This is a genomic window from Nocardioides rubriscoriae (assembly GCF_008087085.1).
GTDB classification, from domain to species: domain Bacteria; phylum Actinomycetota; class Actinomycetes; order Propionibacteriales; family Nocardioidaceae; genus Nocardioides; species Nocardioides rubriscoriae.
On record NZ_VIYJ01000008.1, the window covers coordinates 113,539 to 168,453 of the forward strand.

Here is a 54,915-nt window from a genome sequence, read left to right on the forward strand (position 1 = left end):
CCAGCCGCGGTCGGCCAGGCGGTGGGGCTGCGGGATCTCCTCGACGTTGAGGCCGACCATGGCCTCGCCCAGGCCGCGCGAGACCTTGGCGACCATGTCGGCGTCGTCGTAGAAGGTCGTGGCCTTGACGATGGCCTCGGCGCGCTGGGCGGGGTTGCCGGACTTGAAGATGCCCGAGCCGACGAACACGCCGTCGGCACCGAGCTGCATCATCATCGCGGCGTCGGCCGGGGTGGCGATGCCGCCGGCGGTGAAGAGCACGACGGGCAGCCGGCCGGTGCCGGCGACCTCCTTGACGAGGTCGTAGGGGGCCTGGAGCTCCTTGGCGGCGACGTAGAGCTCGTCGGGGGTCAGCGACGAGAGGCGTCGCAGCTCGCCGAGGATGGTGCGCATGTGGGTGACGGCGTTGGAGACGTCGCCGGTGCCGGCCTCGCCCTTGGACCGGATCATCGCCGCCCCCTCGGTGATGCGGCGCAGCGCCTCGCCCAGGTTGGTGGCGCCGCACACGAACGGGGCGGTGAAGGCCCACTTGTCGATGTGGTGGGCGTAGTCGGCCGGGGTCAGCACCTCGGACTCGTCGATGTAGTCGACGCCGAGGCTCTGCAGCACCTGCGCCTCGACGAAGTGGCCGATGCGGGCCTTGGCCATGACCGGGATCGAGACGGTGTCGATGATCGAGTCGATCATGTCGGGGTCGCTCATCCGGCTGACGCCGCCCTGGGCGCGGATGTCGGCGGGGACCCGCTCGAGGGCCATCACGGCCACCGCGCCGGCGTCCTCGGCGATCTTGGCCTGCTCGGCGGTGACGACGTCCATGATGACGCCGCCCTTGAGCATCTCGGCCATGCCGCGCTTGACCCGCGAGGTGCCGGTGCCGGGGGTGGTCGGGGTGGTGTCGTCGGTGCCGTCGCTCATGACCACGATCGTACGGCGGTCAGGGGGTCTCGGGAGCACCGGTCCCACCCGGCGGGGTGGGACCGGTGCCGGCGTCGAGGGCGACGGCCTGGCGGTGGACCTTCCGGATCCGGAAGACGACCGTGTAGGTGTTGGCGAACGCCAGGATCCACAGGGCGACCTCGACGAGGACCGGCAGGTCGAGCAGGCCCGAGAGCCCCGCCGCGACGAGGATCAGCACCAGGCGGTCGGCGCGCTCGGCGATGCCGCCCTTGGCGTCCATGCCGAGCGACTCGGCGCGCGCCCGGGCGTAGGAGGTGATCGAGCCCATCACCAGGCAGTAGAGCGAGACGCACTCGTAGAGGTAGGAGTCACCGGGGCCGGCGTAGTAGAGGGCCAGGCCGGCGAAGATCGCGCCGTCGCCGAAGCGGTCGAGGGTGGAGTCCCAGAAGGCGCCGAACGCGGAGCTGCGGCCCGTCTCGCGCGCCATCTTGCCGTCGACGAGGTCGCTGAAGACGAAGGCGGTGATGACCAGCACGCCGGTCAGCAGGTGGCCGGTCGGGAAGAACACCAGGGCACCCGCGCAGACCCCGACCGTGCCGACGAACGTCACCGTGTCCGGGCTGATGCCCAGCCGGATGAAGAGACGGACCACGGGCAGGAGCACGACGCCCTGCCAGAAGTCCTTGAACCGGTCCAGGACGCTCGTCTGCAGCACGCGCGTCAGGCTAGGGCATGTCGACCCGGGCGCCGGTGCCCGGCGGGATGCACGGCCGGGGGCTACTGTCGGGTCACGGAGCCGTCCAGGCTCTCCATCAGAGAGATCCCACATGAGCGACAAGTCGCCTCGTCAAGGAATGACCAAGAAGTCCGCGAAGTCTCTGAAGGAGAAGCGCGCCGACAAGCGCGACAAGGCCGCGGGCGAGAGCTCCTCGATCATCGAGACCAACCCCAAGCGTCGCTGACCGCCCGCCGCCGCCCGCATGTGACTCACCGTGACGGCGACCTCCCCACCCGTGGACCGGTGGGGAAGTGACTCGAACGGTGAGTTGAAGCCGTGCCGCGCTCACACCGCGGAGGCGCCCACCCACGCCCCGGCCAGCAGGTCGCGGGTGTCGGTGAGCAGCTCGGGCAGCACCCGGGTCCGGCCGATGATCGGCATGAAGTTCTGGTCGCCGGGCCAGCGGGGCACGACGTGCTGGTGCAGGTGGGCGGCGATGCCGGCGCCGGCGACCGGCCCCTGGTTCATCCCGACGTTGAAGCCCCCGGCGCCCGAGACGGCGCGGACGGTGCGCATGGCCTGCCGGGTGAGGTCGGCGATCTCGGCGGCCTCGTCGTCGGTGGTGTCGGTGTAGTCGGCGATGTGCCGGTAGGGGCAGACCATCAGGTGCCCCGGCGAGTAGGGGTAGAGGTTGAGCACGGCGAACGCCAGGCTCCCCCGGCGTACGACGAGACCGGCGGCGTCGTCGAGCCCCGGGATCCGGCAGAACGGGCATTGAGGCGCGGAGTCGTCGGCCGGCTTGTTCTCACCGCGGATGTAGGCCATCCGGTGCGGCGTCCAGAGGCGGTCGAGCCCGTCGGGCTCGCCCACGCCGTCCTGCTCGAGGCTCACGAGCCGGTGCCGTCGGCGGTGACGGTGGGTGTGACGGCGGGCAGCAGGTCGGCCAGCGCCAGGTCGGGGTCGAGGCTGAGACCCAGGCGGCGGGCGTGGCCGTCGAGGAGGTTCCAGACCGACTGCGAGAGCAGGTCGACCAGCGCCTTGGCCTCGGGGGCGCGCTGCTCGCGCGAGACCCAGCGGCGTACGGCGCCGAAGACCGCGCCGACCAGGCCGTGGGCCAGGGGGTCGACCAGGGCCTGCTCGTCGTCGTCGAGGTCGACGCCCAGCAGCGTGATCGCGAGCTGGAGGATGTCGTTGACGGCGGTCGCGATGCGGTCGGTGCCCTGCTCGAAGGGCCCGGACAGCTCCTGGGCAGCGAACGCGTGGGCCGCCGGGTGCTCGACGACCCAGTCGACGTAGGAGGTGACGACGCGCCGGATGATCTGGTTGATCGTGCCGTCGAGGGAGACCTCGGGGATCAGGCCGGCCGTGAGGTCGTCGGAGATGTGGGCGCGGATGGCGCGGTCGAGGTCGGCGCGGTCGTCGAAGTGGCGGTAGACGACCGTGCGGTTGAGCCCCGCACGCGCCGCGATCTGCTGGACGTGGAACTCGGCCCCGGGCTCGCCCTCGTCGATGACGGCGACCGCGGCGTCGAGGATCTGGGCGCGCCGCTCCTCGTTGTGCTTGTCCCAGCGAGCCTGACGGCCGTCCTGCTGCCCCATGTCACCTCATCGTGTCGACCCTCGGGAGCGGCTCCCGAACCCCTTGACGAGCCGCCTCAGCGAAGGGTAGTCGCGTTGGTCGGACGCCGTGACCCGGGCGTGGGCGACCTGGCGCATCTCGGCGACGTCGACGATCTTGGCGCGTGGGCGAGAGCGGTGCTCACCACGGCGTCGCTCCTCGGCGTCGATGGCGCGCCAGCCGGCCAGGTCGACGAGGTCGGGACGGCGTCCGGCCACCACCGCGGCGATCGACTCCAGCGTGCCGACGGGCGTCGGGAGGCCGGCGTCGAGGTCGTCGAGGATCGTCGAGACGGTGCCCTCGGCGCACGACTTGTTGCTGCCGATGAAGCCGGTCGGCCCGCGCTTGACCCACCCGGCGACGTAGACGCCCGGTCGGACCCGGCCGGCGTCGTGGGGCACGGTGCCGGTGGCCTCGTCGTAGGGCAGGTCGGCGACGGGTCGGCCGTGGTAGCCGATGGCGCGCAGGACGAGTCCGGCCTCGAGCACCTCGGTGGTGCCGTCGCGGTCGACCTCGACCCCCGTCACGCCGGTGGCGTCGTCGCCGAGGACGCGCGTCGGGCGGGTGTGGAAGCGCAGCACGATCCGGCGCGCGCCGGGGACGGCGGGTCGCGCGGCGAGCCGGCCGAGCACCTCGAGCTTGCGGGTGCCGGTGCCGAGGGGGACTCCCCCGGTGTCGACGACGACCTCGAGGTCACCGCGCTCGGCCAGACCGGCGAGGCCGACCAGCTCGGGCATCGTGAAGGCGGCGTCGGCGGGGCCGCGCCGGCCGAGGACGACGACCTCGCGCACGTCGCTGTCGCGCAGCGCCGCCAGGGCGCCGTCGGCGATGTCGGTCTGCTCGAGGCCTGCCGGGTCGAGGGCGAGGATGCGGGCGACGTCGAGCGCGACGTTGCCGTTGCCGACGACGACCGCCCGGCGCGAGGGGTGGGCGAGCGGGACGTCGAGGTCGACCTTCTCGGGGTGGCCGTTGTACCAGCCGACGAGGTCGGTGGCCGACAGCGAGCCGCGCAGCCGCTCGCCCTCGATGCCGAGGCTGCGGTCGGCGCTCGCCCCCACGGAGTAGACGACGGCGTCGTACTGCGCCTCGAGGTCGGCCAGCGTCAGGTCGCGCCCGACCTCGAGCCCGAGGAAGTAGCGGAAGCCGGGCTGCTCCTCGATGGCCCGGAACAGCTTCTCGACCCGTTTGGTGTGCTGGTGGTCGGGGGCGACCCCGGCCCGCACCAGTCCGTACGGCGTGGGCAGCCGGTCGTAGACGTCGACGGCGATCTCGGGGTGCTTGAGCAGCTCGTCGGCGGTGTAGAGCCCGGCCGGTCCGGCCCCGACGACCGCGACCCGGAACGGACCGGGGCGGGTGAGCCGGCGCTGCTTGGTCACCACCGACAGCGGGGTGCGGTCGCGGTGGGGGAAGCAGTCGTAGTAGTCGGCGTTGATCGCGACGAACGGCTGCTCGTCGGGCGTGAGGACCGAGTCGGGCTTGATCGCGTCGACCGGGCACGCCGTCGCGCAGGCGCCGCACCCGACGCAGGCCGTCGCGTCGACGTACAGCATCTCGGCCTCGGCGAAGCCGGGCTCACCGGGCGCGGGATGGATGCAGTTGACCGGGCACGCGATGACGCAGGAGGCGTCGGCGCAGCACGACTGCGTGACGACGTAGGCCATGTCGGAGTGGCCCGGGGCTCAGGCCGCGGCGGACGCGGGCTGGCTGCGGAAGCGCGAGCTGCGACCGTCGATGCCGAGCGCGCGCCACAGGCGGCGCGAGACGGGGTTCATGATGCCGGTCTGGTCGGCGAGCATCCGGACGTCGCCGAACAGGTCGCGCAGGAACTTCTGCGACTCCGGGTTGGTCCAGTACAGGTCCTTCATCACCGAGTCGGGGATGCCCATGTCGCGCTGGGCCTGCTTGCTCGGCACCAGGATCTCGTTGCACAGCCACTTCATGATCACCGGCACGATCAACGACAGCGCCGCGCGCTCGCTGCGCTTGAGCCTGGGCGCGTGGTGCTCGAGGTACTGGTGGGCGAAGCCGATGTGGCGGGCCTCCTCGGCCACGTGGATCTGCATGATGCGCTGCAGCAGCGGGTGCATGTCGTCGCCGGCACGCAGGACGCTCTTCTGCACGTGGTCGATCGGCTCCTCGCCGGCCAGGACGCCGTAGAAGAACGCGAACGGCACCAGGCGCGCCGCCAGGGGCAGCACCGGGCCCAGGGTGCGGAAGAACCGTGAGCCGCCCTGGACCTGCTGGCCGGAGCGGTTGACGAACTCCTGGAACATCTGGGTGTGGTGGCACTCCTCGGTCGCCTCGTGCGTGGAGTAACGGAACTCCGGCGAGCCGTTGGGCAGGGCCAGCGCGTAGTTCATCAGCCCGGCGATGAGGATCTGCTCGAACTGCAGGCCGACCTTGGTGACGTTGGCCTGGCGGTACAGGCCGATGCGGATCTGCTCGTCCTTGGGCAGCCCGCGGTACCACGGGTGGCCGCCGAGGACGTCGATCTCGGGCAGGATCCACCGCTCGTCGGTGGGGTCGATGGCGAAGTCGGGGTTGTCCCAGTCGATGTCGACGAACGCGTCGAAGTGCTGCTCGACCGACGCCCGGCTCAGCGTGCGCAGCCGCTCCTCGTAGGTGAGGTGCGGGTCGCCGGCCTTGGCGTGGGCGGTGGTCGTGGGCTCCAGCGTGCTGGTCATCTCGGGAGTCACCTCTCGTCGTCGGGAGCGAACTCCCACAACGTTAGTGCGACACGGTGTCCGGGTAAAGAGTTAGCGCGACATTACGTCTCAGTAACTTTGTGCCGGCCGGGCGCGGGCGAGCCGACGCACGAGCTTGCTCGGGCGGTCGGGTCGACCCGCGGCCACCTCGCCGGCCAGGTCGAGGAGCGTCGGCTCCCCCGCGGAGCGAAGCGACGCTGGTGAGCGACGCGTCTCGAGACCACCGCAAGGGCAGGTCGGGTCGACCGGCACCTGCGGCGGTCTCGAGGCTCCTCGCTGGCGCTCGTCGCACCTCGACCAGCGTGGGTCAGAGGACGTGCTCGCCGTACATCTCGCCCAGCGGGTCGGCGATCAGCTCGATGCGGGCGCCGTCGGGGTCGCGGAAGTAGACCGAGACCCCGCTGTGCACGACGTGCTCGACTCCGGCCGCCTCGAGCTTGCCGACCAGCCGCTCCCAGTGGACCGGGTCGACGGAGATGGCGCAGTGGTGCAGCCCGCCGAGCACCTCGGCGTAGGGGCCGACGTCGAGACCGGGGAAGTCGAAGAAGGCCAGCAGGTTGCCGTTGCCGATGTCGAAGAAGAAGTGCGACGAGCCCGGGTAGTCGCGGTTGTCGATGAGCTCGGTGAGCGGGAACTCCAGCAGGTCCTGGTAGAACCGGACGGTCGTCTCGACGTCGCTGCTGATCAGGGCCGTGTGGTGCAGGCCGCGCGCCGACGACGCGGGCCGCTCCCCCGCGGGTCGCAGGTGGGTCTCGCGGATGCGGGCGCGCTCGGCCTCGATCGCGGTCAGGTCGGGTGCGGTCATGACGTGTCTCCTTCGGCTGGTCTGCGGCTGGTGTGCGGCTGGTCTGCGGCTGGTCGGGAGGGGTCAGGCGGCGATGCCGGCGTGCATCTCCCACACCAGGATCTCGGCGGGCTCGGTGGCGGTGACGCGCTGGCCGCCGGTGGCGGTGAAGCGGACGGCGTCGCCGGTGGCCAGCGGGCCCGCCCCCTCGAGGGTGACCGCACCGCGCGGCACGAACAGGTGGAGGTACGGCGCCTCGGGCAGCTCGACGGCCTGGCCGGGCTCCAGCCGGGCGGCGTGCAGGGCGGCGTACTTGTTGCGGATGCGGATCGCGGCGTTGCCGGCGTGCTCGGGCATCCCCGAGGCGACCGGGACCAGCGAGCCGCTCATCAGGTCGGCGTCGATCTCGAGCTGCTCGTAGCCGGGCTCGATGCCGCCCTCGTCGGGCACGACCCACATCTGCACGAAGTGGACGGGCTCCTCGTGGGTGTTGCCCTGCAGGCGCCACGAGTCGTTCTTCTCCGAGTGCAGGATGCCGCGGCCGGCGCTCATCCGCTGGGCCAGGCCGGGGTAGATCAGGCCGCTGTGGCCGGTGGAGTCCTGGTGGACCAGGGACCCCTTCATCACCCAGGTGACGATCTCCATGTCGCGGTGCGGGTGGGTGTCGAACCCGGTGCCGGCGTCGACGATGTCGTCGTTGTTGACCAGCAGCAGGCCGTGGTGGGTGTTGGCGGGGTCGTGGTGGTGCCCGAAGGAGAAGGAGTGCTTGCTGTCGAGCCAGCCGAACCGGCTGGCGAAGCGGTCAGCGGAGCGCCGGACGTCGATCTGCGGGTCGAGCTTCATGGTGGTCATGATGCTCCCAACTTAGGTGACACGTCAACTATTCCGCTACGCTCGTGCCATGACCCAGGACTCCCCGTGGCTGTCCGCCGCGCAGCAGCAGGCGTGGCGGCACTGGATCGCCCTCGGCACGTCGCTGCCCGCGGCGCTCAACCGTGCCCTGCAGGAGTCGGGTCTCTCGCTGAGCGACTACGACGTCCTGGTCGCACTCAGCGAGGCCGACGACCGCCGGCTGCGGGTCGGCGACCTCGCCGCGCGGCTGGCCTGGGAGCGCAGCCGCCTCTCGCACCACCTGCGCCGCATGGAGGGTCGCGGGCTGGTCGCCCGCGAGGAGTGCACCGACGACGGCCGCGGCGCCTGGTCGGTCGTCACCGCGGCCGGTCTGGCCGCCATCCGGACGGCGGCCCCCGCGCACGCGCGCCTGGTGCGCGAGCTCGTCTTCGACGACCTCACCACCGCCGAGCTGGCGGTGCTGACCGACGTGCTCGCCGGCGTACGCCGTCGCGTGGAGTCGTGAGCGGACGCCTCAGTCGGCCAGGCGCGCTGGGAACCCTCCGGTCGCGACCGGCCCCCACCGCGTCGGCGTGATGCGCAGCAGTGACTTGCCCTGGTCGCGCATGGCCTGGCGGTACTCGTCCCAGTCGGGGTGCTCGCCGGCGATGCAGCGGTAGTAGTCGACCAGCGGCTCGACCGAGTCGGGCGGGTCGATGACCTCGCACGTGCCGTCGACCTGCACGTAGGCGTCGTCGAACTCGTCGCTCAGCACCAGCACCGTGACCTGCGGGTCGCGCCGGGCGTTGGCCGTCTTGGCGCGCTCGGGGTAGGTCGAGATCACCAGGCGCCCCTGCTCGTCGACTCCCCCGCTGACCGGGCTGGCCTGCGGGCTGCCGTCCTTGCGCCGCGTGACCAGCACGAAACGGTGACGGGGGCGGACGAAGTCGAGGAGCTCGTCGAGCTCGACCCGGGTGGCGGTGGCGATGGTCCGAGGCATGCCGTCGAGGGTAGTCATCCGCGCCGGCCGTCCGGCACCCGCGGTCGGGTGGACCGGTCGGCGTACGACGCCACCACACGGTGGTCGAGGAGCTCCCGCTAGGGAGGGTCACGAGACCGCCTCACCCCAGCCGACGTGGCCGAGTTGACCCTGCACCACCGGCTGGTGGGTCTCGTGACGGTTGCTAGCGCAACCTCCTCGACCACCGTGGGCTGACGGTCCTCGTACGACGCGCCAGGGAGCGTCACGAAACTCACCACCGTGTCGCCCGATCGGCGTACGGTCGCGCCGTGAGCACCCTGCGGCCTGCGACCCCCGACGACATGAGCGCGATCGCCGACCTGTGGCACGCCGGGTGGCACGACGCCCACCCCGGCCACGTGCCCGACGAGCTCACGGCGTCGCGCACCGTCGGGGAGTTCCACGCCCGGGTGCCGGGGCGCGTGGGCGACACGACGGTGGCCGAGGTCGACGGGGCGGTCGCCGGCTTCACGATGGTGGTCGGCGACGAGGTCGAGCAGGTCTACGTCGCCGCCGGACACCGCGGGAGCGGAGTCGCCGAGGTCCTGCTCGACCACGCCGTACGCCGGGTGGCCGCGGCCGGGCACGACGAGGCCTGGCTGGCGGTCGTCGAGGGCAACGCGCGGGCGCGCCGCTTCTACGAGCGTCGCGGCTGGCGCGACGAGGGAGCGCTGCCCTATGAGGTCGTCTCGGGCGGGCGCACGCTGGTCTCGCCGTGCCGGCGCTACGTGTTCTCGATCCGCCAGGAGTAGCGGACCCGCTCGCGGTCCTCGTCGGCGCCGCGGCTGCTGAAGGTCGCTCGGGCACCGGCGTTCTTGTCTCCGGTCCCGGTCACGACCCACACGGCCCCGCACATGGTGTCGGTGGCCAGCGACTCGAGCCGGTCGAGCATCGCGTGCCCGATCCCGCGGCCGCGGTAGTCGTCGTCGACGCGCATGTCGTAGAGGAACATCTCGGTGCCGCGGTCGGGGTAGGTCATCTCGATCACCACGACCATGCCGACCGGGCGGTCGCCGTCCCACGCCAGCATGAGGTGGTGGCTGGAGTCGCCGAGGAACCGGCGCACGGCGGTCGGCTGCAGCTCGTGCTCGAACAGGTGGGCGGCGGCCACGACGTCCTCGGCCGTGACGGCCAGCCGGATGTCGACGCTGCCCTGCTCGACCTCGACGGTCTCGGTGACGGTCTCGGTGACGGTCTCCTGCAGTGACTCGGTCATACCTGCTCCCTGGCGTTGACGGCGGTGGTGACCCGGGCGATGGCCTCCTCGATCGGCACGCCGTTGTCCTGGCGGCCGTCGCGGTAGCGGAAGGACACCGCTCCCGCCTCGATGTCGTCGTTGCCGGCGATCATCATGAAGGGGACCTTCTGCAGCTGGGCGTTGCGGATCTTCTTCTGGAAGCGGTCGTCGGAGTCGTCGACCTCGACGCGCAGCCCCTGGGCCTTCATCCGGCGTGCGACGTCGTGCAGGTAGTCGGCGGCGAACTCGGCGACCGGGATCGCCGTGACCTGCACGGGGGCCAGCCACGGGGGGAAGGCGCCGGCGTAGTGCTCGACGAGCACGCCGAGGAACCGCTCGATCGACCCGAACTTGGCCGAGTGGATCATCACCGGCTGCTTGCGGGTGCCGTCGGCGGCCTGGTACTGCAGGTCGAAGCCCTGCGGCTGGTTGAAGTCGTACTGGATCGTCGACATCTGCCAGGTCCGGCCGATCGCGTCCTTGGCCTGCACCGAGACCTTGGGCCCGTAGAACGCCGCGCCGCCGGGGTCGGGGACCAGCTCGAGCCCGGACTCCTCGCACGCCGCGCGCAGCACCTCGGTCGCGTTGTCCCACTGCTCCTGCGACCCGACGAACTTGTCGGGCTTGGAGCCGTCGCGCGTCGACAGCTCGAGGTAGAAGTCGTCGAGGCCGAAGTCGCGCAGCAGCCCGAGGACGAAGTCGAGCAGGTGCTTGATCTCGCCGGGCGCCTGCTCCTCGGTCACGTAGGAGTGCGAGTCGTCCTGGGCGAAGCCGCGCACCCGGGTCAGGCCGTGGATCACGCCGGACTTCTCGTAGCGGTAGACGTGGCCGAACTCGAACAGGCGCAGCGGCAGCTCACGGTAGGACCGCCCGCGCGACCTGAAGATCAGGTTGTGCATGGGGCAGTTCATGGCCTTGAGGTAGTAGTTGGCACCCTCGAACTCCATCGGCGGGAACATCCCATCGGCGTAGTAGGGCAGGTGCCCCGAGAGGTGGAAGGTGCCCTCCTTCGAGATGTGGGGCGTGCCGACGTAGTCGAAGCCCTCCTCGATGTGGCGCTGGCGGACGTAGTCCTCCATCTCGCGCTTGATCACGCCGCCCTTGGGGTGGAAGACCGGCAGGCCCGAGCCGATCTCGTCGGGGAAGCTGAAGAGGTCGAGGTCGCGCCCGAGCTTGCGGTGGTCGCGCTTCTCGGCCTCGGCGATGCGGTCGAGGTGAGCTTCCAGGGCCTCCTTGGACTCCCACGCGGTGCCGTAGATGCGCTGCAGCTGCTTGTTCTTCTCGTCACCGCGCCAGTACGCCGCCGCCGAGCGCATGAGCTTGAACGCCGGGATCCGCTTGGTGGTGGGCAGGTGCGGTCCGCGGCACAGATCGGACCACACGGTCTCCTTGGAGCGTGGGTTGACGTTGTCGTAGATCGTCAGCTCACCGGCCCCGACCTCGACCGACGCGCCCTCGGCGGCGTCGTCGCTGCTGCCGCTGCCCTTGAGGCCGATCAGCTCGAGCTTGTAGGGCTCGTCCTTGAGCTCGTCGAGCGCGTCGGCGTCGGTGGTGACGCGGCGCTCGAAGCGCTGACCCTCCTTGACGATCTTGCGCATCCGGGTCTCGATCCTGTCGAGGTCCTCGGGCACGAACGGCGTGGGCACGTCGAAGTCGTAGTAGAAGCCGTCGACGATCGGCGGACCGATGCCGAGCTTGGCCTCGGGGAACAGGTCCTGCACGGCCTGGGCCATCACGTGGGCCGTGGAGTGGCGCAGGATGTCGTGGCCGTCGGGGCTGTCGAGGGTGACGCCCTCGACCTCGTCGCCGTCGGCGAGCTCGTAGGAGAGGTCCTTGAGCTGGCCACCGACCCGCGCGGCGATGACGTCGGCGTCGTCGGCGTACAGCTGCCAGGCCTTGGTGCCGGTCGTCGCCGTCTGCTCCTCACGCTCACCGGCGTGGATGCGGACGACCTTGATCTCGGACACGTGGGGACCTTTCGGTGGGACGACGGGCGGTCGGTCGATGCTAGCGACCGGCCACCCGACACCCGTACGTCCGGGTCAGGCCATGTCGCGGTAGCGCTTCGACGCGGCCAGCAGCGCGTCGAGGTGCTCGGGGGTCGCGCGGCGGGGCTTGGTGAAGTCGCCGTCCTCGGCGTACGCCGCGGCGTAGGCGGCCGTGTCGCGCTGGTAGCGCCAGCCCTCGGCCAGCGGGCCGACGTCGTGGGCGTCGTAACCGATGGAGTCGAGGAAGGCCGCCACCGTCGCCTTGGCGCCGGCGTCGTCACCGGCGATCAGCAGGGCGCTGCGCTCGGGGTCGCCGCTGGGACGCGCGAGGGTGCGCAGGTGCTCGAAGTAGATGTTGTTGAAGCCCTTGACGACGTGGGACTGCGGCAGGTGCGCCTGGAGCAGCTCGGAGGTCGTGGTCGACTCGTCGTCGAGCTCGGGGATCTGGCCGTCCCGCTCGGGGTAGTAGTTGTTGGTGTCGATGACGACCTTGCCGACCAGCGGCTCGACCGGCACCTCGCGGTAGGCCTTGAGCGGCACGGTCACGACGACGACGTCGCCGGCCGCGGCGGCCTCGGCCGGGGTCGCGGCACGGGCCCGGGGGCCGAGCTCGGCGACGAGGTCGGCGAGGGTCTCGGGCCCGCGGCTGTTGCTGAGGACGACGTCGTGGCCGGCCGCGACGGCGAGACGGGCGATGGTGCCGCCGATGTTGCCGGCGCCGATGAGTCCGATGGTCTGGGGAGCCGTGGTCGGGTTCAGTGTCATGTCAGGCACATCGCCCGGACGCGGCCGGATATTCCGGGACGCACGTCGGCCCGGACCGTGCTGGTCCGGGCCGACGGGTCGAGCGGAGGTGGTGCGGGTGGGTCAGCTGCCCTCGAACCCGGCCACGTCGTCGCCGACGAACTGGTCGGAGACGCTCTTGGCGCCACCGGGCACGTCCGCGGCGCGGAAGATGTAGCTGGCGTCACTGGGCGACTTGCCGACCTCGAAGGTCAGCGGGACCGCGAGGCCACCGGTGTCGACGGTGCCGATCTCGTCCTTGGCGGCCAGCACGCCCTCGGGGGTCAGGTCGCCGTTCTCGCAGGCCTTGTCAAGGATCTGGCGCATCGTGTCGGCCGCGGCGGTGCCGAAGACGACACCCAGCGTCGGGTCGCCCGGGTACTCGGCCTGGTAGGCCTTGAGCAGGTCGGGCTGCGCGTCGAACGGCGCGACCGGCGAGGCGACGTAGAGGTTGGCGATCAGCGGCGGGCCGGCGGGGGTGTCGAGCAGCGCCGGGGCGAAGACCGGGTTGTTGCCCACGATCGGGACGTTGAGGCCCGCGGAGGCCGCGACGCCGGCGACCGAGGCGGTCTGCCCGGGGGCCACGGTGATCGCGATGGCGTTGACCCCGTCGGCCTTGAGCTTGGTCACCTGGGCGGTCATGTCGGTGTCGGTCGGCTGGATCTGCTGCTCGACGACCGTCATGCCGTGCTGCTCGGCGAAGTACTTCGAGCCGGCCAGGCCGCCCTCGCCGTACTCACCCTCGAAGTAGATGTGGCCGATCTTGTCGCCCTCCTTGATCTTGCCCTCCTGCAGCAGGTAGTCGAGGGCGTTGATCATCTCGACCTCGTAGGTCGCACCGACCATCGTGATCTCGGGGCTCTCGGTCAGCGACTGCGCCCAGGCGGCGGGGATGTTGACCATCTTGTCGGTGGCGAACTGCGGCAGCAGCCCGGTGTTGATCGGCGAGCCGATGGTCTGCTCCAGGGCCAGCACGTCGTTGTGGATCGAGCTGTAGAGCTGGATGCCGCGCTGGGTGTCGTAGCCGTGGTCCTTGACCGTCTCCTTGACGGTGTACTTGCCGCAGATCTTGTCGCCGGCGTTCTGGTTCTTCCAGTACAGCGCCTGCGCCTGGGTGATGTCCTTGCCGAGCGCGGCGAAGACACCGGTCAGGTCGGTGAGGGCACCGAGGGTGATGGTGTCGCCCTCGATGCCACGGCCGACCTTGACGCCGCCCTGCGTGGTCGTGGCGGTGTCGGACTCCTTGGTGCTGCACCCGGACGCCGCCAGCACCATGGCCGCCGACACCAGGGCGACCGCCCCGCGCTTCGTGGTTGTCTTCATCGCTTGTCTCCTGGAGTTGACGTGTCGGCTCGCGCCGGTGAGGTGTTCGGTTGGTGCTCGCCACCGGGGGTGGCTGCGGACGCAGCCCCCGGTGCACGTGGGGAGGGCCGCAGGCGGCGCACGAGTCCGACGAGACCGCCGGGCTCGAAGAGGACGACCAGGATGATGGCCAGGCCGTAGAGGAAGGCCGCCGCCTGGCTCGCGCCGATGCCGGGCTGGCCCGGCTCGACGATGAACGGCAGCGAGCCGGCGTACTGCTGGAAGACCAGCGGCAGCGCGCTCACGAAGGTCGCCCCGAGGACCGAGCCCCAGACCGAGCCCAGTCCGCCGAGCACGATCATCGCGAGGAACTGCACCGAGAGCACGAGCCCGAAGGACTCGGGGGCCACGGAGCCGATCGACAGGGCGTACAGGACGCCGGCCAGGCCGGCGTACATCGAGGAGACCAGGAACGCCTTGGCCTTGTAGTCGCGGACGTTGACGCCCATCACCGAGGCCGCCACCTCGCTGTCGCGCACGGTCTGCAGCGCGCGACCGGGCCGCGAGCGGATCAGGTTGGCGGCGAACCAGCAGGCGCCGATGCAGAGCACCAGGCCGAGGTACCAGAGCCGCTCGGCCTGCCCGAAGGGGACGCCGAGGACGGTGAGAGGCGGTGAGTCGGTGCTGTCGAAGGTGAAGCCCAAGAGGGAGAACGACGGCACGAGCCGGCCGTTGAAGCCACCGGTCACCGAGCTCCACGTGTTGAGCACGTGGTCACCGATGAACACCAGGCCGAGCGACGCGATGCCGAGGTAGATGCCGCGCAGGCGGGCCGCGATCGGGCTGAACAGCAGCCCGGCCAGACCGGCGACGAGCACGCCGGCGACCATGCCGACCAGCGGCGGCAGGCTCTGCCCGCCGTAGGGGTTGGCGGTGCCGCCGGGCTCGCCCGACAGGTAGGTGTAGGTCACGGCACCGACCGCCAGGAAGAAGGCGTGCGCGAGCGAGAGCTGACCGGTGGTGCCGACGAGCAGGTTGAGCCCGACCGCGCCGATGATGGCGCCGAAGACGGCGAACCCGGTGCGCAGCCAGAACTCCTCGACGTAGAGGGGCAGCGCGAGCAGCACCACGAGCAGCGCGAGCCCGACGACCAGGCGGCTGGCGGCGCCGACGCCCCGTCCGGTCTGTCGGCGGGTGCCGGTCGCGGGCCGTTCACGGACGGCGATGGCCTCAGACACGAGTGGTCTCCCTTGTTCCGAAGAGTCCGGACGGACGGATCAGCAGCACGGCGACCATGACCACGTAGGGCACGACGTCACCGAACCCGCGTCCCAGGAAGGCGATCTGGTCCTGGTAGCCGGCGGACATGGCCTCGGCGACGCCGATCAGGAGCCCTCCGACGAGGGCACCAAAGGTCGAGTCGAGGCCGCCGAGGATGGCTGCGGGCAGCGCCGCCAGCGCGACGGTGGCCACCGCGGGGGTCACCCCCGGTGTCGGGGACCCCACCGCGAAGAGCCCGGCGACGGCGGCCAGGACCCCGGCGACCATCCAGGCCACCATCGAGACCCGGCCACGGCGGATGCCCATCAGGGCCGCCGCCTCGCCGTCCTCGGCGACGGCGCGCATCGAGATGCCCCAGCTGGAGAACTTGAAGGTCACGAAGAAGGCGCCGATCAGGATGCCGGCCACGACGATGGCCAGGGCCCTGTTGGTCGTCAGGCCGACGCCTCCCAGCGAGATCGAGTCACCGCCCCACGGGTGGCCGACGTTGAGGATGTCGGAGCCGATGCGGCGGGTGAGCTCGGTGATGATGATGAGGTCGACGCCGATGGTGAGGATCGCCAGGCTGATCACCGGTGCGCCGCGCAGGCGGTTGATGAGCAGGCGCTCGACCAGGATCGCGGCGACCGCGGAGCCCACGATGCCGAGCGCGGCGGCACCCCAGAAGCCGAGGGTGTCGTCGAAGCGGGCCGCGAGGTAGGCGCCGAGGAGCAGCAGCGAGCCCTGCATGAAGCTCACGACCTCGCTGGCCTTGAAGATGATGACGAAGCCCAGGGCGATGAGCGCGTAGACCGCGCCCAACGACAGGCCGTTGAGCAGCAGGGACAGGAACTGGGTCACTGGGACTTCTCCTCGTGGTGGACCGGGTCGGCGTCGGGCGCCGCGTGGCCGGGGCCGACCTCGTCACCGGAGCCGAGGTAGGCGCGGATGACCTCGGGGTCGGCCTGGGTCTCGGCGGGTGTGCCGTCGGCGATGAGCCGCCCGAAGTCGAGGACGGTGACGCGGTCGGCGATGCTCATGACCATTCCCATGTCGTGCTCGACCAGGACCACGGAGATGCCGAGCGCGTCGCGGATCTCGAGCACCGCGCGGGCCATGCGCTCGGTCTCCTCGGCGTTCATGCCGGCCACGGGCTCGTCGAGCAGCAGCAGGCGCGGCTCGGTGCACAGCGCGCGCGCCACCTCGACCCGCTTCTGGTCGCCGTACGACAGCACGCCGACGGGGGTGTGGAACTTGTCGCCGAGCTCGAGGAACTCGGCGATCTCGCGCACGCGCTCGCCGTGACGGCGTCCCTCGCGCGTCGCGGACGGCAGCCGCAGCCCGGCTGCGAGGAACCCGGCGCGAGTCAGGCCGTGCCGGCCGAGCATGAGGTTCTCGCCGACCGTCTGGGCGCCGGAGAGAGCGATGTTCTGGAAGGCGCGGGCCACACCGAGGTGGGCGATCTTGTGCGGGCGCATCCCGCTGATCACGGTGTCACCCAGTCGTACCTCGCCCGACGACGCCTTGTAGACGCCCGAGAGCACGTTGAACATCGTCGACTTGCCGGCACCGTTGGGCCCGATGACCGCGTGGACGGTGCCCGGGCGCACGGTGAAGGACACGTCGGAGAGCGCCTTGAGCGCTCCGAACTCCACGGTGACGTGGTCGACGCTCAGCGTCTCGAGGTCGTCGCGGAGGTCGACCCCGGCCGGGCCGGACGGGCCGGACGGGCCGGTGGTGCCGGTGGTGCCGGTCGGCGTGGTGCTCATGGCGTCCACCTCGTCAGCTTCTTGGTGTGGGCGGCCTCCAGGGGCCGCGTGGTGCCCTCCTCGGCCCCGTGACCGAGGTAGAGGCGCTGGACCGCGTCGGACTCCGCGAGCTCGGTGGCCGAGCCCGACAAGGAGACGGTGCCGACGTCGAGGACGAAGGCGTCGTCGGCGACGCCGAGGGCCATGGTCGCGTTCTGCTCGACCAGCAGCACGGAGGTGCCCTGGCGGTTGATCTCGCGGATCACCTCGCCGATCTGGCCGATGATGCGCGGTGCGAGCCCGAGGGACGGCTCGTCGAGCAGCAGCAGCTGGGGACGCGACATCAGGCCGCGGCCGATGGCGAGCATCTGCTGCTCGCCGCCCGAGAGCAGTCCCCCGCGCTGGGTCCGACGCTCGGACAGGACCGGGAACATGTCGTAGACGCGCTGCATGTCGGCGGCGCGCTCGGCGCGGTAACGGACCCCGAGCCCTCCGGCCTTGAGGTTCTCCTCGACCGTGAGGCGGGTGAAGATCCGGCGCCCCTCGGGGACCTGGACCAACCCGCTCGACACGCACTGGGCGGGGTCGCGACCCTTGAGGTTGGTGCCGCGGTAGAGGACCTCGCCGGACTCGACCTTGCCCTTGTGCAGGCGCAGGGTGCCGGAGAGGGTGCGCAGCAGGGTCGTCTTCCCGGCGCCGTTGCTGCCGAGCAGGGCCACGACGGCCCCCTGCTCGACCGAGAGGTTGACGCCCCTCAGGGCCTGGACCACCCCGCCGTAGGTCACGACGAGGTCCTTGACCTGCAGGATGGGACTGCGTGCATCGGGGACGCTCATGCTCGGCTCTCCAGTCGAATAGCGCGTTTGAGGATCTTGCCGTTGGACGACCGGGGGATCTCGGTGACGACGTGGACCTCCCGGGGGTACTGGTGGGGGGCCAGGCGCTCGCGGACGAAGGCCTGCAGCTCGGCGGGGGTGGCGCTCGCGCCGGACCGCAGGACGACGACCGCGTGGACCTCGGCACCCAGGCCCGGGTGCGGGATGCCGATCACCGCGGCCAGCTCGACGTCGGGGTGCTCGTGGAGCACGTCCTCGACCTCGCGGGAGTAGATCGTGCGTCCGTCGCGGACGATGAGGTCGTCGATGCGGTCGACGACGTAGAAGAAGCCGTCCTCGTCCTTGACGCCCACGTCGCCGGTGCGCAACCAGCCGTCGATGATCGACGCGGCGGTCGCGTCGGCGCGCCCGTGGTAGCCCTGCATGACGTTGTGGCCGCGCACGACGATCTCGCCCGGCTCGCCGTCGGCGACCTCGCGGCCGACCTCGTCGACCACGCGCAGCGCGACGCCGTTGACCGCGACACCGATCGAGCCGACCCGGCGGCGGTCCATGCGGTTGAAGGAGGCCAGCGGCGAGGTCTCGGCGAGCCCGTAGCCCTCGAGGACCAGGCAGTGGAAGGCCTCCTCGAAGCCCAGCAGGACGTCGACCCGCAGGGCCGCGCCCTCGCAGAGCCCGACCCGCAGCCGCGACGCGTCGAGGTCGTGCCGCTGCGGCTCGCGCAGCAGCGCCTCGAACACCTGGGGGCCGCCGGCCAGGACCGTGACCCCGTGGTCGCGCAGGGCCCGCAGCGCGCTCGCGCCGTCGAGCCGGGTGAGCAGGACCAGCCCGGCGCCGGCGCGGACCGCCGCGTTGAGCCCGGCGGTCTGCATGAACGCGTGGGTCAGGGGCAGGCCCGCGAGGACGACGTCGTCGGAGGTCAGCTGCACCAGGTCGTTGACGACGAACTCGCAGTTGCGCACCACGTTGCCGTGGGTCAGCGCGGCGCCCAGCGGCTCCCCGGTCGTGCCGGCGGTGAAGGCGATCACCGCCGTGTCGTCGGAGGTCCGCGGCTCGATCAGGTCGAGGGCGCGCGCGTCGCCGAGCAGCTCGGGGAACCCGCCGGGCCCGAGCAGCCAGACCACGACCCCTAAGGAACCGGCCGCCGACTCCACGGAGGACCGCAGGCCGCTCCACGCGACGACCGCGGTGACGTCGGCGTCCTGCAGGTGGTGGTGCAGGCCCCGCTCGCCGAGCAACGGGCTCAGCGGCACCACCACGGCCCCGAGCCGCAGGATGCCGTAGTAGAGGGCGGCGTACTCGAGCACGTCGGGCAGGACCAGCGCCACCCGGTCACCGGTCCGCACGCCCCGGGCCGCGAGGAACCCGGCGACCCGACGGCTCCACCAGTCGACCTCGCCGAAGCTGGTCGCTGAGTCCTCGAGGGTGACGGCAGCGAACCGGCCGCGCGTGCGCGCGGTCCGGTCGAGGTTCTCCGCCAGGTTCATCCGAGACTCCGAGACTCCGTCGTGGGTGGTACGTCGGTGACCCCACCGTTGTGCACGACCTCCCCCCTCAGCCATAGTGACCGCGATCACATCGGACGGGATTCTTTGTTCCCCGTCACAAAACGAGGAGCTCGGGTGCCCTGCGTAGAACCGACCGGTATCGACCCGCGGGTGACCGTCGCCTGCGAGCAGATCCTCGACCGCGTCGACGAGATCGCGCGCGCGACCGCGCAGACCATCCGGCAGGAGGAGCCGCTCTACGTCGAGGTGATGAGCTACGAGGAGCTGGTCCACGCCCTGCGGCCCAACATCATCGGGCTCGTGGAGAGCGTGATGGTCAACGAGGCCAGCCTGCTGGCGGCGCCTCGACGCACCGGACGCGAGCGGGCCCAGGCGCGGGTGCCGCTGACGATGGTGCTGCACGCCTACCGCCTGACGGCGCTGCACATCTGGGACCACCTGGTGCGGCTGTGCGGCGACGACATCGGGTCGAGCCGGGCCCTGCTCGACTCGGCGTCGGCGCTGTGGAGCACCGTCGACGTCTACTGCCAGGAGCTCGCCGCGGCCTACCGCGACGTCGAGCTCGAGCAGCTGATGCGCGACGTCCGCATCCGTGAGGCCGCGCTGGCCTCGCTGTTCAACGGCACCAGCAGCAACGGACGCGGCGTCGCCGAGGTCGCCGACGCCCTGCGGCTGCCCAAGGTGGGCCGGTTCGTCGTGGTGGCCTCCGACTCGTGGCCGGCCGAGGGCGAACGCGCGCCGGCCACCGCCGAGCGCGCCCTCGCCTCGCTCGGGGTGCGGTCGGCGTGGCGGTCGGAGGCCGATGGCGAGGTGGGCCTGGTCGTCCTCAACCGGGCCCAGCGCGCCGACCGGCTGATGGACTACCTCACCTCCCTCACCGTGGGGCGCGTCGGGATCAGCGAGACCTTCGAGGCCGTCGTCGACACCCCGCAGGCCGTCACGCAGGCGCGACTGGCGCGCGACACGGCGACGCCCGGCGAGAACGCCGTCATGCGCTACGGCGAGGCGCGCGTCGCCGCGCTGGTCGCGGGCGCCCCCGACCTCGCCATCGGCCTGGCCCACCAGGTCCTGGGTCCCGTGCTGGAGCAGAAGGCCGACGAGCGCGACCTTCTCATCTGCACGTTGCGGGCCTGGTTCGACGCCCAGGGCTCAGCCGCCGAGGCCGCGAGGCTGCTGCACTGCCACCCCAACACGGTGCGCTACCGCCTGACCAAGGTGACCCAGCTGACCGGTCGCGACCTGCACGCGCCCGGCGACGTGGTCCACCTCTACCTCGCCCTGGAGGCCACCCGCTTGTGGTTGCCGACCGGCGGAGACTGACCCGTTGTGGGCCGGAACAACGGCGGCACGACGCGCGCGGGGCGGGCTCAGGCATTGGCGGACCGGGGTCCGGGGGTCCGGCGACCGTCGGCCGCAGCGTGACCACGCAGGACGTGGACACCTGAGACGCGACCTCTCGGCGATCCGCGACGATGCCGGGGAGCCGTCCCAGCCGATTTCAACGCGGCTGGGGCGGCTCACCGGGGGCGGGGCACCCGGCCCTCGCGTGACAGGCACGGCCTCGAGGCCCGGATCCTGGAGGGGAAACGGCCTGTGACCTGCGGAAACATGGGTGGGCGATACTGGGTTCGAACCAGTGACCTCTTCGGTGTGAACGAAGCGCGCTACCACTGCGCCAATCGCCCCCGTGCGGTCGCCGACTCTAGCCCATGGACGGTGCGACCTCCCACTCGGACCCCCCTCGTGCCTCGATTGCGTAACGGTCCAGAACTTTTTTCGTCGTTCGGGCAACCGAACGACCGGTCAGTGCGTCCATAGGGGTGGCAGGACGCTGTTCGTCCTGCCGCACGGTCGTATTGGTCTCGGACAAGGGAACCTCCCCCATGCCTCAACCGCTTGCTCCCGCGGTCACCGCCGACATCGCCCTGCACTGCGATGACGAGCTCGGACGCCCCATGGCGTTCATCGCCACGTTCTCCTACGACGCGGGCGACCCGTACGCCGTTCAGGTCACCTTCCACGTGCCCGCGGGCGACGTGCCCTGGGTGGTGGCCCGCAGCCTGCTGACCCGCGGCCTGGGCGAGCCCGCCGGCGACGGCGACATCCGGCTGCGCCCGGGCCTCGACGAGGACGGCCGCGCGGTCGTCCGGATGGACTTCCACTCCCCCGAGGGACGGCTGGCGGTGGAGGTCCGCAGCGCCGACCTCCTGTGGTTCCTGGGCCGCACCTGGCTCTCGGTCCGCCCCGGCGAGGAGTCCGTCGACGTCGACGACCTCCTGACCGGGCTGCTCGCCTGATCCCCGCCCGCCCCTCGCCCGACCCCCTTAGGAGCCGAGCAGCTCCGGTTCGCGGGCCCGCCACGCCTCGGCGGCGGCGAGGGTCACCGGGCCGACCTCGAGCGACCGGTTTCCCCAGCGCACCACCGGCTGGACGTCGCGCGTCGTCGACACCAGGAAGACCTCGTCGGCCCCCTCGGCGACCGCGATGGGCTCGTCGACCTCGACCCCGCCGAACCAGTCGAGCAGCAGCGCGCGGGTGACCCCGGCCAGGCAGCCACTGGCCAGCGTGGGCGTGCGCAGCTCGCCGTCGGCGACGTAGAAGACGTTGGAGCCGGTGCCCTCGCACAGGTGGCCGGCCAGGTTGGCGAAGATCGCCTCGGTCGCCCCGAGCCGCTGGGCCTCGGCCAGCGCGACCACGTTCTCGGCGTACGACGTGGTCTTGAGCCCGGCGAGCGCGCCGCGCTCGTTGCGCGGCCACGGCACCGTGACGACGCTCGTGGTCGGCTCCTGCGCCGACATGGGCGCCGCGACCACCACGACCGTCATCGGGTGGTCCCCACGCCCGGAGCCCAACGGGGCGGGACCTCCGGTCAGCGTGATCCGGATGCGCCCCAGGGGCAGCTCCTGCCCCTCCAGCACGGCGGCGACCCCGGCGCGCACGTGCGCCTGGTCGACCTGGCCCAGTCCGAGCCCGGCCGCCGAGCGCGCCAGCCGCGCCAGGTGCAGCCCCAGCGCGAACGGCCGGCCGTCGACGACCTTGATCGCCTCGAACACCCCGTCGCCGACGGTCAGGCCGTGGTCGACCACGCTCACCGCGGGTTCCGTCGGGTCGTCCAGCAGGGCTCCGTCGATCCAGGCGCGCATGGGCGTCACTGTAGGTCCGGCTGACTGATCCGAGCGACGTGACGACACGGCGACGGGGATACCGGTTTTGGTCGACCCGGGGGCATCGGGTACGGTTCTCACGCACTCAAGGACGGCCAACGCAAGGGCGGCCGACACCGGGTTGCAGGCGGACATAGCTCAGTTGGTAGAGCGCAACCTTGCCAAGGTTGAGGTCGCGAGTTCGAGTCTCGTTGTCCGCTCGGAGAGGTCAGTGTCCCGGCCCGACCTCCAACCAGAACACGGTGGGTTGGCCGAGAGGCGAGGCAACGGACTGCAAATCCGTGTACACGGGTTCAAATCCCGTACCCACCTCCACACGACAACTCAACAAGCTCCACCACGGACGATTGGCGCAGTGGTAGCGCGCTTCCTTGACACGGAAGAGGTCACTGGTTCAAACCCAGTATCGTCCACCAGCACACCGAACCCGCTCAGACCAGTACCGGTCCGAGCGGGTTCTGTCGTAGGTGGCCGGTCAGCGGGCCAGCCAGGCCCGCCACCCGCCGTACGACGTGATGTCGCGCTCGGCGTCGACGCCGTCGGCGGTGCACAGGAAGCCGAGCACGGTCGAGCCGTCGGCGAGCTCGACGGGACCGACCCCCAGCGGTGGCGCAATGGTGCGCAGGAAGCCGGCCAGGGCGGCCTCGGGCAGCGACCAGACCTCCACCTCGAGCCCGGCGCCGGGACCGGGTGCACCGCCGGGGACCCGGGTCACGCCGGGGCGCGGGAGCGGGCCGTCGACGACGTACATCCGGTAGTCGGCGGCGAGCCGGGTGGTGCTCACCAGTTCGCCGCCACGGGCCACGAGGTCGGCGTTGAGCGGCTGGCCGGTCAGGTGGGCGCCGGCGACGGCCAGGTCGACGCGGGCTGTGGTCACCGGCCGCTGGGGCTCGCCGGTCCAGGTCGCCGCGAGGTCGAGGACGAGCCGGTCGCCCCCGGCGGGGGCCAGCAGCTGCACCCCGAACGGCAGCCCGTCGGTGCGCGACGGGCCCGGGAACGCCACGGCGCAGAGGTCGAGCAGGTTGGTCATGTTGGTGAAGCGACCCAGCTGCGAATTGGCACCGACGGGGTCGGCGGCGACGTCGGCGAGCGTGGGGTGGGTCGGGGTCACCGGCAGCAGCAGGGCGTGGGCCTGCGCCCAGGTCGCCTGGGTCAGCCGGTCGAGCCCGGCAAGGCGGTACTGGCCGGCGAAGGCGTCCTCGGCGCTGAGCACCGGTGCGTCGGCGACGACGGCGCGCACCGTCGGGTCGACGGCTGGGTCGTCGTCGAGCACGGCACCGAACGCCCATCGACGCTCGGCGACCCACGGCCCGCCGTAGAGCAGGGCGGCCGCCTCCAGGAACGGCGCGACGTCGACCTCGACGACGTCGTAGAGGTCGCGGGCGCGCACGAGCGACGCCTGCCAGGCCACCTCGTGCCACGGGTCGAGGCCCAGGTCGCCGGCCGGGACGGCCACGACGGGACGCGACGGGGTGGATCGCTGCTCGACGACCCGGCTGTAGGGGTCGGCGTCGTCGTAGGCCCCGATCACGCCGAGGACGTCGCGCGCCAGGCCCACGGTGCGGGTGAAGACCGTGACGCAGTCCAGCGAGCGGCAGGCGGGCACGACGCCCGTGGTCGACACCAGGCCGCGGCTCGGCTTGAGCCCGACGATCGCGTTGAACGCCGCCGGCACCCGTCCGCTGCCGGCGGTGTCGGTGCCCAGGGCGAGGTCGACCTCGCCGGAGGCGACGGCCACCGCGCTGCCCGAGCTCGACCCGCCGCTCACGTGGTCGGCGGACAGGACCGAGTGGCAGGCGCCGTACGGCGACCGGGTGCCGACCAGGCCGGTGGCGTACTGGTCGAGGTTGGTCTTGCCGGCCGGCACCGCCCCGGCCCCCAGCAGCAGCCCGACGACGGTGGCTGACGCGGTGGCCGGCGTCGTACGACGGGGGTCGGCGGCGGTCGTCGGCACCCCGGCCAGGTCGATGTTGTCCTTGGCGGCGAAGGTCAGCCCCGACAGCGGCCCCTCCCCCACGGCGTACGACGCGGACTGCTCCGGGGTCAGCCGGGTGATCCAGACGGTCACGAGACCCACCTCCTGCGCTCGGCGTCGAAGGCCGCGCGCCGGTGGGAGCGGATCCGGGTGATCTCGTCTCCGGACTCGGCCGCGATCGCGGCGACCTCCGACATCGAGAACGTCGCCGGGCGCGTCACCAGGTCGGCCCGGTCGGCCTCGACATCGGCGCGCAGGTCGGCGAGCTCCTCGGCGCTGACCGCGGCGAAGCGCAGCCGGTCGAACTGGCGCAGCAACCAGGGCTGCTCGTCGCGCGCTCCCCCGAGCCGCCACACCGGCACCGTGCGCCCGACGAGCTGGTAGCCGCCGGGCCCCTCCATGCCGTAGACGCACAGGTAGATGCCGCCGATGCCGACGGCGTTCTGCGGGGTCCAGGTGCGCGCCGGGTTGTACTTGGTGGTGACCAGCCGGTCGCGCGGGTCGATCGGCACGGCCACCGGGGCGCCGAGGTAGACGTCGCCCAGCCCCACCACGAGGTACGTCGCCCGGGCCACGACGTCGAAGACCTCGTCGCGCTCAGCGAGGTCGTTGACCCGACGGATGAACTCCACGTTGTCAGGACACCACGGCGCGTCGGGTCGCACCGAGGCGGCGTAGCGGCGCATCGCCTCGTGGGCCTCGGGGTGGTCGAACGCGATCGGGAGCGTCACCTCGCGCACCGGCAGCACGACGGTCGCCGGGTCGTCGAGGCCAGGCACCAGGTCGCGCAGGTGCGCCGCCAGCTGCTCGAGCCCGAGCACCTCGGGGTCGACGGCGACCAGGAGCGACCGCACGCCCTCGACGAGCTCGGTGACGCCGGCGGGCCGGTGGGCCCGCAGCGCCTGCGCCAGCAGGTGCACCCAGACCCGCACCCGCAGGTCCAGCTCGGGGTGTCCGGCCTCGACCAGCAGGTGCCGGTCACCGGAGCGGGTGATGGTGAAGGCGGGCGCCGTGCCGGACTCCTCGCCCACGACCAGGCGGGGCGCGTCGTGCGACGGCGCGGCCGGCCGCGGGCGCGGCCGGGACGCGCCGGCGGGGGCCGGGAGCAAGGTCGTGAGCAGCACGCGCCGCTCCTCGGCGGCCACGGCGGCCTCCGCCGGCGTGACCGGCTGCAGGCGCACGGTGTCGCCCGGGCGCAGCTGCCCGAGCATCCACAGGTCGGCCCCGACCACCACCGCCGGGACGACGAACCCACCCAGCGACGGGCCGTCCTTGCCGACGATCACCGGGGTGTCACCCGACAGCATGATGCCGCCCACGGGGTAGGCCGAGTCGTGCAGGTTGGACGGGTGCAGGCCCGCCTCGCCGCCGTCCTCGCGCGACCACGACGGCAACGGCCCCACCAGCCGGACCCCGGTGCGGTCGGCGCGGTGGTCGACGCTCCAACGGGTGGCGAACAGCTCCGCCACGCCCTCGGGCGTGAGGTAGTCCGGCGCGCCGTGCGGGCCCGCGATCACCCGCAGCGTCCAGTCGTGGGTCAGCGCCGGCAGCACGTCGGCGACCTCGACCGGTGCGGCGAGGTCGTGCGTGGAGCCCAGGGGAACGACGTCGCCCGCGGTCAGCGGGCGCCCCTCGTGGCCGCCGAACCCCCCGAGGATGAACGTGGCGCGGCTGCCCAGCACCCGCGGCACCGCCAGGCCGCCCCGCACCGCGACGTAGCCGCGCATGCCGGGCCCGTCGATCGGGCCCACGTCGAGCACCTGGCCCGCGCGCAGGCGACGTACGCGGCCCGGGGGCAGGGGGTGGCCGTCGATGGTGGCCGCGTGGGCGCCGCCGCCGACGCAGACCAGCCGGTCCTCGTCGAGGCTCAGCACCGGGCCGCGCACCACGCACTCCAGCCCGGCGGCGAGGTGGCCGTTGCCGACGGCAGTACTGACCAGGCCGAAGCTCAGCTCGTCGAAGGCACCGGAGGGCGGCACCCCGACGTCCCAGTGACCCGTGCGGCCCTCGGCGTCCTGCACGGTCGTCTGCACGCCCGGGTCGAGGACCGTCAGCCGTGCCGTGGCGGCCATCAGGTCCACCAGCCCAGCAGCCGCACCGGCGTGGGGTCCCAGCCGTTGCACGGGTTGTTGAGCTGAGGGCAGTTGGACAGCAGGACCAGGAGGTCGCGGCTGGCGGTCAGCTCGACGTGCTTGCCGGGCGCCGACAGCCCGTCCTCGAAGTGCAGGTCGCCCGCGGAGGTCACCGGCACGTTCATGAAGAAGTTGATGTTGTGCCCGAGCTCGCGCGCACCGATGCCGGCCGGAGCGCCGTAGGCCAGGAAGGTCTGCCGGCAGGCGTGCTGGTGGCGGGTGTGCTCGCCGTAGCGCACGACGTTGCTCTCCTGCGCGCAGGCGCCGCCGAGGGTGTCGTGGCGGCCGACGGTGTCGTCGGTGATGACGGCGAGCTCGTCGAGCCGCGTCGAGAGCAGCCGCGAGCCGGTGGTGAGGAACACCGCCGCCTGCTCGCGGACGGTGTCGAGGGCGGAGTAGCGGTTGCGCACGTCGGCGGCGTCGTAGAGCAGCGTGTCAGCGGCCTGGTTGCCGTGCAGGTCGACGATGCGCAGCCGGCCACCCCGGGGCACCGCGACCAGGGCGCCGTCGCCGGCCTCGACCAGGAGGTCGAGGTCGGAGCCGGTGACGGTCTCGTGGGTCGTGGCCGTCATGCCGCTGCCCTCCGGCTCATCTCGAGCGCGCGGGCGCTCTCGTCGCGAAAGCACCAGGAGGCGTCGGTGGCGGGGTCGACCTCGGGCGCGTGCGACACCTCGACGCGCACGCCGGCCGGGGCCCACGCCCCGGTCGCCATCGGGTGCGGTGCGGTGCTGAGGGCGACCAGCAGGTCGTGCTCGACGCGCAGGGTGACGGTGTCGCCGGCTCGGCTGTGGCCGGTCACGTGGGTCAACGAGGCCCGGTCGTCGTCGGTGACCGCGACCTTGCTGAAGAAGTTGACGCTGCCGTGCAGGTCGCGCTCGTCGAGCCCGTGCTTGGTCAGCTCGCTCACCAGCCCCGTGCGGGCGCTGCGCCGCCAGTCGTTGCGGTCGGCGGCGTACGACGTGGGGCCGTGGCGCTCGAGGTGCGCGGGGTGGGAGAACCCGCCGAGGGCGTCGTGCCAGTCGAGGCTGGAGGCGACCACCGAGGCCAGGGCCAGGCCACGGTCGGACATCAGCACCATCGGCGCGATCACGCGCGCCGACATCTGGGCCTTGAGGGTGTCGGGAAGGTTGAGACGGTCGACCCGGTCGGCGGCGACGAGCAGCACGGAGCAGTTGGCGTCGTCGCCCAGCGCGGTGAGCGTCACCAGACGCCCGGCCCGCACCGGTGACGACCACGCTGCTCCGCCGGGGACCTCCATGGCGAACAGGCTCATGCCGACTCGGCCTCCAGCCCCACGGGCAGGCGGACGCCGATGGCGTCGTGGTAGGCCTCGCGCTGGGCGCGGTAGGCCACGTAGCCGAGGCCGTAGGTGAGCACGAGCACCACGATCGGGAGGTAGTGCACGGCCCAGCCGCTGTCGAAGGGGTCGTAGACCTCGGCGCGCGGCCAGCCCAGGTTGAGCACCATCGCGAGCTGGAAGGCCACCGCGACCGCGTTGACCGCCACACCGGCGCGGCCCAGCGAGAACAGCGGTCGGCCGTCCTCGTCGCGGCCGGGCTGCGGGAACGAGCCACGCACGCGGGCGTTGAGCAGCGGCACCGTGACCATGAGGTAAGCGAGGTAGAGCAGCATGATGCAGACGCTGGTCAGCGCCAGGAACAGCCCGGCGTTGCCGATGTTGACCACGAGGAACAGCGCGGCGCCGACACCCGGCACGACGGTCGCCAGCACGGGGGTGCCGGTGCGCGGCGAGACCCGGGCGAGCTGGGCCGAGAACGGCAGCACGTGGTCGCGGGCCATCGAGAAGATCATCCGCGCGGCAGCGGTCTGGATCGCCAGGGTGCAGACGCACACCGCGAACGCGACGTCGACGAGCAGCAGCTTGCCCCAGAAGGTGCCGAGCTGGCTGGTCAGCACGTAGGGCAGACCGAGCAGGCCGAGGTCGCCGTCGGTCAGGCTGGGCGCGGCCATCAGGGCGGCGACGATGAGGAACGCACCGCCGAGCCCGGAGGCCACCACGGCGCGGATGATCGTGCGCGGCGTCGTACGCCGGGGCTTGTGGGTCTCCTCGGCCAGCTCGCCGGCGCTGTCGAAGCCGACCAGCACGTAGGCCGCCATCAGCGACGAGATCAGCAGCGGCACGGCGTAGCCGGTGGAGCTGTCGAGGCCGGTGTGGTGCAGCACGACCGACGGTCCGCGCTCGGCGTGCCCGAGGAGCAGCACGACCAGCAGCGTCACGCCGATCAGCTCGCAGGTGACCCCGGCGCTGTTGACCAGGGCGGTGATGCGCATGCTGCTCGCGTTGAGCGCGGTGGTCGCGGCGAGCAGCAGGACCCCGAGGATGACCGCGTTGGTGGCCCCGTCGCGGCTGGAGACGGCGCTGTCGGTGCCGACGAGCTGGAACGACGGCGAGACGATCGGCAGCACCACCTGCAGCGCGATGGCCGCGGCGGCGATGGTGATGACCTGCCCGATCACCATCGTCCAGCCGGCGAACCAGCCGAGCACCGAGCCGCCCAGGCGCCGCGACCACTGGTAGACCGCCCCCGACAGCGGGTAGTGCGCCGCCAGCTCGGCGAAGCACAGCGCGACGAGCAGCTGGCCGGCGAAGACGGCCGGCCAGGTCCAGAAGAAGGCCGTGCCGCCGAAGCTGTAGCCCAGCCCGAACAGCTGGAACACGGTGGTCATGATCGACACGAAGCTGAAGCCGGCCGCGAAGGAGGCGTAGGAGCCCACGCGGCGGGCCAGCTGCTGGGTGTAGCCGAAGTGGTGGAGGTCGGCGGCGCTGGCGTCGAGCTCTGGCGTCACGGTGGACGACGAGGGGTGGTCGGGCATCGCAGGTCCTTCGAGGAATCGCCCCCGACGCACGGCGGGGGCCTGTCGGCCTCCCGGGCTTTTATCCCGCCGTGGAACGCGGCCACCTCCTCGTGGGCCGCGCCTCCCCTCTCGGACCAGGCCTGCCGGAGCAGCGGAACCCTAGGGGCGCCTCGCCTCGTGGACGAGTCGTGACCATCTAGCCAAGGCGACGTTTCGACCCGCGTCGGGCCGCGTAACAACTGGGTAAAGCGGCGACCGCTACGGGGTCGCTACGGGGTCGACGGTGCGCTCACGTGGCGCAGCACGACCAGCGAGCACCAGATCGTGACGGCGACCGCCGCCGCGGTCAGGCCGAGGACGGCGCTGTTCTTGACCAGCACGAAGCTGCCGATCGACAGCGACTCCAGCAACCACAGGCCGAGCGCGGCCTTGACCAGGCAGACCGCGCCCCAGAACGTCGTCAACCGCGAGAAGAGGCGGCGTACACGCGGATGGGCGGCCAGGTCGGGGCTCATCGGGTAGAAGTCGGCCGCCAGCCGGGCGACGAGGGGGCGGGCCGAGACGAGCGAGGTCAGGAAGACCGCGGCCACCACGGCGTCGCTGATGATGGGCTGGAGGAAGTAGACGTAGGTGTTGCCGGTCGAGAGCGTGAACACGGTGCGGATCGTCAGGATCGTGACGGTCAGGACCAGCAGGCCCGAGGTCGGTCGGCCGGTGACCCTGCGCCAGGCCAGGGCGCCGTAGGACCAGGCGAGCGCGGACAGGATCGCCGGCCCCAGGCCCGCGGTCTCGAGGACGGCGTAGAACAGCACCGCGGGCACGCCGCAGGCGACCAGCAGACTGAGCCCCACCGTGCGCAGGACCCCGGCGAGTGCGGCCCGGTGGGGGCAGACGGCAGGCGACACGGGCACGGCCGACACCGGCGCGGGTAGGGCGAGTATCGACATGGGGGGCTCCGTGGGCTGACGAGCTCGTGGTCGTGCGACTGTGCCGACTGTGCCGACTGCGCCGACACCAGGGTTATCGGGTGCCGGATCGCCGGACTTGTGGGCGATCGGGTGGACCGGATGACCCCGACGGGCCGGTGGGTCGACCCGGATGGGCCTTGCTCAGACGCCGGCGACGCTCTCGTGGCGCAGCACGACCAGGGACGCCCAGACGGTGACGGCGACGGCCAGGGCGGTCAGCCCGATCATGGCACTGCTCTTGACGAGCACGAAGGCACCGACCGACAGCGACTCGAGCAGCCAGAAGCCCACGCTGGCCTTGGCGAGGCAGACCCCGCCCCACATCAGGGTCAGCCGCCAGAACAGGCGGCGTACGTGCGGGTGGGCGGCCAGGTCGGGGCTCATCGGGTAGAAGTCGGCCGCCAGGCGGGAGACCAGCGGACGGGCCGAGGCGAGGGAGACGAAGAAGACCAGGGCCACGACGACATCGCTGACCACCGGTTGCAGGAAGTAGACGAAGGTGTTGCCGGTCGACAGGGTGAAGACCGTGCGGATCGTGAGCACCGTGGCGGTCAGCAGCAGCAGCCCCGACATCGGGCGGTGCGACAGGCGGCGCCAGCCGATCGCGCCGTAGGACCAGGCCAGGGCGGTCAGGATCGCCGCCGTCAGGCCGGCGGCCTGCAGGGTCGCGTAGAACAGCACGGCCGGCACGCCGCAGGCGACCAGCAGGCTCAGCGCCAGGCGGCGCATCACCGACGCCAGGGCGGCGGCGTGCGGGCACACCGGAGCGGTCGCGGCCGGTGGGGCGACGTCGAGCGAGGTCATCGGGCCTGCCTGCGTCCGCACGGTCACGGCCGACTGGTGGGTGCACCGGGAACGACGGGACGTGGGTGACCCGGGCTGGTATTCGTCGGCTGGTGACGACGGTACGCGCTCCGGCCGGGGAACGGGGACTTCCGGGTCTCCCGTTCGGTGGCGACGGTCCGGGCGGGTGGGCGCATGGCCGACGGGCTACCTTTCCGCCATGGCGAACGCGACAGCCGGCGGGTCCGGGGACGAGGCCCGCAGGGCACCGCAGGAGGACCGTGCGACGCACGGCCGCAAGGCCACGGCGGCGCTGACGCTCGGGGCCCTGGGCATCGTCTTCGGTGACATCGGGACCAGCCCGATCTACACGATGCAGACCGTCTTCAACCCCGAGGACCCGCACCCGGTGTCGGTGACCACCGACCACGTCTACGGCATCGCGTCGCTGATCTTCTGGTCGGTGACGATCCTGGTGACGATCAAGTACGTGCTGATCGTGCTGCGCGCCGACAACGAGGGCGAGGGCGGCATCCTGTCGCTGATGACCCTGCTCACCACGAGGGACGCACCCGGGTCGGCGCGGACCAAGGTGGTGCTGGCGGGGCTCGGCATCTTCGGCGCGTCGCTGTTCTTCGGCGACAGCATGATCACCCCGGCGATCTCGGTGCTCTCCGCCGTGGAGGGGCTGGAGCTGGTGCAGCCGTCGTTCGAGCCGTACGTCGTGCCGATCACCGCGGTGATCATCGTGCTGCTCTTCGCGGGCCAGCGGTTCGGCACCGAGACCGTGGGCCGGCTCTTCGGGCCGGTCATGGTGGTCTGGTTCTCCACGATCGGGGTGTTCGGGGCGATCGGGATCACCCACGAGCCCGAGGTGCTCAAGGGCCTGTCGCCGACCTACGCCGTCGACTTCATGGTCACCGACTTCGGCACCGCCTTCTTCGCCCTGGCCGCCTGCGTGCTCGCGATCACCGGGGCCGAGGCGCTCTACGCCGACCTCGGCCACTTCGGGCGGCCCAACATCGCGCGGGCCTGGCTGTTCGGGGCCTTCCCGGCGTGCATCCTGAGCTACCTGGGCCAGGGGGCGCTGATCCTCGAGGACAACGACAACGCGCGAGCGCCGTTCTTCCTGCTGGTGCCCGACGCGCTGCTGGTGCCGCTGGTGCTGCTCGCGACCGCCGCCACCGTGATCGCCTCGCAGGCCGTGATCACTGGCGCGTTCTCGGTCTCGCGCCAGGCGGTGCAGCTCGGCTACCTGCCGCGACTGCGGATGCTCTACACCTCCGACGAGACCTCCGGCCAGATCTACGTGCCGTGGATCAACTGGGTGCTGATGACGGCGGTGCTGGTGCTGGTCTTCAGCTTCCGCAGCTCGGCGTCGCTGGCCTACGCCTTCGGCATGGCCGTCACCGGGACGATCAGCATCGGGTCGGTGCTGCTCGCCTTCCTCGCGTGGAAGCACTGGAAGCTGCCGCTGCCGGGGGTCGTGCTCGGCACGGCCCTGTTCCTGTCCATCGAGCTGCTCTTCTTCGCTGCCAACCTCACCAAGCTCGAGAGCGGAGCCTGGCTGCCGCTGCTCATCGCGACGGCGGTCTTCACCGTGATGATGAACTGGCAGGCCGGACGCGCCCTGGTGACCCGACGTCGCGACCGCCACGAGGGTCAGCTGCGCGATTTCGTCGACCAGCTCCACGAGGGCACCCCCACGCTGGTCCGGACCCCGGGCACCGCGGTGTTCCTCAACCGCGACAAGGTCACCACCCCGCTGGCCATGCGTGCCAACGTCGAGCACAACCGCGTGCTGCACGAGCACGTCGTGGTCCTCTCGGTCGAGACGGCGATGACGCCGGTCGTGCACGACGACGACCGGATCACCATCGACGACCTCGGCTGGACCGACGACGGGATCGTCCACGTCCTGGCCCGCTACGGCTACACCGAGAACCCCGACGTGCCCGCGATCCTCGAGCGGGCCCGCGGGATGACCAAGGAGCTCTCCGCGGGCCCCGAGGACACGACGTACTTCGTGTCGACGATCGAGCTGCGCGCCGGCGACGAGCCCGGCATGGCCAGGTGGCGCAAGCGGCTCTTCGTCGCGACCGCCGGCATCTCGGCCGACGCCGTGGGCTACTTCAACCTGCCGCGTGACCGCACGGTGATCATGGGGTCGCAGATCGACGTGTGACCGGGCGATGATCACCCCTGGGCGCACGCGATGGCCTACTCGCGGGTGAACAACCGGGTGCACGACGGGGGCAGGGTCGAGGTCATGACCACTGCGCACATGGGGACGCACCGATGATCCGCCGCTACCTGGCCGGGATCATCGCCGGCACCGGGGACCTGCTCGGCCGACGACGCGCCGAGCCCGAGTGCTGGTGGGGCGCACCGAGCGGCGTCGGGTCCCTGGACCCGTCGCACGTGCGCTGACCGCGTCGACCTGCGACGGCCTGCGACGGCCTGCGACGGCCTGCGACGGCCTGCGACGGGGTGCGACGGGGTGCTGCGAGGTCTAGACCTCTGTCACGTCGCGCTGGGCCGACCTGCGATCGCGCGCTAGTCTTCTCGTACCGAGCCACTGGGGACCCGAGACCCCGGTGGCTCGGTTCCGTTTTCGCCCCCTTCCCCGACGCCGCAGCAGGTCGTGTGACGCAGACCACGTCGGCGGTTTGACGGTTTCTGCTGCGCGGGCCGCCGCCGGCGCCCTACAGTCTTCCTACCGAGCCACTGGGGACCCGAGACCCCAGTGGCTCGGTTCCATTTCCCCTGGTCACAGGGGCGTGAGGAGCGCGGCGGGGAGCCACTCCTCGACGACCGTCCAGGAGCTCGGACGCACGTGGGCGGCGTACAGGACGCGACCCTCCCAGCCGACCTGGGCCTGTCGCCACTCGACGAGCAGGCCCGGGCGCTTGACGCCATGGCCGTCGAGGGCGTCGGCGACCCAGCAGTGACGCATCGGGCACGGCTGCTGGGGCTGCTCACGGGGACGGTCGGGAGGCGCGCCGCGCTCCGCGAGGGGGACGCCCCGTCCTCGGTGACTCATGCCGCCGGCCATGGGTCGATGGTGCCACACGATCGAACGTGTGTTCGAGGAAGGTCAGTCCTCGTCGTCGGTCGCGAAGTCCTCGTCGTGGGTGCCGGGGCGCGGCGCCCAGGGCAGCTCCTTGGCCGGGCGTACGACGACCAGCCGGTCCCCGCGGGCGAGCAGGGCCACCACCGGGTCGAAGTAGCGGTAGACCTTCTCGTCACGCACCACCGAGATCACCTGGTCGGGCAGGCTCTGCGGCTGCTTGCCGACCTCGGAGACCAGCAGCTCGCGCTCGGCGACCTCGAGGCCCTCGCCGTAGGTCAGCAGGTCCTCCATGACCGTGCCGAGGGTGGGCGAGAGCGAGGACAGGCCCAGCAGGCGCCCGACCGCGTCGGAGGACGTGATCACCGAGCTGGCCCCCGACTGGCGCATCAGCGGCGCGTTCTCCTGCTCGCGCACCGAGGCGACGATCCAGGCGTCGGGGTTGAGCTGGCGCACCGTCAGCGTGGCGAGCACGTTGGAGTCGTCGCGGTCGGTGGTGATGATGACCTGGTCGGCCTCGGCGACCCCGGCCCGGCGCAGCACCTCGCGGCGGGTGGCGTCGCCGGTCACGACCGCCAGCCCGTCGGCGTGGGCCTCGGCCAGGGCCGTGGCGCTGGGGTCGACGATCACGATGCTCTCGCGCTGCAGGCCGTTGTTGATCAGCGTCTCGACGGCGCTGCGCCCCTTGGTGCCGTAGCCGACGACGACGATGTGGTGGGACACGGTCTTCCTCCAACGGGCGATGCGGATGAGCTCTCGGCCCTGCGACGCGAGGACCTCCAGGGTGGTGCCGATCAACAGCACGAGGAACGCGATGCGCGCAGGGGTGATGACGAAGGCGTTGACCAGACGGGCGGCGTCGCTGACCGGGGCGATGTCGCCGTAGCCGGTCGTGCTGAGCGTCACGGTCGTGTAGTAGAACGCGTCGATCAGGCTGACGGCGTTGGTCGGGTCGTTGTTGTCGGCATAGCCCTTGCGGTCGAGGTAGACCAGCATCGCGGTGCCGACGAGGATCGTGACCGCCAGCAGCAGCCGGCGCCCGAGCACCCACCAGGGCGAACGCACGCGCTCGGGGAGGTTGACCTTGCCACGGGCCGGGTTGGCCGACGTACCGGTCAGGTGCTCATCCACGTGCAGAACCTAGGGCACGCAGCCGCGCCATGAGCTCGTGCCTGGCCCGGGTGGTGTTCTTCTGCGGGAAGACCTCGTCGAACGCGGCGTTGACGGCGGCCCCGACGAGGACCGCGAGCGCGAGCAGGTAGAGCCACAGCAAGACCGCGATCGGCGCGGCCAGCGGGCCGTAGATCGACTTGGAGTCGGCCGCGGTGACCGTGAGCACCCAGCGCAGCACCGAGGAGCCGAGGATCCAGGCCAGGAGGGAGAAGGTCGCCCCCGGGAGGTTGAAGCTCCAGCTCGTCCGCACCGGCACCGACACGTGGTAGAGCGTGGCCAGGAAGCAGATGCAGACCACGATGACGATCGGCCAGTAGAACGACATCAGCAGGTCGAGCTCGTCGGGCAGCAGGTCGCGCACCAGGTGGGGGCCGGCGACCACGAGCGGCAGCGAGATCGCGCCGGTGATCATCGCCAGCAGGTAGAGGACGAACGCCAGCGCCCGGGTCTTGACGATCCCCCGGTGCCCGCCGAGCCCGTGCATGATCGTGATGGTGTCGACGAACACGTTGAGCGCACGCGAGCCCGACCACAGCGACAGCACGAACCCGAGCGAGATCACGTCGAGCCGCCCGCCCTGGAGCACGTCCGCGACGGTGGGCTCGATGACGGTGCTGACGGCGTTGTCGGTGAGGAACGTCGCACACAGGTCGATGACCGCGCGGCGGACCTCCTCGACCTGGGCAGCGCTGAACTGCTCGGAGACGTAGCCGACGGCCCCGGCCAGGGCGAAGACCAGCGGGGGCACCGAGACGACGGCGAAGAACGCGCCCTCGGCGGCCAGCCCGGTCACGCGGTAGCGCAGGCACGACGACACGGTCGTGACGACCAGGCGCCACAGCGTGTGGACCGCCTGACGGGTCCGCTCGGCCAGCCAGGCCCGGCGGTCCGGCGTCAGCGCCGCGTCGGTCCTCTGGCTCATGCGTCCACGCTAACGGCGGGTGGGCCCGGGATCAGGGATCCTCCGGCCCACCCGCCGCGTGAGATGTCCGACGTACGGCGTCAGGCAGGTTGGGTGGCCTTCTGCAGCACCGGCGAGGTCGGGTCGGCGACCTGGGCGGGTCCGGCAGGCTCCCCCGGCTCGACCTCGTGGTCGTCGACCATCGTGAGCTCGTCGAAGGGGTCCTCGCCGGCGAGCACCCGGTCCAGCTGCGGGCGGTCGAGGCCGCCGGTCCAGTGACCGATCAGGACCGTGGCGATGGCGTTGCCGGCGAAGTTGGTGACCGCGCGGGCCTCCGACATGAACCGGTCGATGCCCACGATGAGGCCGACGCCGTCGACGAGCTCGGGGCGGTGCGAGCTCAGCCCACCGGCCAGGGTGGCCATGCCGGCACCCGTGACGCCCGCGGCGCCCTTGGAGGCGATCATCATGAAGACCAGCAGCGAGACCTGCTCGCCGATCGACAACGGGTCACCGAGCGCCTGGGCGATGAACAGCGACGCCATCGTGAGGTAGATCGCGGTGCCGTCGAGGTTGAAGGAGTAGCCGGTCGGGACGACGACGCCCACGGTGGGCTTGTCGACCCCGGCGTGCTCCATCTTGGCGATCAGGCGCGGCAGGGCCGACTCGGACGACGACGTCGAGACGATGAGCAGGAACTCACGGCCGAGGTACTTGAACAGCGAGAACACGTTGACGCCGGTGGCGACCCGCAGCAGGGTCCCGAGCACGCCGAGGACGAACAGCGCGCACGTGACGTAGAAGCCGATCATCAGCACCGCGAGGCTCTTGAGCGCGTCGGCACCGGTCGCGCCGACCACGGCGGCCATGGCACCGAAGGCCCCGACCGGGGCAGCCCACATGATCATCGCCAGCACGCGGAACACGACCCGCTGGACGTGCCCGACGCCCCGCAGGACCGGCTCCCCGGCGCGGCCCATCTGCTGCAGCGCGAAGCCGACCAGCAACGCCACGAGCAGGGTCTGCAGCACCTCGCCCGAGGTGAGCGCGGACAGCAGCGAGTCGGGGATGATCCCGAGGAGGAAGTCGGTGGTGGTGCCGTGGGCGTCGGCGGCCTGCTCCTGGCCCTGGCCCGCCACCGCGTCGGTCAGCGTCAGGCCGCTACCCGGGTGCAGCAGGTTGCCGACGACCATGCCGATCGCCAGGGCGAAGGTCGACATCGTCACGAAGTAGACCAGCGCCAGGCCGCCGACCTTGCCGACCCGGGCGGCGCTGGCCACGGACCCGACGCCCAGGACGATCGTGCAGAAGATGACCGGCTGGATCATCATCCGGATCAGGGCCACGAAGCCGGTGCCGAGCGGCTTGAGCTCGACGGCTGCGTCGGGGAAGACCAGGCCGACCACGATGCCGAGGGCCACGGCCGCGATCACCGCGAGGTAGAGGTAGTGGGTGCGGTTGCAGGCCTGTGCGGCCTTGCCCGCCCGGGTCCCGCTGGGTGTCTGCGTGCTCATCGTCGTACCTCCCGGCTGCCGTGCTGCCGGGTGGGTCCCGGCCGGGACCCACTGTGGTGAGGCTTGTGGCGCGCGTCACCCTTGTGTTCGTTGTGGTCGCTGCGTGCATGCTCGCCTCTAGGCGACCCGCGTCTCGCTGGCCGCCCCTGCTTGGCATTGCTCCCGCCGGTCTGGGTGGCGGCCGCTGGGGCCGCCCGCCGGTTCCGGGCGGCCAGCCAGAAGCGGGCCGACCGGAGTCGAACAACCTGACCAGCAAGAAGGCGCCCCCACCACAGGCCCACCAGGACCACAGGCGCACGGAGACGGAGGTCGGCCCCTGCGTCCTGGCGGCCGCTACCCAGACCGGCGGTCAGCGATGCCAGGCCCGGGCGGCCAGCAGGACGCGGGCCGACCGGAGTCGACCGATCAGGACAGGTCGAGGCCGGGGTAGAGGGGGTGCTTGTCGAGCATCTCGGCGGAGGCGTCCTTGACCTTGTCGGCGACGCCCTCGGCCAGCGTGTAGGACGCCTTGGACGGGGTGCCGGCCTTGGTGGTGCCGGGCTGGGTGTTCTGCAGGACGTGCACGATCAGCTCAGCGACGGTGTCGAACTCGTCGTGGCCGAAGCCACGGGTGGTGAGCGCGGGGGTGCCGAGCCGGATGCCGGAGGTGTACCAGGCACCGTTGGGGTCGGCCGGGACCGAGTTGCGGTTGGTGACGACACCGGCGTCGATGAGCGCGGACTCGGCCTGACGGCCGGTGAGGCCGTACTTGGACACGTCGAGCAGCACGAGGTGGTTGTCGGTGCCCCCGGTGACCAGGTCGGCACCACGGGTCAGGAACCCCTCGGCCAGCGACTTGGCGTTGTCGGCGACCTGCTGGGCGTAGGCCTGGAACGAGGGCTGGCGCGCCTCGGCGAACGCGACCGCCTTGGCGGCCATGACGTGCGACATCGGGCCACCGAGCACCATCGGGCACCCGCGGTCGACGCTGGGGGCGTACTCCTCGGTGGCCAGCACGATGCCGCCGCGCGGGCCGCGCAGCGACTTGTGCGTGGTGGAGGTGACGACGTGCGCGTGCGGCACGGGGTCCTCGTCGCCGATGAAGACCTTGCCGGCGACCAGCCCGGAGAAGTGGGCCATGTCGACCATGAAGGTGGCGCCGACCTCGTCGGCGATCTCGCGCATCTTGGCGAAGTTGACCCGGCGGGGGTAGGCGGAGTAGCCGGCCACCAGGATCAGCGGCTTGAACTCGCGGGCCTTCGCGGCCAGGGCGTCGTAGTCGAGCAGGCCGGTGGCCGGGTCGGTGCCGTACTGCTGCTGGTGGAACATCTTGCCGCTGATGTTGGGGCGGAAGCCGTGCGTGAGGTGGCCGCCCGCGTCGAGGCTCATGCCGAGCAGGCGCTGGTTGCCGAGCTCGTGGCGCAGCTGCTCCCAGTCAGCGTCGGTGAGCTCGTTGATGTTCTTCTTGCCGGCCTTCTCGAGCCAGGGGCCCTCGACGCGGTGCGCGAGGATCGACCAGTACGCCACCAGGTTGGCGTCGATGCCCGAGTGGGGCTGCACGTAGGCGTACTCGGCGCCGAACAGCTCACGGGCGTGCTCGGCGGCCAGCGACTCGACGGTGTCGACGTTCTGGCAGCCGGCGTAGAAGCGGTGGCCGACGGTGCCCTCGGCGTACTTGTCGCTGAACCAGGTGCCCATCGTGAGCAGCACCGCCGGCGAGGCGTAGTTCTCGCTGGCGATGAGCTTGAGCGAGCCGCGCTGATCGGCGAGCTCACGACGGGTGGCCTCGGCGATCCGCGGCTCGACCGAGGCGATCACCTCCAGCGCCTGCGAGTATGCGGAGCTGGTCAGGCTGGTCAGGTTGTTCACGTCGGCCATGGGGCCCAGCGTAGTGGCGTCCGGGCCCCCGGCGCGCCTCACCCGACGGTGCTGGACCTCGAGGCCCCGCTCACCCCGGGGCGTCGCGGCGGCTGCCCGGCCGCCGGCGCTCGGACCGCCCACGTCCCGTAGGTGAAGCAGACGCCGCTGCAGTCGAAGTTGATGTAGAAGCCGTCTGCGGAGGCTCCGGTGGACGGGGGGCTGATGGAGCCGACGACCTCGAGGGTCGCGCCGAAGTTGGCCGTGGTGTAGAAGCACAGCCACTCGACCGTGGCGACCTCGCCGGGTGCGGGGCAGTCAGCCGTGTACGGGCCCCCGCTGGGGATCAACGTGTACCTGCCCGACCCGACGTAGCCGGGCAGCTTGGACCGGAAGTTGATCACCGAGGCGTTGTACCCGGCGTCCCCGAAGGCGCCGTACACGCCGGTCTGCACGCTCTCGGGCTTGGCGACCACGGGCACAAGGGCGGAGGAGTCCAGGCCGTCGAGCCGGTCGGCGTCGCGCGCCTTCTTGAGGATGTTGTCGGGCAGGTAGCCCTGCTTGGAGGTGGCGACGAGCTTGCCGGCGCGCTGGCTGACGGACGCACCCGCGCTGACCGCGTGCTTGCCGTCGACCTTGTCGGCGTTGGTGACCATCGAGGCCACGCTCGGCGTCGCCATCACCATGCCGCTCACGACGACGGCCACGGCGGCGGTGCGCAGGTCGCGCCCCAGCCCGTGGCGGCCGACGAGGTGCTTGATCCTGCTGCCCATGGTCTGCTCCTTCTTCTCGGTCGGGGCTCCCACCTTTCTCTCCGCGAGCGGGGCTGCCCATGGCCCGAGCGGGCCATTCCGGCCTGGACCACCGTCGTGTCCGCCGTGTGACGTACGACGCACCCGGCGGCCTTCCCCGCGGAACGACGCGGGACATCGTTCCGCATGGTGGACTTGACGTCCACATCATGAGATCTCGCCTTGTGATCGCCCTGTCCGCACCGTGAGACTCCTTGACATGATCAGCGCCGAGACGCACGTCCACCTCGTGGTACGCCGCCACGTGGACCTGGGGCGTACTCGCAGCGCGATCTGTCGGGCCCGCTGACCCACGTCGCCACGACCAGCAGCCGCGTCCCGCGCGGCGCCGCCCCTCAGCGAAGGACCACCTCTGCCATGCCCGACCAGCGCTTCCAGTCCCAGAAGGCCAAGCACACCGAGATCCCGCGCCCCAAACGCGCCGAGGGCCAGTGGTCCCTGGGGTTCACCGAGCCGCTCAACAAGAACGAGCAGTCAAAGAAGGACGACGACCCGCTGAATGTCCGCGCGCGGATCATCAACATCTACTCCAAGCGCGGCTTCGCCTCCATCGACCCCGCCGACCTGCGCGGGCGTTTTCGCTGGATGGGCCTCTACACCCAGCGCGCTCCCGGCTTCGACGGCGGCAAGACCGCGATGCTCGAGGAGGAGGAGCTCGACGACGAGTACTTCATGCTCCGCGTGCGCTCCGACGGCCGGCTGCTGTCGCACGACGCCGTGCGGACCCTGGGGCGCATCGGCGTCGACTTCGCCCGTGACACCGCCGACGTCACCGACCGCGAGAACATCCAGTACCACTGGATCCGCGTCGAGGACGTCCCCGAGATCTGGGACCGGCTCGACGCCGCCGGGCTGAGCAGCCTCGAGGCCTGCGGCGACTCCCCCCGCCCGTTCCTCGGCTCGCCGGTGGCCGGCGTCGCCGCCGACGAGATCATCGACGGCACCTCGGCGCTGGAGGAGATCTACGAGCGCTACATCGGCGACCCGGCCTTCTCCAACTTCCCCCGCAAGTTCAAGACCGCACTGACCGGCCACCCGGGCCACGACGTCGTCCCCGAGGTCAACGACGTGGCCTTCGTCGGCACCGTCCACCCCGAGCACGGCCCCGGCTTCGACTGCTGGGTGGGCGGCGGGCTGTCGACCAACCCGATGCTCGCGGCCAAGCTCGGCGTCTGGATCCCGCTCGACGAGGTCGCCGACGTGTGGGCCGCCGTCGCCTCGGTCTTCCGCGACTACGGCTACCGCCGGCTGCGCTCGCGGGCCCGGCTGAAGTTCCTCGTCGCCGACTGGGGCGTGGAGAAGTTCCGTGAGGTCATGGAGAAGGAGTACCTCGGCCGCGAGCTGGTCTCCTGCGAGTCGCCCGCCGCGCCCGTCGGCCACCGCGACCACATCGGTGTCCACGACCAGAAGGACGGCCTGAAGTACGTCGGTGTCGCGCCCGTCGCGGGCCGCGTCTCCGGCACCCTGCTGGTGCAGCTGGCCGACCTCATCGAGGAGTACGGCGTCGCGGGGGCCCGCCTGACGCCGTACCAGAAGATCGTGCTGATCGGCGTGCGCCCCGAGGTCGTCGACGAGCTCGTCGGCCGCCTCGACGAGATCGGCCTGTCGGCCCGCCCGTCCAACTGGCGCCGCAACACGATGGCCTGCACCGGCATCGAGTTCTGCAAGCTGGCGATCGTCGACACCAAGGAGCGGGCGCGCGCGCTGGTCGGCGAGCTCGAGAAGCGCTTCCCCGACCTCGACACCCCCATCACCGTCAACGTCAACGGCTGCCCCAACGCCTGCGCACGCACCCAGGTCGCCGACATCGGGCTCAAGGGCCAGCTCGTGATGCAGGACGGCGAGCAGGTCGAGGGGTTCCAGGTGCACCTCGGCGGCGCGACCGGCCTGCAGGCCAACTTCGGCCGCAAGCTGCGCGCCCACAAGGTCACCAGCGCCGGACTCGACGACTACGTCACCGCGGTCGTCACCAACTACCTCGGCGACCGGGCCGACGCCGCCGAGAGCTTCGCGGACTGGGTCGCGCGCGCCGACGAGGAACTACTGCGCGGCGACAAGGTGTTGAGCTCCTTATGAGCGAACGCGCCGTCCCCTTCCACTGCCCCTACTGCGGCGACCAGAACCTCTGGCCGCACGAGGCGACGCACGGCGCCTGGGAGTGCCGGGACTGCCAGCGCGTCTTCTCGCTCAAGAGCCTCGGGATCCTGCGCGCCGGGGGGGTCCAGTCGTGAGCACCGTGCTGACCCAGACCGCGCGCGACAACCGCGGCATCGAGACCGCGGGCCGGTCCTCCGAGGAGCTGCGCGACCTGGTCTCGCACTGGGGCGCCGAGCTCGAGCTGGCCCCCGCCGAGACCATCATCGAGTGGGCCGCCGCCACCTTCGGCGACCGCTTCTGCCTGACCTCCTCGATGGGCGACGCCGTGCTCGCGCACGTCGCGGCCAAGGTCGTGCCCGGCATCGACGTAGTCTTTCTCGACACCGGCTACCACTTCGCCGAGACCATCGGCACCCGCGACGCCGTGCAGCACACGATGGACGTCAACCTGCTGTCGATCACGCCCAAGCAGAGCGTCGCCGAGCAGGACGCCACGGAGGGCAAGGACCTCTTCCGGACCGACCCCGACCGCTGCTGCGCCCTGCGCAAGGTGGCGCCGTTGGCCGACGCGCTGGCGTCGTACGACGCGTGGGCCACGGGCCTGCGTCGCGCCGAGACCCACAACCGCGTCATCGCGCCGGTGATCGGCTGGGACGCCAAGAAGGGCAAGGTCAAGGTCTCTCCCCTGGCTCGCTGGAGCGACGAGCAGGTGGAGCGCTACATCGCGGACAACGGCGTCCTGGTCAACCCGCTCGTCTACGACGGGTACCCCTCGATCGGGTGCGCCCCCTGCACCCGGCGCGTCGCGCCCGGCGAGGACCCGCGCAGCGGGCGTTGGGCCGGCACCAACAAGACCGAGTGCGGGATCCACCAGTGACCCCGGCTCACACGCACATCCAGCAGCAAGGAAGGAGGCGGCCCTGATGGCTGCTCCCGCACTGGTGGCCCTGGCTCCGGCCAGCCGAGACGCACGGACCACCAAGACGATCACCGCGCTCGTCGACGAGGTGAAGGCGCAACGCCCCGACCTCCGCGTCGAGCGCGCCTTCCTCGACCCGGGCACCCCCGGCTCGACCGGTGCCCGGTGGACGCGCCCTGAGCTCCAGAGCGTCGTCGACCGGCTGGTCAAGGCCGGGTACGACGAGATCGTCGTGGTCCCCCTCATCCTGACCGAGGCCTTCGGCGGTCTCGGCGACCTCTCCGGCGCAGTGACCGCCGCGACCACGCGCCACCCCGGGCTGCAGGTCCGGGTCAGTGCCTCGCTCGGTCTCGAGACGTGCTTCCTGGAGGTCCTCGACGAACGGCTGCGCGACACCCTGCGCGACGCCCGGTGCCGCGAGCTCGACGCCCTGGTGCTCGCCGCGGCCGGTTCCCCCGACCCGTTGGCCAACCAGTCCGTCGCCCGGCTCGCCCGCCTGTGGGGCACCCACCACAAGCTGCCCGTCACGGCGGCCTACGCCGCGAGCGCGCCGCCGGCCACCGGCGAGGCCGTGCGGGCCTTCCGCGGCGAGGGCCGACGCCACATCGCCGTCGCCTCTCTCTTCCTGACCCCCGGTGAGCTCACCGACCGCGCCGCCGAGCTCGCCCTCGAGGCCGGCGCCGTCGCCGTCTCCGCCCCGCTCGGCGCCCACCCCGAGGTCGCCCGGGTGATCCTCGCGCGCTACGCCGTCGGCGCCGTCGAGCTCGTCCCCGTCTGACCTGACTCCGGTCGACCCGTCGCGTCCACGCGACGGGTCGACTGATTTTTCCGTCGACCCGTCGCGTCTACGCGACGGGTCGGCGTCATCCGAGCAGGTGGTGGAGGAGGTGCTCGAGCTGGCGACCCGGGTCGTGGGTCAGGCCGCCGTGGACGGGACCCGGCTGCAGGACGGTGCTGCGGGGTGCCTTGAGGTAGCCGAACCGCTGGCTGATCGGGACCCGACCCGCGCTGCCGGCCCGCGGGTCGCCGGAGCAGACCGCGCCGACGAAGGCGAGCGACTCGCGCAGCTGGTCGGGGTCGACGAGGGCGTCGACCGCGCCCAGCCGCGCCGGGTCGACCCTCCAGGCGGCGTCGAGGTAGTCGGTGGCGTGGCAGTAGAGCACCACGCCGACGTTGAGGAACTCCTCGCGATCGACCCGAGGGACGCAGCGCAGCGCGACGTACTGGTAGGCGTGCCGGCCGGCCGGGCCCGAGCCGCTCACGGCAGCCACTGCCGGGTGCCGAGGCGGGCGGTGAGGAAGTCGACGTAGGCCGAGCGCAGCGCCTCGGGCGTGTCGGCCCCGGGCACCGGGTCGAGCCAGGCGTCGGGGACGAGGGCGACGACCTCGGCGAGCAGGTCGGGCGTCACCGTCTCGGTGAGCCGGGCGTCGGCGGCGGCCAGGTCGTCGGCCCGCTCGCGCAGGACGTGGTCGGTCGGGTCCCAGGGCTGGGCCGCGAAGCGGGCCGGGTCGGTGAGGCCGCCGGGCCAGGCGTGGTGGAAGTAGAGCGCGGCGCCGTGGTCGATGACCCAGAGCTCGTCGCCCCAGACCAGGAGGTTGGGGTTGCGCCAGGAGCGGTCGACGTTGGCGCAGAAGGCGTCGAGCCACACCACGGTGCTGGCCACCTCGGACGTCGTGCCGGTGTCGCCGTCGAAGCCGAACGACCCGGGCAGGAAGTCGATGCCGAGGTTGAGCCCGGTGCTGGACGTCAGCAGGTCCTGGACCTCCTCGTCGGCCTCGTAACGCGCGATCTCGGCGTCGAGGTCGAGCACCACCTGGCGCGGGGTGCTGAGCCCGATACGACGAGCCAGCTCACCCACGATGACCTCGGCGACCAGCACCCGCGGTCCCTGGCCCGCCCCGCGGAACTTGCAGACGTAGGTGCCGAGGTCCTCGGCCTCCACCACCCCGGGCAGGCTGCCCCCCTCACGCAGCGGGGTCACGTAGCGCGTGACCGCGACCGTGGCCAGCGGCTCGTTCACGCGACCGGTGCCTCGTCCTGCAGGCGCGCGCGCTGCTCGGCGACGTCGAAGTCGGCGGCCGGCCACTGCGGGTCGAGACCGCGCAGCGCCGCGTGGAGCAGGGTCCCGACGGCGAGGTTGCGGTACCACTTCTTGTCCGCCGGCACGACGTACCACGGGGCCGCCGCGGTGTGGGTGCGCTCCAGCGCGATCTCGTAGGCCTGCCGGTAGGCCGGCCACAGCGCCCTCTCGTCGACGTCGCCCGGGTTGAACTTCCAGTGCTTGGTCGGGTCGTCGAGGCGCGCCAGGAGCCGCCTCTTCTGCTCCTCGGCCGAGACGTGCAGCATGCACTTGACGACCGTCGTGCCGGTCTCGACGAGCCGGTGCTCGAAGGCGTTGATCGCGTCGTAGCGCCGCTCGATCTCGTCGGGCGCGGCAAGATCGCGGACCCGGGCGATCAGCACGTCCTCGTAGTGGGACCGGTCGAAGACCCCGACGTAGCCCGGCAGCGGGAGCGCCCGCTCGATGCGCCACAGGAAGTCGTGGCTGCGCTCCTCCTCGGTGGGTGCCTTGAACGAGGTGATCCGCACGCCTTGCGGGTCGACCAGGCCGACCGTCTTGCGCAGGGTGCCGCCCTTGCCGGAGGTGTCCATGCCCTGGAGCACGAGCAGCACCGAGCGGGTGCCGCCGGCCCTGCCCTCGGCGAACAACCGCTCCTGCAGCTCCGCGAGCTCGGGGCCCAGGGCCTCCAGGTCGGCGACCCCCGACGTCTTGTCACCGTCGTAGGCCGGGGCCGCGTCGGTGTCGGTGGCCGCGAGGTCGACGGGTCCGGGGCTCAGCCGCAGGGCCTTCGCGATGCTGGTCATGGGCGACACCCTAGGCCTCGGCCCGCCCCCGCGGCGCGTGGTCGGGGCGGCGGGTCACCGGGACGCGAGCAGGCGGCGTCCGACGCCGACGATGCCGACCACCGCCAGGATGCCGAACAGCGCGAGGTCCTTGCCGTACTCCTGGAGCACCTCGGGCTCGGTGATCGCCTCGCGGATGAACGCCGGTCGCGACAGGCCGATGACGCCGAGGTCGTCGTAGACGTCGTAGGCGTCGCTCGCGACGATCGCAAAGAACGAGACGATGACGCCGACGACGATCAGGAGCAGCAGGGGCACCAGGCCCTTGCGCGCCGGGCGACCGGCCGCGGCCTCGTAGAGGTACGCCGCGCCGAAGGCGATCACCAGGCTGCTGATGGCGGCGACGAAACCGAGCCGCCAGATCACGACCGTCAGGACGATCCCGCCGACGACGGCGCCGGTGGCGGCGAGCAGGCCGAGGCCCACGCGCTCGGGGGGCAGCGCGGCCGCGGTCGGCGCGTAGGGCTGGGACGGCTGGGATGGCTGGTCCGGCTGGTCCGGCGGTGAGGACGGGAAGGACACGGTGTGCTCCGATCGGTCGGGCCGGTCGGCCCCGAGACAGGTGTGGACAGGCGACCCCACCACCCCGTGTGGGCCTGACGCGTCGTCGAGCGACGCGGGTCAGCCGACGACGCGGCGCAGGTCGAGGGTGCACGCTACGACAGTGTGGACCGAGCCATCGACCGAGCCGTCGTCCCGCGTCAGGGGACGTGGCGGTGAGGGCCTCGAGCGTCCGCGCCCTGTCGGACCGCCCCCCGCGTCACCGTGGTGGGGCGCGGCGCCACCGCCCGGCACGGTCAGTCGCGGGACCGCTGGACCAGGGGCGAGCGCGACGACCACGGGAACTCGACCCAGGCGTCGGTCGCCCTCCACGAGTAGTCGGGGCGCACGACCGAGCGGGGCTTGGCGTAGACGACGGCGGTGCGGACCTCGGCGACGTAGCCGGAGCAGAACGCCTGGACGTGGCGCAGGGTGAGACCGGTGTCGGCGACGTCGTCGACGACGAGCACCCGCAGGCCGGCGAGGTCGACGACGTCGGGCACCGGCGGCAGCATGATCGGCACCTCGAGACGCTGGTCGACACCGGTGTAGAACTCCACGTTGACCGTCGACAGGTTCTTGACGTCGAGGGCGTAGGCCAGACCCATGCCGAGGGCCAGGCCACCACGAGCGATCGAGAGCACCACGTCGGGCTCGTAGCCGTCGTCGACCACCTGACGGGCCAGGTCGTCGACCGACTCACCGAACCCCTGCCAGGTCAGGACCTCACGCTCGCTGCTCACGCGCGGAAGTCTGGCACGGTGACGTCTCGGTGATGTTTCAGTCGTCGGGGGCCTGTCGGCCCGACGCGGCCAGCTCGTCCTTGACCACGGCGAACGCGAGGCCGGACCCGTAGCCCTTGCGGGCCAGCATGCCGACCAGGCGACGGGTCGCGGTGGTGTCGTCGACCCGGTGCAGGGAGCGCAGCTTCTTGCGGACCAGGGCCCGGGCGGCCTCCTCCTCGTCGGCCGGGTCGACCTCGTCGAGGGCCTCGCGCGCCACGTCGTCGGCGATGCCCTTGCGGCGCAGCTCCTGGGCCAGGGCCCGACGGGCCAGGCCCTTGCCGGCGGCGGCGCCCCGCCCGGAGATCCACGCCCGGGCGAAGGCGTCGTCGTCGACCAGGCCGACCTCCTCGAACCGGTCGAGCAGCCGGGTCGCCACGTCGTCGGGCACCCCCTTGCTCGCCAGCTTGTCGGCCAGCTCGCTGCGCGAGCGGGCCCGACCGGTGAGCTGGTCGAGCAGGATCGTGCGCGCGACCGACTCGGGGTCCGCGTCGGGACCGAGCGCGACCGGGTCGGGCTTCGCTTCTGGCCAGCGGGAGCGGCGTGCCGGTCTCGTGACGGACGCCGACGCGCTGCCCTCGTCCGGCGTGGGGTCGGGCCGGGTGCGGCGGTTGCGGGGGTCTCGAGGTGGTTCCTGAGGTGCGAGCCTGCGAGCCTCGAAGGGCTCGTCGCCAGCGCTCCTCGCACCTCGACCACCGTGGGCGCGGCGGGTCCAGGCGGCGACGCCCTCGTGGACGTCGCCGCGCCACGACTCGTCGCTCACCTCAGAAGTCGTCGACACCGATCGGCTTGTCGGAGAGGTCCGACAGCGGGTCGGCGGGCTTCTCGACGTTGGGCCCGACGCCGAGCTTCTCGAGGATCCGCTTCTCGAGCTCGTTGGCGAGGTCGGGGTTGTCCTTGAGGAAGGTGCGGGCGTTCTCCTTGCCCTGGCCGAGCTGGTCGCCGTCGTAGGTGTACCAGGCACCGGCCTTGCGGACGATGCCCGCCTCGACGCCGACGTCGATCAGGCCGCCCTCGCGGCTGATGCCCTTGCCGTACATGATGTCGAACTCGGCCTGCTTGAACGGCGGGGCGACCTTGTTCTTGACGACCTTGACCCGGGTGCGGTTGCCGACCATGTCGGTGCCGTCCTTGAGGGTCTCGATGCGACGGACGTCGAGGCGGACCGAGGAGTAGAACTTCAGCGCGCGGCCACCGGTCGTGGTCTCGGGCGAGCCGAACATGACGCCGATCTTCTCGCGCAGCTGGTTGATGAAGATGGCGGTGGTGCCGGAGTTGTTGAGGGCACCGGTCATCTTGCGCAGCGCCTGGCTCATCAGGCGGGCCTGCAGACCGACGTGGCTGTCACCCATCTCGCCCTCGATCTCGGCGCGCGGCACGAGCGCGGCCACCGAGTCGATGACGATCAGGTCGAGCGCGCCGGAGCGGATCAGCATGTCGGCGATCTCGAGGGCCTGCTCACCGGAGTCGGGCTGGGAGACCAGCAGGGCGTCGGTGTCGACCCCGAGGGCGGCGGCGTAGTCGGGGTCGAGCGCGTGCTCGGCGTCGATGAAGGCGACGATGCCGCCGGCGGCCTGGGCGTTGGCCACCGCGTGCAGGGCGACCGTCGTCTTGCCGGAGGACTCCGGGCCGTAGATCTCGACGACCCGCCCGCGCGGCAGGCCGCCGAGGCCGAGGGCCACGTCGAGGGCGATCGACCCGGTCGGGATGATCTCGAGGGGGGCGCGGGTCTCGTCGCCCAGGCGCATGACCGAACCCTTGCCGAACTGCTTCTCGATGTTGAGCAGCGCGGCGTCCAGGGCCTTGTCGCGGTCTCCACCAGCCATGATCTTGTGTCCTTACGTCAGTGTGTGTCGGATGTGAGGTCGTCGTCCTGATCTGTCCGGCGAGACGCTAGGGGCGACCACCGACAGTGCGCCACGAGGAGCGCGCTGCCTGTGGACGAACGCCTGGGACAGCGCCTCCAACAGGTCTCAATCTAGGCCGAACACGTGTTCGAAGCCACTCGACACGCCGACGTCCTGACGAGGTCAGACGGGCAGGGGCAGGCGCACCAGGAAGCGGCACCCGGCGGTGTCGAGGTTGTGCACGCTGACCTCGCCCTCGTGGGCCTCGACGATCCCCTTGACGATGGCCAGGCCCAGGCCCGCCCGGGCGTCGGCCCCCCACAGGTCGGGGGTGCGGGCCGAGGAGCCGGTCCAGGCGATGTCGAAGACCCGGTCGAGGTCGGCCTGGGCGATGCCGCCGCAGCCGTCGCTGACGCTCAGCTCGACGGCGCCGTCGGCGACACCGGCGTTGATGTGCACGGCACCGCCCTCGGGCGTGTGGCGCACGGCGTTGGCGACCAGGTTGGCCAGCACGCGGGTCAGGCCGGCCGGGTCGACGTTGACCACGAGGCCGGGCTCGACGTTGCCGCCCAGGCGCACGCCCTGCGACCGGGCGACCGGCTCGGCCGCCGCGATCGCCTCGCTGACCAGGTCGTCGAGGGGCAGCGGCTGGGGCGCCATCGGCAGCACGCCGGCGTGGATGCGCGAGAGCTCGAAGAGGTCGTCGACCATGCGCGACATCCGGTCGACCTCGAGGCGGATCTGGTGGTGGTAGCGGCTCGGGTCGGGGGCGACGCCGTCCTCGAGCGCCTCGGTCATCGCACGCAGTCCGGCCAACGGTGTGCGCAGGTCGTGCGAGACCCACGAGACGAGCTCGCGACGGGCGGTCTCGACGCGCGCCTCACGCGCCCGCGACTCGGCCAGGCGCGCCTGCATCTCGCCGAGCTCGAGGCCCAGGGCGCGGAACTCGGCCGGGCCGCTGGTCGTCGCAGCCACCGGGGGCCCGCCGTCGCCCACGCGGCGTACGTCGGCGCGCAGGGCCGCGGAGAAGCGGGTGAGGGCGGCGGACAGGGCCAGGGCGACCACCAGCGCGATGACCGCGGCGCCGACGGTGACCAGGGTGACCACGCCGAGGTCGTGCTCGGAGATGAGCATCCGCTGCGAGACCGCGAGGATGCCCGCGAGCACGGAGCCGATCGCGACCACCGCGACCAGGGCCAGCTGCCAGCGCAGCGAGCGGCGGCGCAGCAGGTAGCCGGCACCGAGGCCGCCCACGCCCACCGCGGCCGCGGCGGCGGCGGCCACCACCAGGATCTCGGTCTTGTCGTTCATGCGCCTGCCGCTCCATCTGCTCGTGTGACTCGATCTGCTCCCGGCGGTTCTACCGGTCCTGCGGGCTCCCAGCGGTATCCCACGCCCCACACGGTCACCAGCCGCACCGGTGCGGCCGGGTCGCGCTCGACCTTCTCGCGCACCCGGCGCACGTGCACCGTGACCGTCGACTGGTCACCGATGGTCCAGCCCCACACCTGCTCGAGGAGCTGGTCGCGCGAGTAGGCCACCCCGGGGTGGGCCAGGAAGTGGCGGAGCAGGTCGAACTCGCGTCCGGTCAGCGCCAGCACCTCGCCGCCCAGGGTCGCCTCACGCCGTATGCCGTCGACGACGAGGTCACCGTCGCGGACGACGTCGGGCAGCCCGCCCTCGTCGTCGGCCGCGACGCCGGTACGGCGCAGCAGCGACTCGACCCGCAGCACGAGCTCACGGGGGCTGAACGGCTTGGTGACGTAGTCGTCGGCACCCAGCTCGAACCCGTCGACGCGAGACTCCTCCCCCGCCAGGGCGCTGAGCATGATCACCGGCACGTCGCCGGCCGCACGCATCCTGCGGCACATCTCGCGCCCGTCCATCGTGGGCATCATCAGGTCGAGCACGACGAGGTCGGCGGGCGTGCGCCGCATCAGCTCGAGTCCCGCCAGCCCGTCGTCGGCCTCGTCGACCTCGTGGCCCGCTGCGCGCAGGTAGGAGGTGACGACCTCACGCACCGTGCGGTCGTCGTCGACGACGAGGACCCGGGCCATCAGGCGGGCTCGGACCCACCGGCGCCACGGCGCACGCGCACGACGACCGCGACCGCCACGCACGCCACGACGACCCCGGCGAAGACCCACCAGCCCCCGACGAAGTCGCGGTCGAGCAGGGTCAGGTTGTCGGGCTTGCGGCCGTAGGAGAGCAGCACGGGCACGGCCAGCAGGGTCGTCGACCCGAGCACGACCGCGCCCACGACGACGGGCGCCCGGACCACGGCCGGCAGCCCACGGGTGACCAGGACGCCGACGACGAGCGCGGCCGCGGCGATCAGCACGTCGTTGAGGACGACCCCGCCGACGAGGTACTGGACCGTGCTCACGATCTGCGCGGTGGTCTGGCGCGACAGGGTCAACCAGGCGCCGTAGAGACCGAGGGCGACGCCGACGGCCCCGAGCGCGGTCCGGGTCAGGACGGTCCCGCTCATGCCTGGACCTCGATGCTGCCGAGCCACTTGGTCTGCAGCACGCCGGGCCGGTTGGGCGCGATCAGCCGACAGGGGTAGCCGTGGTCGGGGTCGAGCTCCTTGCCGTTGAGCCTGAGGGCGAGCAGCGTGCGGTCGTCGCCGGTGAAGTTCTTCTGCAACGTGTTGACCGTGTAGTAGGGACCGTTCTGCTGGATCGACGAGACGGTGACGTCGCTCTCGGGGTCGGCACCGACCAGCGCCAGGACGTCCGACATCCGGACCCCGGTCCAGTCGCCGTTGGCGCTCCAGCCCTCGACGCAGGCGATCGGAAGGGTCTCGGTGCGCTGCGTCATCCCTGCAAGATCGGCGCGCGACAGGGAGACGCTCTGGTCGCCGTTGGTGACCGTGAGCCGCCAGGAGTCGCCGAGCTCGTCGTCGCCGAGGCCGGCGGCCCGGGCCGTGCGGTTGACCGGGATGCCTTGCGGACCGTCACCGGAACGAATGCCGAAGACCGAGACCGTGCGCAGCCACGGCACGGTCGCGCCGGCGGTGAGCACGACCGCCGTACCGCTGGCGAGCCAGGTCGTGCGCAGCAGCGCGCGCCGCGACATGACGCCCTGGTCGACCGCGGTGGCGCGGTCGTGGGAGTGCGTGTCGTCGACGTCGCCGAGCAGGGCCTCGCGGATCACCGGCAGCTTGACGGCGATGTGGACCAGCAGGGAGCCGATGGCGACCCACGCGACGCCGTAGTGGGCGGCCCGGAAGCCGAAGTGCCAGACGTACCAGGACGCCGTGTTGGTCAGCCCGCTCACGAGCATGAAGATCGACGAGGCGACCAGGGCCAGGATCGAGACCCGCTCGAGCCCGGTCACCAGCAGCTGGCGCACGCGCAGCGACGGCGGACGCTCGAAGAGCCGCGGGTAGACCGTCCACAGCTTGACCAGCAGCAGGGGGACGGCGGCGGTGCCGGTGATCACGTGCAGCCCCTGGGTGACCCGGTAGCCCCACGACGGGCTGGTGGGGAACGGGATCGGCTGCGAGGTGTTCTGGGCGTAGTGGCTGAGCAGCCCGGTCAGGAAGCAGACGCCGAAGCTGAGGCCCAGCCACAGCCCGACGCGCGCCGCGACCGCCGGGCTGCGCAGGCGCGAGGTGAAGTGCTCGGGGGTGGGGCCGGGCAGCTGGGTCGGCAGCGTGCTGGTCATGCGGGTCCCTCCAGGACCACGCACCAGCGCGCCCCGTGCCGGGTGGTGCGGGTGACCGCGAGGCCGGCCTGGCGGGCCAGGTCGGCGACGTCGTCGATGCCGACCACCGACCAGCGGAAGCGGCGGCTCCGGGCACCGGCGCACTCCAGGGTCGCCCACGACGTCTTGTGGGGCACGCCGGGGCCCGCCACCTCCACGACGATGCGCCCGCGCGGGTCGAGGATCTGCCGCACGCGCCGCAGCAGCGACACGGGGTCGCCGCCGATGCCGACGTTGCCGTCGGCGAGCAGGGCGCTGGCCCAGCGCCCCTCCCCCGGCAGCGTGTCGTAGACGTCGCGCAGCAGCGCCGAGGCGCCCCGCTCGAGGGTCTGTCCGACGGCCTCCTGCACCACGTCGATGCCGAGGGCCAGGACACCACGCTCGACCAGGGCGGCCGTCATCCGGCCGGGGCCGCAGCCGATGTCGAGGGTCGGGCCGTAGCAGTGGTCGAGGATCGCCAGGTCCTCGGCGTCGGCGGGCCGGGTCCAGGCGTCGACGGGCAGGTGCTCGGGCGTCTCGTCGAGGCCGATGACGGCGCACGGGTGGCCCTGCAGGGCGTAGGCGAAGACGGTCGAGAAGGACTTCTCCTCCAGCTGGCCGGTCATCGCGCGACCGCCGCGAGCTGCGTCCACCGGGTGGCGAAGCGGGTGTCGGGCGCGGACGCCGCCACCCGGTCGGCGTCGGCGACCGTGTCGACGTCGGTGAGCTCGACGGTCGGGGCCACGTCGAGCCCCCCGGACCGGAGGGCGGCGAGGGTGTGGTCGTAGGTCGTGGGTGCTGACATGGGGACTCCTCGGAGGGTGGCTGCATCAGCGGGGTCACGCAGGGCCAGGACCCACCAGCCGCCGTCGTCGGCGGGGCCGAGCACGGCGTCGTGGTCGCAGAGCTGCGCGGCGACGCCGGCGAGCAGCCCGGGGGTCAGCTGGGGGGTGTCCATGCCGACCTGGACCGTCGGCCCGGCGGTGACCGCGTGGGCGTCGGCGTGGGCGTGGACGAGGCGCTCGTCGAACCCGTCGCCGCGCTGGGCCACCACGACCCAGTCGGCCAGGGCGCGACGCAGGTCGGCGGAGCGCTCGGCGGCGTCGAGGTCGCCAGTCAGCGCGACCACCCGGCGCGGCGCGTCGGCGCACGCGGCGAGGGTGTCGAGCAGCGCGGCCGCGGCGAGGTCGGCGGCTGCGACGGCACCGATGTCGGCGCCCAACCGGGTCTTGGCCTGCCCCGCGACGGGGGCCTTGGCGACGACCAGGGCGGTCCAACCGGCCGGGGCGCTCGTCGGGCCGCTCGTCGGGCCGCTCGTCGGGCCGCTCATCGCGACAGCACCTTCGCGAAGTCGCGGGCGGTGCGCACGGTGCCGGTCACCGAGCCGGACACCTTGGAGCGGGTGCCCTCGGCCCGTGGGTGGTAGCTGACGTCGTGCTCGCTGAAGCGCCACCCGCTGGCGGTCGCCTTCTGCAGCAGCTCGACGGGGTAGCCGAAGCGCCGGTCGCGGACGTCGAGGGCGAGCAGCGCCTCGCGGCGACACACGCGCAGGGGCGCGATGTCGTGGGCGTCGAGGTGGATGCGGCGGCGCAACCAGGCGACGATCAGGGCGTTGCCGGCCCGGGCGTGCCAGGGCCACACGCCCCGGGAGACCGGGCGACGGCGTCCGACGGCGAGGTCGGCGCGACCGGCGCGCACCTCGGCGAGCAGGGGCAGCACCTCGTCGGGGTCGAAGGACCCGTCTGCGTCCATGAAG

57 protein-coding genes, 4 tRNA genes and 1 riboswitch (2 of these 62 cut by a window edge) are annotated in these 54,915 nt (G+C 72.0%); of the genes, 14 read left to right on the top strand and 47 right to left on the bottom strand.

From position 1 onward, the window contains the following. Both pdxS and pgsA read right to left on the bottom strand, forming a co-directional pair. Window positions 1-915 carry the 5' portion of a pyridoxal 5'-phosphate synthase lyase subunit PdxS gene (gene pdxS, locus FZC61_RS15155; protein WP_148615021.1) on the bottom strand. 3 nt of this gene lie to the left of the window's left edge, so only the first 915 of its 918 coding nucleotides appear in the window; its start codon is at window positions 913-915; its stop codon lies beyond the left edge, outside the window. A gap of 19 nt (window positions 916-934) precedes the next feature. Further along, complete coding sequence (pgsA, locus tag FZC61_RS15160; RefSeq protein ID WP_246142716.1) at window positions 935-1,612, bottom strand: phosphatidylinositol phosphate synthase; 678 nt, start codon at window positions 1,610-1,612, stop codon at window positions 935-937. Window positions 1,613-1,724: 112 nt separating this feature from the next. On the opposite strand from pgsA, the gene FZC61_RS23950 reads away from it, so the two are divergent. Then, window positions 1,725-1,859, top strand: a complete 135-nt coding sequence (locus FZC61_RS23950; protein ID WP_281289829.1) for a hypothetical protein — start codon at window positions 1,725-1,727, stop codon at window positions 1,857-1,859. Between the two features lie 101 nt (window positions 1,860-1,960). Here FZC61_RS23950 and FZC61_RS15165 read toward each other — a convergent pair whose 3' ends face one another. The 6 genes from FZC61_RS15165 to FZC61_RS15190 form a co-directional block, all read right to left on the bottom strand. After that, a complete protein-coding gene (locus FZC61_RS15165) occupies window positions 1,961-2,440 on the bottom strand; it encodes an HIT family protein (protein ID WP_148615205.1) in 480 nt (159 codons plus the stop codon). A gap of 62 nt (window positions 2,441-2,502) precedes the next feature. Then, window positions 2,503-3,213 (bottom strand): TetR/AcrR family transcriptional regulator, encoded by a 711-nt coding sequence (locus FZC61_RS15170; RefSeq protein ID WP_148615023.1) that lies wholly within the window; start codon window positions 3,211-3,213, stop codon window positions 2,503-2,505. 6 nt (window positions 3,214-3,219) lie between these two features. Further along, complete coding sequence (locus FZC61_RS15175) at window positions 3,220-4,893, bottom strand: FAD-dependent oxidoreductase (protein ID WP_148615024.1); 1,674 nt, start codon at window positions 4,891-4,893, stop codon at window positions 3,220-3,222. An 18-nt stretch (window positions 4,894-4,911) separates the two neighbouring features. Continuing rightward, window positions 4,912-5,916 (bottom strand): AurF N-oxygenase family protein, encoded by a 1,005-nt coding sequence (locus FZC61_RS15180; RefSeq protein ID WP_148615025.1) that lies wholly within the window; start codon window positions 5,914-5,916, stop codon window positions 4,912-4,914. A 328-nt stretch (window positions 5,917-6,244) separates the two neighbouring features. Continuing rightward, on the bottom strand, window positions 6,245-6,742 hold the full coding sequence (locus tag FZC61_RS15185) for a VOC family protein (protein WP_148615026.1): 498 nt from the start codon (window positions 6,740-6,742) through the stop codon (window positions 6,245-6,247). A gap of 63 nt (window positions 6,743-6,805) precedes the next feature. Then, window positions 6,806-7,573: a pirin family protein gene (locus tag FZC61_RS15190; RefSeq protein ID WP_148615027.1), complete on the bottom strand. Its 768-nt coding sequence runs from the start codon at window positions 7,571-7,573 to the stop codon at window positions 6,806-6,808. 49 nt (window positions 7,574-7,622) lie between these two features. Here FZC61_RS15190 and FZC61_RS15195 point away from each other — a divergent pair, with 49 nt between their 5' ends. Beyond that, on the top strand, window positions 7,623-8,078 hold the full coding sequence (locus FZC61_RS15195; RefSeq protein WP_148615028.1) for a MarR family winged helix-turn-helix transcriptional regulator: 456 nt from the start codon (window positions 7,623-7,625) through the stop codon (window positions 8,076-8,078). 9 nt (window positions 8,079-8,087) lie between these two features. Here FZC61_RS15195 and FZC61_RS15200 read toward each other — a convergent pair whose 3' ends face one another. Further along, entirely contained in the window at window positions 8,088-8,552 is a 465-nt protein-coding gene (locus tag FZC61_RS15200) for a PPOX class F420-dependent oxidoreductase (RefSeq protein ID WP_148615029.1), read from the bottom strand. Between the two features lie 290 nt (window positions 8,553-8,842). Here FZC61_RS15200 and FZC61_RS15205 point away from each other — a divergent pair, with 290 nt between their 5' ends. Further along, window positions 8,843-9,325: a GNAT family N-acetyltransferase gene (locus tag FZC61_RS15205; protein ID WP_246142718.1), complete on the top strand. Its 483-nt coding sequence runs from the start codon at window positions 8,843-8,845 to the stop codon at window positions 9,323-9,325. Here the strand turns inward: FZC61_RS15205 and FZC61_RS15210 are convergent. The 9 genes from FZC61_RS15210 to FZC61_RS15250 all read right to left on the bottom strand — a co-directional run bounded on the left by FZC61_RS15210 (window position 9,298) and on the right by FZC61_RS15250 (window position 19,214). Further along, window positions 9,298-9,789, bottom strand: a complete 492-nt coding sequence (locus FZC61_RS15210; RefSeq protein ID WP_148615030.1) for a GNAT family N-acetyltransferase — start codon at window positions 9,787-9,789, stop codon at window positions 9,298-9,300. The two genes, FZC61_RS15205 and FZC61_RS15210, sit on opposite strands and share 28 nt — an antisense overlap. Then, window positions 9,786-11,777, bottom strand: a complete 1,992-nt coding sequence (gene thrS / locus FZC61_RS15215) for a threonine--tRNA ligase (protein WP_148615031.1) — start codon at window positions 11,775-11,777, stop codon at window positions 9,786-9,788. Before thrS ends, FZC61_RS15210 begins: the two co-directional genes overlap by 4 nt. Window positions 11,778-11,852: 75 nt before the next feature. Then, window positions 11,853-12,563, bottom strand: a complete 711-nt coding sequence (locus FZC61_RS15220; protein ID WP_148615032.1) for an NADPH-dependent F420 reductase — start codon at window positions 12,561-12,563, stop codon at window positions 11,853-11,855. Between the two features lie 102 nt (window positions 12,564-12,665). Continuing rightward, the gene (locus FZC61_RS15225) at window positions 12,666-13,904 is read right to left on the bottom strand and encodes an ABC transporter substrate-binding protein (protein ID WP_148615033.1); all 1,239 of its coding nucleotides are present in this window, start codon (window positions 13,902-13,904) and stop codon (window positions 12,666-12,668) included. Continuing rightward, the gene (locus FZC61_RS15230; RefSeq protein WP_148615034.1) at window positions 13,901-15,121 is read right to left on the bottom strand and encodes a branched-chain amino acid ABC transporter permease; all 1,221 of its coding nucleotides are present in this window, start codon (window positions 15,119-15,121) and stop codon (window positions 13,901-13,903) included. Before FZC61_RS15230 ends, FZC61_RS15225 begins: the two co-directional genes overlap by 4 nt. After that, window positions 15,114-16,004: a branched-chain amino acid ABC transporter permease gene (locus tag FZC61_RS15235; RefSeq protein ID WP_148615035.1), complete on the bottom strand. Its 891-nt coding sequence runs from the start codon at window positions 16,002-16,004 to the stop codon at window positions 15,114-15,116. The genes FZC61_RS15230 and FZC61_RS15235 overlap by 8 nt, the downstream gene beginning before the upstream one ends. Then, entirely contained in the window at window positions 16,001-16,912 is a 912-nt protein-coding gene (locus FZC61_RS15240) for an ABC transporter ATP-binding protein (protein WP_148615036.1), read from the bottom strand. The genes FZC61_RS15235 and FZC61_RS15240 overlap by 4 nt, the downstream gene beginning before the upstream one ends. Next, window positions 16,909-17,727 (bottom strand): ABC transporter ATP-binding protein, encoded by an 819-nt coding sequence (locus FZC61_RS15245; protein WP_211357273.1) that lies wholly within the window; start codon window positions 17,725-17,727, stop codon window positions 16,909-16,911. The genes FZC61_RS15240 and FZC61_RS15245 overlap by 4 nt, the downstream gene beginning before the upstream one ends. Then, complete coding sequence (locus tag FZC61_RS15250) at window positions 17,724-19,214, bottom strand: AMP-binding protein (RefSeq protein ID WP_148615037.1); 1,491 nt, start codon at window positions 19,212-19,214, stop codon at window positions 17,724-17,726. The genes FZC61_RS15245 and FZC61_RS15250 overlap by 4 nt, the downstream gene beginning before the upstream one ends. A gap of 171 nt (window positions 19,215-19,385) precedes the next feature. Here FZC61_RS15250 and FZC61_RS15255 point away from each other — a divergent pair, with 171 nt between their 5' ends. Next, entirely contained in the window at window positions 19,386-20,555 is a 1,170-nt protein-coding gene (locus FZC61_RS15255) for a PucR family transcriptional regulator (RefSeq protein ID WP_148615038.1), read from the top strand. Between the two features lie 293 nt (window positions 20,556-20,848). Here the strand turns inward: FZC61_RS15255 and FZC61_RS15260 are convergent. Further along, window positions 20,849-20,920, bottom strand: a tRNA-Val gene (locus FZC61_RS15260). A gap of 198 nt (window positions 20,921-21,118) precedes the next feature. On the opposite strand from FZC61_RS15260, the gene FZC61_RS15265 reads away from it, so the two are divergent. Then, window positions 21,119-21,532 (top strand): SsgA family sporulation/cell division regulator, encoded by a 414-nt coding sequence (locus FZC61_RS15265; RefSeq protein ID WP_148615039.1) that lies wholly within the window; start codon window positions 21,119-21,121, stop codon window positions 21,530-21,532. A 27-nt stretch (window positions 21,533-21,559) separates the two neighbouring features. Here FZC61_RS15265 and FZC61_RS15270 read toward each other — a convergent pair whose 3' ends face one another. After that, window positions 21,560-22,378 (bottom strand): aminotransferase class IV, encoded by an 819-nt coding sequence (locus FZC61_RS15270; RefSeq protein ID WP_148615040.1) that lies wholly within the window; start codon window positions 22,376-22,378, stop codon window positions 21,560-21,562. A 148-nt stretch (window positions 22,379-22,526) separates the two neighbouring features. Between FZC61_RS15270 and FZC61_RS15275 the strand changes: the two genes are divergently transcribed. The 3 genes from FZC61_RS15275 to FZC61_RS15285 all read left to right on the top strand — a co-directional run bounded on the left by FZC61_RS15275 (window position 22,527) and on the right by FZC61_RS15285 (window position 22,815). Then, a tRNA-Gly gene (locus FZC61_RS15275) sits at window positions 22,527-22,599 on the top strand. 41 nt (window positions 22,600-22,640) lie between these two features. After that, window positions 22,641-22,714: transfer RNA gene (locus FZC61_RS15280), tRNA-Cys, on the top strand. A gap of 26 nt (window positions 22,715-22,740) precedes the next feature. Beyond that, window positions 22,741-22,815, top strand: a tRNA-Val gene (locus FZC61_RS15285). Between the two features lie 59 nt (window positions 22,816-22,874). Here FZC61_RS15285 and atzF read toward each other — a convergent pair. The 7 genes from atzF to FZC61_RS15320 all read right to left on the bottom strand — a co-directional run bounded on the left by atzF (window position 22,875) and on the right by FZC61_RS15320 (window position 31,095). Beyond that, window positions 22,875-24,467 carry an allophanate hydrolase gene (gene atzF, locus FZC61_RS15290; protein ID WP_246142719.1) on the bottom strand — a complete coding sequence of 531 codons (1,593 nt, stop codon included), beginning with the start codon at window positions 24,465-24,467 and terminating at the stop codon, window positions 22,875-22,877. Next, window positions 24,464-26,446, bottom strand: a complete 1,983-nt coding sequence (locus tag FZC61_RS15295; protein ID WP_148615042.1) for a 5-oxoprolinase/urea amidolyase family protein — start codon at window positions 26,444-26,446, stop codon at window positions 24,464-24,466. The genes atzF and FZC61_RS15295 overlap by 4 nt, the downstream gene beginning before the upstream one ends. Beyond that, the gene (locus FZC61_RS15300; protein ID WP_148615043.1) at window positions 26,446-27,078 is read right to left on the bottom strand and encodes a DUF1989 domain-containing protein; all 633 of its coding nucleotides are present in this window, start codon (window positions 27,076-27,078) and stop codon (window positions 26,446-26,448) included. Before FZC61_RS15300 ends, FZC61_RS15295 begins: the two co-directional genes overlap by 1 nt. Beyond that, window positions 27,075-27,779, bottom strand: a complete 705-nt coding sequence (locus FZC61_RS15305; RefSeq protein WP_148615044.1) for a DUF1989 domain-containing protein — start codon at window positions 27,777-27,779, stop codon at window positions 27,075-27,077. Before FZC61_RS15305 ends, FZC61_RS15300 begins: the two co-directional genes overlap by 4 nt. Continuing rightward, window positions 27,776-29,341: an amino acid permease gene (locus FZC61_RS15310; protein ID WP_148615045.1), complete on the bottom strand. Its 1,566-nt coding sequence runs from the start codon at window positions 29,339-29,341 to the stop codon at window positions 27,776-27,778. The genes FZC61_RS15305 and FZC61_RS15310 overlap by 4 nt, the downstream gene beginning before the upstream one ends. A 48-nt stretch (window positions 29,342-29,389) precedes the next feature. Beyond that, window positions 29,390-29,497, bottom strand: a riboswitch (guanidine-I (ykkC/yxkD leader). A gap of 95 nt (window positions 29,498-29,592) precedes the next feature. Next, a complete protein-coding gene (locus tag FZC61_RS15315; protein WP_148615046.1) occupies window positions 29,593-30,270 on the bottom strand; it encodes a VC0807 family protein in 678 nt (225 codons plus the stop codon). Window positions 30,271-30,432: 162 nt separating this feature from the next. After that, entirely contained in the window at window positions 30,433-31,095 is a 663-nt protein-coding gene (locus tag FZC61_RS15320; RefSeq protein ID WP_148615047.1) for a VC0807 family protein, read from the bottom strand. Window positions 31,096-31,294: 199 nt separating this feature from the next. Between FZC61_RS15320 and FZC61_RS15325 the strand changes: the two genes are divergently transcribed. Then, window positions 31,295-33,259, top strand: coding sequence for a potassium transporter Kup (locus tag FZC61_RS15325; protein WP_148615048.1), 1,965 nt, complete (start codon window positions 31,295-31,297; stop codon window positions 33,257-33,259). Window positions 33,260-33,372: 113 nt separating this feature from the next. After that, window positions 33,373-33,504: a hypothetical protein gene (locus tag FZC61_RS23955; protein WP_281289830.1), complete on the top strand. Its 132-nt coding sequence runs from the start codon at window positions 33,373-33,375 to the stop codon at window positions 33,502-33,504. Between the two features lie 340 nt (window positions 33,505-33,844). Here the strand turns inward: FZC61_RS23955 and FZC61_RS15330 are convergent, their stop codons facing one another. The 6 genes from FZC61_RS15330 to FZC61_RS15355 form a co-directional block, all read right to left on the bottom strand. Next, complete coding sequence (locus FZC61_RS15330) at window positions 33,845-34,030, bottom strand: hypothetical protein (protein ID WP_246142720.1); 186 nt, start codon at window positions 34,028-34,030, stop codon at window positions 33,845-33,847. 141 nt (window positions 34,031-34,171) lie between these two features. Next, window positions 34,172-35,275 (bottom strand): potassium channel family protein, encoded by a 1,104-nt coding sequence (locus FZC61_RS15335; RefSeq protein ID WP_246142721.1) that lies wholly within the window; start codon window positions 35,273-35,275, stop codon window positions 34,172-34,174. Continuing rightward, entirely contained in the window at window positions 35,268-36,239 is a 972-nt protein-coding gene (locus FZC61_RS15340) for a YihY/virulence factor BrkB family protein (protein ID WP_148615050.1), read from the bottom strand. Before FZC61_RS15340 ends, FZC61_RS15335 begins: the two co-directional genes overlap by 8 nt. Window positions 36,240-36,319: 80 nt before the next feature. Next, the gene (locus FZC61_RS15345) at window positions 36,320-37,732 is read right to left on the bottom strand and encodes a cation:dicarboxylate symporter family transporter (protein WP_148615051.1); all 1,413 of its coding nucleotides are present in this window, start codon (window positions 37,730-37,732) and stop codon (window positions 36,320-36,322) included. Window positions 37,733-38,137: 405 nt separating this feature from the next. After that, entirely contained in the window at window positions 38,138-39,589 is a 1,452-nt protein-coding gene (locus tag FZC61_RS15350) for a glycine hydroxymethyltransferase (protein WP_148615052.1), read from the bottom strand. A 38-nt stretch (window positions 39,590-39,627) separates the two neighbouring features. Further along, entirely contained in the window at window positions 39,628-40,374 is a 747-nt protein-coding gene (locus FZC61_RS15355) for a hypothetical protein (RefSeq protein ID WP_148615053.1), read from the bottom strand. Between the two features lie 363 nt (window positions 40,375-40,737). Here FZC61_RS15355 and FZC61_RS15360 point away from each other — a divergent pair, with 363 nt between their 5' ends. Genes FZC61_RS15360 through FZC61_RS15370 form a run of 4 tightly spaced genes read left to right on the top strand, consistent with a single transcriptional unit; the run spans window position 40,738 to window position 44,174 of the window. After that, window positions 40,738-42,456, top strand: a complete 1,719-nt coding sequence (locus FZC61_RS15360; protein WP_148615054.1) for a nitrite/sulfite reductase — start codon at window positions 40,738-40,740, stop codon at window positions 42,454-42,456. Beyond that, window positions 42,453-42,611, top strand: a complete 159-nt coding sequence (locus FZC61_RS23135) for a hypothetical protein (protein WP_170286120.1) — start codon at window positions 42,453-42,455, stop codon at window positions 42,609-42,611. Before FZC61_RS15360 ends, FZC61_RS23135 begins: the two co-directional genes overlap by 4 nt. A gap of 5 nt (window positions 42,612-42,616) precedes the next feature. Beyond that, a complete protein-coding gene (locus FZC61_RS15365) occupies window positions 42,617-43,354 on the top strand; it encodes a phosphoadenylyl-sulfate reductase (protein WP_425465823.1) in 738 nt (245 codons plus the stop codon). Between the two features lie 46 nt (window positions 43,355-43,400). After that, window positions 43,401-44,174, top strand: coding sequence for a sirohydrochlorin chelatase (locus FZC61_RS15370; protein ID WP_148615056.1), 774 nt, complete (start codon window positions 43,401-43,403; stop codon window positions 44,172-44,174). An 85-nt stretch (window positions 44,175-44,259) separates the two neighbouring features. Here the strand turns inward: FZC61_RS15370 and FZC61_RS23475 are convergent, their stop codons facing one another. The 14 genes from FZC61_RS23475 to FZC61_RS15440 form a co-directional block, all read right to left on the bottom strand. Continuing rightward, a complete protein-coding gene (locus FZC61_RS23475; RefSeq protein ID WP_148615057.1) occupies window positions 44,260-44,658 on the bottom strand; it encodes a DUF3037 domain-containing protein in 399 nt (132 codons plus the stop codon). Beyond that, the gene (locus FZC61_RS15380; protein ID WP_246142722.1) at window positions 44,655-45,416 is read right to left on the bottom strand and encodes a HipA family kinase; all 762 of its coding nucleotides are present in this window, start codon (window positions 45,414-45,416) and stop codon (window positions 44,655-44,657) included. Before FZC61_RS15380 ends, FZC61_RS23475 begins: the two co-directional genes overlap by 4 nt. Next, a complete protein-coding gene (locus tag FZC61_RS15385; protein ID WP_148615058.1) occupies window positions 45,413-46,261 on the bottom strand; it encodes a PPK2 family polyphosphate kinase in 849 nt (282 codons plus the stop codon). Before FZC61_RS15385 ends, FZC61_RS15380 begins: the two co-directional genes overlap by 4 nt. 54 nt (window positions 46,262-46,315) lie before the next feature. Further along, window positions 46,316-46,822: a hypothetical protein gene (locus tag FZC61_RS15390; RefSeq protein ID WP_148615059.1), complete on the bottom strand. Its 507-nt coding sequence runs from the start codon at window positions 46,820-46,822 to the stop codon at window positions 46,316-46,318. Window positions 46,823-47,097: 275 nt separating this feature from the next. Continuing rightward, the gene (locus FZC61_RS15395; RefSeq protein ID WP_148615060.1) at window positions 47,098-47,583 is read right to left on the bottom strand and encodes a phosphoribosyltransferase; all 486 of its coding nucleotides are present in this window, start codon (window positions 47,581-47,583) and stop codon (window positions 47,098-47,100) included. 37 nt (window positions 47,584-47,620) lie between these two features. Next, window positions 47,621-48,385 carry a regulatory protein RecX gene (locus FZC61_RS23730; protein WP_246142723.1) on the bottom strand — a complete coding sequence of 255 codons (765 nt, stop codon included), beginning with the start codon at window positions 48,383-48,385 and terminating at the stop codon, window positions 47,621-47,623. A gap of 1 nt (window position 48,386) precedes the next feature. After that, window positions 48,387-49,451, bottom strand: coding sequence for a recombinase RecA (recA, locus tag FZC61_RS15405; RefSeq protein ID WP_281289832.1), 1,065 nt, complete (start codon window positions 49,449-49,451; stop codon window positions 48,387-48,389). A 201-nt stretch (window positions 49,452-49,652) separates the two neighbouring features. Further along, a complete protein-coding gene (locus FZC61_RS15410; RefSeq protein WP_148615062.1) occupies window positions 49,653-50,780 on the bottom strand; it encodes a sensor histidine kinase in 1,128 nt (375 codons plus the stop codon). Further along, the gene (locus FZC61_RS15415) at window positions 50,777-51,526 is read right to left on the bottom strand and encodes a response regulator transcription factor (protein ID WP_148615063.1); all 750 of its coding nucleotides are present in this window, start codon (window positions 51,524-51,526) and stop codon (window positions 50,777-50,779) included. Before FZC61_RS15415 ends, FZC61_RS15410 begins: the two co-directional genes overlap by 4 nt. Further along, the gene (locus tag FZC61_RS15420) at window positions 51,526-51,960 is read right to left on the bottom strand and encodes a hypothetical protein (RefSeq protein WP_148615064.1); all 435 of its coding nucleotides are present in this window, start codon (window positions 51,958-51,960) and stop codon (window positions 51,526-51,528) included. Before FZC61_RS15420 ends, FZC61_RS15415 begins: the two co-directional genes overlap by 1 nt. After that, a complete protein-coding gene (locus tag FZC61_RS15425; RefSeq protein WP_148615065.1) occupies window positions 51,957-53,141 on the bottom strand; it encodes a molybdopterin-dependent oxidoreductase in 1,185 nt (394 codons plus the stop codon). The genes FZC61_RS15420 and FZC61_RS15425 overlap by 4 nt, the downstream gene beginning before the upstream one ends. After that, a complete protein-coding gene (locus tag FZC61_RS15430) occupies window positions 53,138-53,785 on the bottom strand; it encodes a methyltransferase domain-containing protein (protein ID WP_148615066.1) in 648 nt (215 codons plus the stop codon). The genes FZC61_RS15425 and FZC61_RS15430 overlap by 4 nt, the downstream gene beginning before the upstream one ends. Further along, a complete protein-coding gene (locus FZC61_RS15435) occupies window positions 53,782-54,489 on the bottom strand; it encodes a TIGR04282 family arsenosugar biosynthesis glycosyltransferase (RefSeq protein ID WP_148615067.1) in 708 nt (235 codons plus the stop codon). Before FZC61_RS15435 ends, FZC61_RS15430 begins: the two co-directional genes overlap by 4 nt. Beyond that, on the bottom strand, window positions 54,486-54,915 hold the 3' portion of the coding sequence (locus tag FZC61_RS15440; RefSeq protein ID WP_148615068.1) for a glycosyltransferase family 2 protein. It continues 230 nt past the right edge of the window; the window shows 430 of its 660 coding nt (coding positions 231-660); its start codon lies off the right edge, out of view; its stop codon occupies window positions 54,486-54,488. Before FZC61_RS15440 ends, FZC61_RS15435 begins: the two co-directional genes overlap by 4 nt.

Excerpts from the sequence above, each read along its gene's own strand:
- FZC61_RS23950 (WP_281289829.1), top strand. The coding sequence starts at position 1,725 with ATGAGCGACAAGTCGCCTCGTCAAGGAATGACCAAGAAGTCCGCGAAG.
- FZC61_RS15165 (WP_148615205.1), bottom strand. The coding sequence starts at position 2,440 with ATGGCCTACATCCGCGGTGAGAACAAGCCGGCCGACGACTCCGCGCCT.
- FZC61_RS15170 (WP_148615023.1), bottom strand. The coding sequence starts at position 3,213 with ATGGGGCAGCAGGACGGCCGTCAGGCTCGCTGGGACAAGCACAACGAG.
- FZC61_RS15175 (WP_148615024.1), bottom strand. The coding sequence starts at position 4,893 with ATGGCCTACGTCGTCACGCAGTCGTGCTGCGCCGACGCCTCCTGCGTC.
- FZC61_RS15180 (WP_148615025.1), bottom strand. The coding sequence starts at position 5,916 with ATGACCAGCACGCTGGAGCCCACGACCACCGCCCACGCCAAGGCCGGC.
- FZC61_RS15185 (WP_148615026.1), bottom strand. The coding sequence starts at position 6,742 with ATGACCGCACCCGACCTGACCGCGATCGAGGCCGAGCGCGCCCGCATC.
- FZC61_RS15190 (WP_148615027.1), bottom strand. The coding sequence starts at position 7,573 with ATGACCACCATGAAGCTCGACCCGCAGATCGACGTCCGGCGCTCCGCT.
- FZC61_RS15195 (WP_148615028.1), top strand. The coding sequence starts at position 7,623 with ATGACCCAGGACTCCCCGTGGCTGTCCGCCGCGCAGCAGCAGGCGTGG.
- FZC61_RS15200 (WP_148615029.1), bottom strand. The coding sequence starts at position 8,552 with ATGCCTCGGACCATCGCCACCGCCACCCGGGTCGAGCTCGACGAGCTC.
- FZC61_RS15210 (WP_148615030.1), bottom strand. The coding sequence starts at position 9,789 with ATGACCGAGTCACTGCAGGAGACCGTCACCGAGACCGTCACCGAGACC.
- FZC61_RS15220 (WP_148615032.1), bottom strand. The coding sequence starts at position 12,563 with ATGACACTGAACCCGACCACGGCTCCCCAGACCATCGGACTCATCGGC.
- FZC61_RS15225 (WP_148615033.1), bottom strand. The coding sequence starts at position 13,904 with ATGAAGACAACCACGAAGCGCGGGGCGGTCGCCCTGGTGTCGGCGGCC.
- FZC61_RS15240 (WP_148615036.1), bottom strand. The coding sequence starts at position 16,912 with ATGAGCACCACGCCGACCGGCACCACCGGCACCACCGGCCCGTCCGGC.
- FZC61_RS15245 (WP_211357273.1), bottom strand. The coding sequence starts at position 17,727 with ATGAGCGTCCCCGATGCACGCAGTCCCATCCTGCAGGTCAAGGACCTC.
- FZC61_RS15250 (WP_148615037.1), bottom strand. The coding sequence starts at position 19,214 with ATGAACCTGGCGGAGAACCTCGACCGGACCGCGCGCACGCGCGGCCGG.
- FZC61_RS15265 (WP_148615039.1), top strand. The coding sequence starts at position 21,119 with ATGCCTCAACCGCTTGCTCCCGCGGTCACCGCCGACATCGCCCTGCAC.
- FZC61_RS15270 (WP_148615040.1), bottom strand. The coding sequence starts at position 22,378 with ATGCGCGCCTGGATCGACGGAGCCCTGCTGGACGACCCGACGGAACCC.
- FZC61_RS15295 (WP_148615042.1), bottom strand. The coding sequence starts at position 26,446 with ATGGCCGCCACGGCACGGCTGACGGTCCTCGACCCGGGCGTGCAGACG.
- FZC61_RS15300 (WP_148615043.1), bottom strand. The coding sequence starts at position 27,078 with ATGACGGCCACGACCCACGAGACCGTCACCGGCTCCGACCTCGACCTC.
- FZC61_RS15305 (WP_148615044.1), bottom strand. The coding sequence starts at position 27,779 with ATGAGCCTGTTCGCCATGGAGGTCCCCGGCGGAGCAGCGTGGTCGTCA.
- FZC61_RS15310 (WP_148615045.1), bottom strand. The coding sequence starts at position 29,341 with ATGCCCGACCACCCCTCGTCGTCCACCGTGACGCCAGAGCTCGACGCC.
- FZC61_RS15315 (WP_148615046.1), bottom strand. The coding sequence starts at position 30,270 with ATGTCGATACTCGCCCTACCCGCGCCGGTGTCGGCCGTGCCCGTGTCG.
- FZC61_RS15320 (WP_148615047.1), bottom strand. The coding sequence starts at position 31,095 with ATGACCTCGCTCGACGTCGCCCCACCGGCCGCGACCGCTCCGGTGTGC.
- FZC61_RS15325 (WP_148615048.1), top strand. The coding sequence starts at position 31,295 with ATGGCGAACGCGACAGCCGGCGGGTCCGGGGACGAGGCCCGCAGGGCA.
- FZC61_RS23955 (WP_281289830.1), top strand. The coding sequence starts at position 33,373 with ATGATCCGCCGCTACCTGGCCGGGATCATCGCCGGCACCGGGGACCTG.
- FZC61_RS15330 (WP_246142720.1), bottom strand. The coding sequence starts at position 34,030 with ATGCGTCACTGCTGGGTCGCCGACGCCCTCGACGGCCATGGCGTCAAG.
- FZC61_RS15340 (WP_148615050.1), bottom strand. The coding sequence starts at position 36,239 with ATGAGCCAGAGGACCGACGCGGCGCTGACGCCGGACCGCCGGGCCTGG.
- FZC61_RS15345 (WP_148615051.1), bottom strand. The coding sequence starts at position 37,732 with ATGAGCACGCAGACACCCAGCGGGACCCGGGCGGGCAAGGCCGCACAG.
- FZC61_RS15350 (WP_148615052.1), bottom strand. The coding sequence starts at position 39,589 with ATGGCCGACGTGAACAACCTGACCAGCCTGACCAGCTCCGCATACTCG.
- FZC61_RS15360 (WP_148615054.1), top strand. The coding sequence starts at position 40,738 with ATGCCCGACCAGCGCTTCCAGTCCCAGAAGGCCAAGCACACCGAGATC.
- FZC61_RS23135 (WP_170286120.1), top strand. The coding sequence starts at position 42,453 with ATGAGCGAACGCGCCGTCCCCTTCCACTGCCCCTACTGCGGCGACCAG.
- FZC61_RS15370 (WP_148615056.1), top strand. The coding sequence starts at position 43,401 with ATGGCTGCTCCCGCACTGGTGGCCCTGGCTCCGGCCAGCCGAGACGCA.
- FZC61_RS15385 (WP_148615058.1), bottom strand. The coding sequence starts at position 46,261 with ATGACCAGCATCGCGAAGGCCCTGCGGCTGAGCCCCGGACCCGTCGAC.
- FZC61_RS15410 (WP_148615062.1), bottom strand. The coding sequence starts at position 50,780 with ATGAACGACAAGACCGAGATCCTGGTGGTGGCCGCCGCCGCCGCGGCC.
- FZC61_RS15415 (WP_148615063.1), bottom strand. The coding sequence starts at position 51,526 with ATGGCCCGGGTCCTCGTCGTCGACGACGACCGCACGGTGCGTGAGGTC.
- FZC61_RS15420 (WP_148615064.1), bottom strand. The coding sequence starts at position 51,960 with ATGAGCGGGACCGTCCTGACCCGGACCGCGCTCGGGGCCGTCGGCGTC.
- FZC61_RS15425 (WP_148615065.1), bottom strand. The coding sequence starts at position 53,141 with ATGACCAGCACGCTGCCGACCCAGCTGCCCGGCCCCACCCCCGAGCAC.
- FZC61_RS15430 (WP_148615066.1), bottom strand. The coding sequence starts at position 53,785 with ATGACCGGCCAGCTGGAGGAGAAGTCCTTCTCGACCGTCTTCGCCTAC.
- FZC61_RS15435 (WP_148615067.1), bottom strand. The coding sequence starts at position 54,489 with ATGAGCGGCCCGACGAGCGGCCCGACGAGCGGCCCGACGAGCGCCCCG.